At 39.1% G+C, this 55,500-nt stretch carries 49 protein-coding genes, 4 tRNA genes, 1 rRNA gene and 1 pseudogene; 45 read left to right on the top strand and 10 right to left on the bottom strand.

Annotated elements, in window-relative coordinates; translation table 11 throughout:
* From M3610_RS23075 to dnaA, 8 genes are all read right to left on the bottom strand, one after another.
* A 16S ribosomal RNA gene (locus M3610_RS23075) occupies positions 1 to 196 on the bottom strand; the annotation flags it as partial.
* A 279-nt stretch (positions 197 to 475) separates the two neighbouring features.
* A complete protein-coding gene (gyrA, locus tag M3610_RS23080; RefSeq protein ID WP_251462960.1) occupies positions 476 to 2,992 on the bottom strand; it encodes a DNA gyrase subunit A in 2,517 nt (838 codons plus the stop codon).
* A 26-nt stretch (positions 2,993 to 3,018) separates the two neighbouring features.
* Positions 3,019 to 4,944, bottom strand: coding sequence for a DNA topoisomerase (ATP-hydrolyzing) subunit B (gene gyrB, locus M3610_RS23085; RefSeq protein WP_251462962.1), 1,926 nt, complete (start codon positions 4,942 to 4,944; stop codon positions 3,019 to 3,021).
* 66 nt (positions 4,945 to 5,010) lie between these two features.
* Entirely contained in the window at positions 5,011 to 5,259 is a 249-nt protein-coding gene (gene remB / locus M3610_RS23090) for an extracellular matrix regulator RemB (RefSeq protein WP_098577003.1), read from the bottom strand.
* 8 nt (positions 5,260 to 5,267) lie between these two features.
* Entirely contained in the window at positions 5,268 to 6,386 is a 1,119-nt protein-coding gene (gene recF / locus M3610_RS23095; RefSeq protein WP_251462964.1) for a DNA replication/repair protein RecF, read from the bottom strand.
* Between the two features lie 70 nt (positions 6,387 to 6,456).
* Positions 6,457 to 6,672 (bottom strand): S4 domain-containing protein YaaA, encoded by a 216-nt coding sequence (gene yaaA / locus M3610_RS23100; protein WP_098577009.1) that lies wholly within the window; start codon positions 6,670 to 6,672, stop codon positions 6,457 to 6,459.
* 123 nt (positions 6,673 to 6,795) lie between these two features.
* A complete protein-coding gene (gene dnaN / locus M3610_RS23105; protein ID WP_251462966.1) occupies positions 6,796 to 7,932 on the bottom strand; it encodes a DNA polymerase III subunit beta in 1,137 nt (378 codons plus the stop codon).
* A 194-nt stretch (positions 7,933 to 8,126) separates the two neighbouring features.
* Entirely contained in the window at positions 8,127 to 9,473 is a 1,347-nt protein-coding gene (gene dnaA, locus M3610_RS23110; RefSeq protein WP_098577015.1) for a chromosomal replication initiator protein DnaA, read from the bottom strand.
* A 632-nt stretch (positions 9,474 to 10,105) separates the two neighbouring features.
* On the opposite strand from dnaA, the gene rpmH reads away from it, so the two are divergent.
* From rpmH to M3610_RS23165, 11 genes are all read left to right on the top strand, one after another.
* The gene (gene rpmH, locus M3610_RS23115) at positions 10,106 to 10,240 is read left to right on the top strand and encodes a 50S ribosomal protein L34 (protein ID WP_007084526.1); all 135 of its coding nucleotides are present in this window, start codon (positions 10,106 to 10,108) and stop codon (positions 10,238 to 10,240) included.
* Positions 10,241 to 10,290: 50 nt separating this feature from the next.
* Positions 10,291 to 10,632: a ribonuclease P protein component gene (gene rnpA, locus M3610_RS23120; RefSeq protein ID WP_098577018.1), complete on the top strand. Its 342-nt coding sequence runs from the start codon at positions 10,291 to 10,293 to the stop codon at positions 10,630 to 10,632.
* A 153-nt stretch (positions 10,633 to 10,785) separates the two neighbouring features.
* Positions 10,786 to 11,562 (top strand): YidC family membrane integrase SpoIIIJ, encoded by a 777-nt coding sequence (gene spoIIIJ / locus M3610_RS23125; RefSeq protein WP_098577021.1) that lies wholly within the window; start codon positions 10,786 to 10,788, stop codon positions 11,560 to 11,562.
* Positions 11,559 to 12,182, top strand: a complete 624-nt coding sequence (gene jag / locus M3610_RS23130; protein WP_251462968.1) for an RNA-binding cell elongation regulator Jag/EloR — start codon at positions 11,559 to 11,561, stop codon at positions 12,180 to 12,182. The genes spoIIIJ and jag overlap by 4 nt, the downstream gene beginning before the upstream one ends.
* A gap of 288 nt (positions 12,183 to 12,470) precedes the next feature.
* Complete coding sequence (gene mnmE / locus M3610_RS23135) at positions 12,471 to 13,856, top strand: tRNA uridine-5-carboxymethylaminomethyl(34) synthesis GTPase MnmE (protein WP_251462970.1); 1,386 nt, start codon at positions 12,471 to 12,473, stop codon at positions 13,854 to 13,856.
* A gap of 100 nt (positions 13,857 to 13,956) precedes the next feature.
* Entirely contained in the window at positions 13,957 to 15,846 is a 1,890-nt protein-coding gene (gene mnmG / locus M3610_RS23140) for a tRNA uridine-5-carboxymethylaminomethyl(34) synthesis enzyme MnmG (RefSeq protein WP_098577030.1), read from the top strand.
* Between the two features lie 21 nt (positions 15,847 to 15,867).
* Complete coding sequence (rsmG, locus tag M3610_RS23145) at positions 15,868 to 16,584, top strand: 16S rRNA (guanine(527)-N(7))-methyltransferase RsmG (RefSeq protein ID WP_251462972.1); 717 nt, start codon at positions 15,868 to 15,870, stop codon at positions 16,582 to 16,584.
* Positions 16,585 to 16,755: 171 nt separating this feature from the next.
* The gene (noc, locus tag M3610_RS23150) at positions 16,756 to 17,625 is read left to right on the top strand and encodes a nucleoid occlusion protein (protein ID WP_098577036.1); all 870 of its coding nucleotides are present in this window, start codon (positions 16,756 to 16,758) and stop codon (positions 17,623 to 17,625) included.
* A gap of 307 nt (positions 17,626 to 17,932) precedes the next feature.
* The gene (locus M3610_RS23155) at positions 17,933 to 18,694 is read left to right on the top strand and encodes a ParA family protein (protein ID WP_251462974.1); all 762 of its coding nucleotides are present in this window, start codon (positions 17,933 to 17,935) and stop codon (positions 18,692 to 18,694) included.
* The gene (locus M3610_RS23160; RefSeq protein WP_251462976.1) at positions 18,687 to 19,538 is read left to right on the top strand and encodes a ParB/RepB/Spo0J family partition protein; all 852 of its coding nucleotides are present in this window, start codon (positions 18,687 to 18,689) and stop codon (positions 19,536 to 19,538) included. Before M3610_RS23155 ends, M3610_RS23160 begins: the two co-directional genes overlap by 8 nt.
* Positions 19,539 to 19,624: 86 nt before the next feature.
* On the top strand, positions 19,625 to 20,332 hold the full coding sequence (locus M3610_RS23165; RefSeq protein WP_098577043.1) for a DUF554 domain-containing protein: 708 nt from the start codon (positions 19,625 to 19,627) through the stop codon (positions 20,330 to 20,332).
* Between the two features lie 40 nt (positions 20,333 to 20,372).
* Here M3610_RS23165 and yyaC read toward each other — a convergent pair whose 3' ends face one another.
* Positions 20,373 to 20,993, bottom strand: a complete 621-nt coding sequence (yyaC, locus tag M3610_RS23170; RefSeq protein ID WP_098577046.1) for a spore protease YyaC — start codon at positions 20,991 to 20,993, stop codon at positions 20,373 to 20,375.
* 159 nt (positions 20,994 to 21,152) lie between these two features.
* On the opposite strand from yyaC, the gene M3610_RS23175 reads away from it, so the two are divergent.
* The 12 genes from M3610_RS23175 (at position 21,153) to dnaB (ending at position 32,272) form a co-directional block, all read left to right on the top strand.
* Positions 21,153 to 22,019, top strand: a complete 867-nt coding sequence (locus tag M3610_RS23175; protein WP_251462979.1) for a mechanosensitive ion channel family protein — start codon at positions 21,153 to 21,155, stop codon at positions 22,017 to 22,019.
* 14 nt (positions 22,020 to 22,033) lie between these two features.
* Positions 22,034 to 22,231, top strand: coding sequence for a DUF951 domain-containing protein (locus M3610_RS23180; protein WP_026568062.1), 198 nt, complete (start codon positions 22,034 to 22,036; stop codon positions 22,229 to 22,231).
* 83 nt (positions 22,232 to 22,314) lie between these two features.
* Positions 22,315 to 24,309: a molybdopterin-dependent oxidoreductase gene (locus tag M3610_RS23185; RefSeq protein ID WP_251462981.1), complete on the top strand. Its 1,995-nt coding sequence runs from the start codon at positions 22,315 to 22,317 to the stop codon at positions 24,307 to 24,309.
* A 91-nt stretch (positions 24,310 to 24,400) separates the two neighbouring features.
* Positions 24,401 to 24,589 (top strand): hypothetical protein, encoded by a 189-nt coding sequence (locus M3610_RS23190; RefSeq protein WP_251462983.1) that lies wholly within the window; start codon positions 24,401 to 24,403, stop codon positions 24,587 to 24,589.
* 31 nt (positions 24,590 to 24,620) lie between these two features.
* The gene (gene ychF / locus M3610_RS23195) at positions 24,621 to 25,721 is read left to right on the top strand and encodes a redox-regulated ATPase YchF (RefSeq protein WP_098577055.1); all 1,101 of its coding nucleotides are present in this window, start codon (positions 24,621 to 24,623) and stop codon (positions 25,719 to 25,721) included.
* A 356-nt stretch (positions 25,722 to 26,077) separates the two neighbouring features.
* On the top strand, positions 26,078 to 26,365 hold the full coding sequence (gene rpsF, locus M3610_RS23200; protein ID WP_026568065.1) for a 30S ribosomal protein S6: 288 nt from the start codon (positions 26,078 to 26,080) through the stop codon (positions 26,363 to 26,365).
* Positions 26,366 to 26,428: 63 nt separating this feature from the next.
* Positions 26,429 to 26,950 (top strand): single-stranded DNA-binding protein, encoded by a 522-nt coding sequence (gene ssb / locus M3610_RS23205; protein WP_098577058.1) that lies wholly within the window; start codon positions 26,429 to 26,431, stop codon positions 26,948 to 26,950.
* A gap of 50 nt (positions 26,951 to 27,000) precedes the next feature.
* Positions 27,001 to 27,240 carry a 30S ribosomal protein S18 gene (gene rpsR / locus M3610_RS23210; RefSeq protein ID WP_098577061.1) on the top strand — a complete coding sequence of 80 codons (240 nt, stop codon included), beginning with the start codon at positions 27,001 to 27,003 and terminating at the stop codon, positions 27,238 to 27,240.
* A 125-nt stretch (positions 27,241 to 27,365) separates the two neighbouring features.
* Complete coding sequence (locus M3610_RS23215; protein WP_251462985.1) at positions 27,366 to 28,310, top strand: YybS family protein; 945 nt, start codon at positions 27,366 to 27,368, stop codon at positions 28,308 to 28,310.
* A 24-nt stretch (positions 28,311 to 28,334) separates the two neighbouring features.
* A complete protein-coding gene (locus tag M3610_RS23220) occupies positions 28,335 to 30,308 on the top strand; it encodes a DHH family phosphoesterase (RefSeq protein ID WP_098577067.1) in 1,974 nt (657 codons plus the stop codon).
* On the top strand, positions 30,305 to 30,754 hold the full coding sequence (gene rplI / locus M3610_RS23225; RefSeq protein WP_098577069.1) for a 50S ribosomal protein L9: 450 nt from the start codon (positions 30,305 to 30,307) through the stop codon (positions 30,752 to 30,754). The genes M3610_RS23220 and rplI overlap by 4 nt, the downstream gene beginning before the upstream one ends.
* Positions 30,755 to 30,916: 162 nt before the next feature.
* Positions 30,917 to 32,272: a replicative DNA helicase gene (dnaB, locus tag M3610_RS23230; protein WP_098577072.1), complete on the top strand. Its 1,356-nt coding sequence runs from the start codon at positions 30,917 to 30,919 to the stop codon at positions 32,270 to 32,272.
* A 318-nt stretch (positions 32,273 to 32,590) separates the two neighbouring features.
* On the opposite strand, the gene M3610_RS23235 is transcribed toward dnaB, so the two are convergent.
* Positions 32,591 to 33,508 (bottom strand): nuclease-related domain-containing protein, encoded by a 918-nt coding sequence (locus M3610_RS23235; RefSeq protein ID WP_251462987.1) that lies wholly within the window; start codon positions 33,506 to 33,508, stop codon positions 32,591 to 32,593.
* Between the two features lie 212 nt (positions 33,509 to 33,720).
* Between M3610_RS23235 and M3610_RS23240 the strand changes: the two genes are divergently transcribed.
* The 22 genes and pseudogenes from M3610_RS23240 to M3610_RS23345 all read left to right on the top strand — a co-directional run.
* Entirely contained in the window at positions 33,721 to 35,013 is a 1,293-nt protein-coding gene (locus M3610_RS23240; RefSeq protein ID WP_098577078.1) for an adenylosuccinate synthase, read from the top strand.
* A 408-nt stretch (positions 35,014 to 35,421) separates the two neighbouring features.
* Positions 35,422 to 35,497 (top strand) — tRNA-Lys (locus M3610_RS23245).
* Positions 35,498 to 35,533: 36 nt separating this feature from the next.
* A tRNA-Glu gene (locus tag M3610_RS23250) sits at positions 35,534 to 35,605 on the top strand.
* 65 nt (positions 35,606 to 35,670) lie between these two features.
* Positions 35,671 to 35,747 (top strand) — tRNA-Asp (locus tag M3610_RS23255).
* Positions 35,748 to 35,754: 7 nt separating this feature from the next.
* Positions 35,755 to 35,827: transfer RNA gene (locus tag M3610_RS23260), tRNA-Phe, on the top strand.
* 243 nt (positions 35,828 to 36,070) lie between these two features.
* Complete coding sequence (locus tag M3610_RS23265) at positions 36,071 to 37,489, top strand: peptidoglycan DD-metalloendopeptidase family protein (RefSeq protein WP_251462989.1); 1,419 nt, start codon at positions 36,071 to 36,073, stop codon at positions 37,487 to 37,489.
* A 359-nt stretch (positions 37,490 to 37,848) separates the two neighbouring features.
* Positions 37,849 to 38,559 carry a response regulator YycF gene (gene yycF / locus M3610_RS23270; protein ID WP_098576992.1) on the top strand — a complete coding sequence of 237 codons (711 nt, stop codon included), beginning with the start codon at positions 37,849 to 37,851 and terminating at the stop codon, positions 38,557 to 38,559.
* Positions 38,560 to 38,564: 5 nt separating this feature from the next.
* The gene (gene walK / locus M3610_RS23275; RefSeq protein ID WP_098576989.1) at positions 38,565 to 40,391 is read left to right on the top strand and encodes a cell wall metabolism sensor histidine kinase WalK; all 1,827 of its coding nucleotides are present in this window, start codon (positions 38,565 to 38,567) and stop codon (positions 40,389 to 40,391) included.
* Positions 40,388 to 41,710 carry a YycH family regulatory protein gene (locus M3610_RS23280; RefSeq protein WP_251462996.1) on the top strand — a complete coding sequence of 441 codons (1,323 nt, stop codon included), beginning with the start codon at positions 40,388 to 40,390 and terminating at the stop codon, positions 41,708 to 41,710. Before walK ends, M3610_RS23280 begins: the two co-directional genes overlap by 4 nt.
* Positions 41,697 to 42,497 carry a two-component system regulatory protein YycI gene (locus tag M3610_RS23285; protein WP_098576984.1) on the top strand — a complete coding sequence of 267 codons (801 nt, stop codon included), beginning with the start codon at positions 41,697 to 41,699 and terminating at the stop codon, positions 42,495 to 42,497. Before M3610_RS23280 ends, M3610_RS23285 begins: the two co-directional genes overlap by 14 nt.
* Before the next feature lie 6 nt (positions 42,498 to 42,503).
* On the top strand, positions 42,504 to 43,298 hold the full coding sequence (locus M3610_RS23290; protein WP_026568079.1) for an MBL fold metallo-hydrolase: 795 nt from the start codon (positions 42,504 to 42,506) through the stop codon (positions 43,296 to 43,298).
* Between the two features lie 289 nt (positions 43,299 to 43,587).
* Complete coding sequence (locus tag M3610_RS23295) at positions 43,588 to 44,832, top strand: S1C family serine protease (protein WP_251462998.1); 1,245 nt, start codon at positions 43,588 to 43,590, stop codon at positions 44,830 to 44,832.
* A 152-nt stretch (positions 44,833 to 44,984) separates the two neighbouring features.
* Positions 44,985 to 45,143, top strand: coding sequence for a CxxH/CxxC protein (locus tag M3610_RS23300; RefSeq protein ID WP_081825622.1), 159 nt, complete (start codon positions 44,985 to 44,987; stop codon positions 45,141 to 45,143).
* 100 nt (positions 45,144 to 45,243) lie between these two features.
* A complete protein-coding gene (rlmH, locus tag M3610_RS23305) occupies positions 45,244 to 45,723 on the top strand; it encodes a 23S rRNA (pseudouridine(1915)-N(3))-methyltransferase RlmH (protein ID WP_251463000.1) in 480 nt (159 codons plus the stop codon).
* A 111-nt stretch (positions 45,724 to 45,834) separates the two neighbouring features.
* Entirely contained in the window at positions 45,835 to 47,145 is a 1,311-nt protein-coding gene (locus tag M3610_RS23310; protein ID WP_251463001.1) for a hypothetical protein, read from the top strand.
* On the top strand, positions 47,114 to 48,187 hold the full coding sequence (locus M3610_RS23315) for a hypothetical protein (RefSeq protein ID WP_251463003.1): 1,074 nt from the start codon (positions 47,114 to 47,116) through the stop codon (positions 48,185 to 48,187). The genes M3610_RS23310 and M3610_RS23315 overlap by 32 nt, the downstream gene beginning before the upstream one ends.
* A gap of 194 nt (positions 48,188 to 48,381) precedes the next feature.
* The gene (locus M3610_RS23320) at positions 48,382 to 49,953 is read left to right on the top strand and encodes a type I restriction-modification system subunit M (protein WP_251463005.1); all 1,572 of its coding nucleotides are present in this window, start codon (positions 48,382 to 48,384) and stop codon (positions 49,951 to 49,953) included.
* Positions 49,937 to 51,181 (top strand): restriction endonuclease subunit S, encoded by a 1,245-nt coding sequence (locus M3610_RS23325; protein ID WP_251463008.1) that lies wholly within the window; start codon positions 49,937 to 49,939, stop codon positions 51,179 to 51,181. The genes M3610_RS23320 and M3610_RS23325 overlap by 17 nt, the downstream gene beginning before the upstream one ends.
* Positions 51,178 to 54,324, top strand: coding sequence for a type I restriction endonuclease subunit R (locus M3610_RS23330; protein WP_251463009.1), 3,147 nt, complete (start codon positions 51,178 to 51,180; stop codon positions 54,322 to 54,324). Before M3610_RS23325 ends, M3610_RS23330 begins: the two co-directional genes overlap by 4 nt.
* A 56-nt stretch (positions 54,325 to 54,380) precedes the next feature.
* Positions 54,381 to 54,599 carry a YdbC family protein gene (locus M3610_RS23335; protein ID WP_251463011.1) on the top strand — a complete coding sequence of 73 codons (219 nt, stop codon included), beginning with the start codon at positions 54,381 to 54,383 and terminating at the stop codon, positions 54,597 to 54,599.
* Between the two features lie 28 nt (positions 54,600 to 54,627).
* The gene (locus M3610_RS23340; protein WP_251463013.1) at positions 54,628 to 54,873 is read left to right on the top strand and encodes a hypothetical protein; all 246 of its coding nucleotides are present in this window, start codon (positions 54,628 to 54,630) and stop codon (positions 54,871 to 54,873) included.
* Between the two features lie 245 nt (positions 54,874 to 55,118).
* Positions 55,119 to 55,385, top strand: a pseudogene (locus tag M3610_RS23345) (JAB domain-containing protein); the annotation flags it as partial.
* Between the last annotated feature and the right edge of the window lie 115 nt (positions 55,386 to 55,500).

Below are 55,500 nucleotides of genomic sequence, written 5' to 3' on the forward strand. Positions count from 1 at the left end.
TTCAGCTTTTCCTCATGAGAGGAAAAGGATTATCCGGTATTAGCACCGGTTTCCCGGTGTTATCCCAGTCTTACAGGCAGGTTGCCCACGTGTTACTCACCCGTCCGCCGCTAGACTCCGAAGAGTCCCGCTCGACTTGCATGTATTAGGCACGCCGCCAGCGTTCGTCCTGAGCCAGGATCAAACTCTCCAAGAAAGTTGATTAGCTCATTTGTTACGTTGGCTTAGCTTCTTAAAAGAAACTAAAATTTATTGCTTGTTTGCACGATTTTGTTTGTTTAGTTTTCAAAGATCAATTTCTCTATCGCCCGTAAGCGACTTAATAAATATACCACCTGTAAAAACTAAAGTCAACGATTTTTCTATTCTTTTTTTACAATAAGGATTTTTTAAATATTTTATTCCGATAATATTAACTCCACCGCCCTGAAATTAATAAAAAAGGGAACACACCTAGTGTGCCCCCCCTCATTTTTTATTCTTCTTCCTCTGTAGTTACCGCATCAGAATGCTCTTCCACTGTATCGATAGAATCAGGTTCAAGGTTTTCTTCTTCCTCTTCTTTTTCTACCTTAGCCACTGTAGCTACAAATTCATCTTCACTTTCTTTCATGCTTATTAGCTTCACACCTTGAGTGTTTCGGCCCATCTTAGAAATCCCACCAACATCCATCCGGATAAGTACACCGCCAGTGGTAATCAGCATGAGATCCTCTTCACCAGTAACCGCGCGCATCGAAACAAGATCACCATTTTTTTCAGTCACATGGCATGTCTTGATTCCTTTTCCGCCTCTGCCTTGGATACGATATTCAGATGCAGTTGTTCGTTTTCCATAACCATTTTTGGTTACAATAAGAACATCATTCGTTTCCTCTAAAACTTCCATTCCAACTACTTCATCGTTACTATCTAAAGAAATACCCTTCACACCGGTGGCCGTTCTTCCCATAGATCGAACATCAGTTTCTGGGAACCGAATCAACATACCTTTTTTGGTGCCAATAATAATATCCTTGCTGCCATCGGTCAAGCGGACACTGATTAATTCATCACCTTCACGCAAACTCAAGGCAATTAAGCCATTGTTGCGAATATGGGCAAATGAAGTTAATGGGGAGCGTTTTGAGATTCCCTCTTTGGTTGTAAAGAATAGGAACCAGTCATCCACAAATTCCTCCACCGGAATGATCGCATTGACCCATTCTCCTTTTTCGATACCAAGGAGGTTAATAATCGGAATACCTTTAGCCGTACGGCTGTATTCAGGTATTTCATATCCTTTTGAACGATAAACTTTACCTTTGTTCGTAAAGAAGAGAATCGTATCATGTGTTGAAGTCGTTATTAAATGTTCAACAAAATCATCCTCATTGGTTCCCATTCCCTGGATTCCACGTCCTCCGCGTCGTTGAGCACGATAGGTGGAAACTGGGAGTCTCTTAATATAACCATTATGAGTCAAGGAAATAACGATATTTTCTTGTGGAATTAGATCCTCATCTTCAATGTTTTCTATTCCGCCTGTAACAATTTCTGTCCGGCGAGTGTCATTGAAGCGCTCTTTGATTTCCAACAATTCTTCACGAATAATTTCAAGAACTTTTTCATCATCAGCTAATATTGCCTTTAATTCAGCAATTAGCTTCACTAGGTTTTGATATTCTTCTTCAATCTTTTCTCTCTCTAAACCTGTTAAACGCTGTAAGCGCATATCAAGGATCGCTTGGGCCTGCTTTTCAGAAAGATTAAAGGTAGTCATCAAGCCTTCTCGAGCAATTTCAGTCGTTTGTGAACTACGAATTAAATTAATGACTTCATCCAAGTGATCAAGTGCAATCCTTAACCCCTCTAAGATATGGGCACGTGCTTCCGCTTTACGCAGTTCAAACTCGGTTCTCCGGCGGATAACTACATTTTGATGGTCTAGGTAATGGACTAAGCATTGTTTAAGTGTCAACACCTTTGGATGTCCATTAACTAGGGCAAGTGTGTTAATTCCGAAGCTAGTTTGTAATGCTGTATGTTTATATAAATTATTTAACAGGACGTTGGCATTCGCATCTTTACGAACTTCAATAACAATCCGCATACCTTTTCGGTCGGATTCGTCTCTCAGGTCAGTAATACCTTCGATTTTTTTATCACGGGCTAGTTCAGCGATTTTTTCAACTAATCTCGCCTTATTCACTTGATAAGGTAATTCATTAACAATGATAACTTCTTTACCATTTGCCTTTTGCTCAATGACTACCTTAGCACGAACTGTAATGGATCCTCTGCCTGTTTCGTAGGCTTTACGAATACCGCTTCGGCCTATGATAATACCTCCGGTAGGAAAGTCTGGACCAGGAATAATTTCCATGAGCTCTTGTGTAGTAATTTCAGGGTCACGACTAAGCGCTAAAACTCCATCGATTACCTCTCCAAGTTGGTGCGGCGGAATATTGGTTGCCATTCCAACAGCAATTCCTGTTGTTCCGTTAACTAAAAGGTTAGGGAACCTGGCTGGTAGAACAACCGGCTCTCTTTCCTCCCCATCATAGTTATCTTGATAATCAATCGTATCCTTGTTTATATCTCGTAATAATTCCATTGAGATTTTCGACATTCTTGATTCTGTATAACGCATGGCAGCAGCCGAGTCGCCATCGACAGAACCGAAGTTTCCATGTCCATCGACAAGCATATAACGATAGTTGAAGTCCTGGGCCATCCGAACCATTGTTTCATATACTGCAGAGTCACCATGTGGATGATATTTACCGATTACATCCCCAACGATACGAGCTGATTTTTTATAGGGTTTGTCTGAATGCATTCCAAGATCATGCATAGCATATAGAATACGGCGATGAACTGGTTTCAATCCATCCCGAACATCTGGAAGGGCCCGAGAAACGATAACGCTCATCGCATAGTCAAGAAAGGAAGATTTCATCTCCTTACTGATATTAATCTCTGTTACTTGAGAATTTGGTGTGTCAGCCATACTTGTTACCTCCTTTCACCGTTGCTTTATATATCTAAATTCTTCACGTATTGGGCATTCGCCTCAATGAAATTACGACGCGGTTCTACCTTCTCACCCATTAACATATCAAAGGTTTCATCCGCCTCAATCGCATCTTCAAGGCTAACCTGAAGCATACTTCTTCTCGCTGGATCCATTGTGGTTTCCCATAATTGTTCAGGATTCATCTCGCCTAGTCCTTTATATCGCTGAATATTCGGTTTTGGTGTCGCTGGAAGCACGGCAAAAATCTTTTCAAGTTCTTTATCATTATAGGCGTACTCAATCCGTTTACCTTGCTGTACTTTATAGAGAGGCGGCTGGGCAATATAAACATAACCTGCTTCTAATATTTTTCTCATAAAACGGTAAAAGAACGTTAGAAGAAGCGTCCGGATATGGGCACCATCAACATCCGCATCCGTCATAATGACGATTTTATGATAACGTGCTTTGGAAATATCAAAATCTTCACCGATTCCTGTTCCAATCGCAGTAATCATCGCTCTTACCTCATTGTTAGAAAGGATTCGATCTAAACGTGCTTTCTCCACATTAAGGATTTTCCCGCGTAGTGGCAGAATGGCTTGGAAGTGACGATCACGACCTTGCTTTGCTGATCCGCCAGCGGAGTCACCCTCAACAATATACATTTCACTTTCAGCAGGATCTTTTGAAGAGCAGTCAGCTAATTTTCCAGGTAAACTAGAAACCTCTAAAGCACTTTTTCGGCGGGTCAGCTCTCTAGCCTTCTTTGCCGCAAGCCTTGCACGTGCAGCCATAAGACCTTTCTCGACAATTTTCTTGGCAACCGCTGGATTTTCCAACATGAATTTATCAAAAGTGCTGGCAAAGACGGCATCAGTGATGGCTCTTACCTCAGAATTTCCTAACTTTGTCTTGGTTTGTCCTTCAAATTGTGGGTCTGGATGTTTAATGGAAACGATCGCGGTAATTCCTTCACGAACATCCTCCCCGGAAAGATTGGTATCATTGTCTTTAATTAAGCCGTTTTTTCGCGCATAATCGTTGATGACTCTTGTTAAAGCCGTTTTAAAACCAGATTCATGTGTTCCGCCTTCGTACGTATGAATGTTATTCGCGAAGGAATAGATATTCTCTGTATAGCCTTCATTATACTGGAGTGCGACTTCCACACTAATTCCATCGCGTTCTCCCTCCATGTAAATTGGTTCTTCATGGATCACTTCTTTTGTACGGTTTAAATGCTCTACATAGGATTTAATACCGCCTTCATAGTGATATTCGTTTCGTTTATTTTCAACTCGCTTATCTTCTATCGTAATTTTGATTCCCCTGTTAAGGAATGCAAGTTCACGAAGGCGAGTAGCAAGAATGTCATATTCATAGACCAAAGTCTCCGTAAAAATCTCACCATCTGGTTTGAAATGAGTAATGGTCCCCGTTTGATCAGTCGTACCAATTACCTCTAATTCAGAAACAACCGCGCCTCGTTCAAATTTAATACGGTGGATTTTTTCATCACGATGGACATAAACCTCAAGTTCAGTAGACAGCGCATTAACTACGGATGCACCTACCCCATGCAGTCCTCCAGAAACTTTATAGCCTCCGCCGCCAAACTTACCTCCTGCATGAAGTACAGTCATAATAACTTCAACTGCAGGTCTGCCCATCTTTTCTTGAATATCAACCGGAATCCCGCGGCCATTATCTTTAACTGTAATGCTATTATCTTCCTCAATGGTGACATTAATTTCATTACAGAAACCTGCTAATGCCTCGTCAATACTATTATCTACAATTTCCCAAACAAGATGATGAAGCCCTTTACCGCTTGTTGAACCAATATACATTCCTGGTCTTTTTCGAACAGCTTCAAGTCCTTCAAGAACCTGTATTTGCTCCGCACCATATGCTTGTTCCACAGCCTTTTGTTCTAAAGTCATGCTTGTTCACCTGCACCTTCTGACAAAAATATATCTATATAATCATTAAAAAACATGTAATTAACTTCAAAATTCATGTATAGTCATTTGATTTGAACGTTTCTTTAAAGTACCAGAAGAAATCGGGGATAAGTATACATTGTCATTTGTGACAATAACTGATTTAAAGGGGTTTTTAGATAGATTAATTACCTTTTCCTTTCGAGACTTGAGGAATTCTTCAACGAGCGGCGAGTTGTTAACACTCTCTTTATCCAAGATAGAAATAATATCCCTTGCTCTAATATTAATATCTTCCCCGATATGGATATACATGGTTCACCTCAATTTACTTTCTTCATCCTTCCGGCTTCAACAATATATGTTGAGGCCTCCTTTAATGTTTGATGATCGATTCCCTCAACACTTGTGGTTGTCACAAAGGTCTGTACCTTCCCTTGGATCGTGTTAAGCAAATGAGACTGCCGGTAATCATCTAATTCTGATAAAACATCGTCTAAAAGTAAAATTGGATATTCTCCAATCTCAGCAAATATTAATTCAATTTCAGCAAGTTTCAAGGATAATGCCGTGGTCCGCTGCTGACCTTGTGAACCAAAGGTTTGCACATCTCTTCCATTCACAGTAAAAATAAGGTCATCCCGATGGGGACCAAACAGGCTTGTTCCTCGTTCAATTTCCCTCGTTCTAACCTTGCTGAATTTTTCTTCAAAGCATGCTATCATCTTCGACAAATCTTGCTCTTCTAATACCTCTACCGACGGTTTATAGGTAATTTCGAGTGTTTCTAGACCTCTCGATATTCCTTGATGAATGGGTTTGGCCCAATTTTGCAGAAGACGCAGGAATTCAAACCTTTTTGTGACAATTTTCACAGCCATCCCAATAAATTGTTCCGTTAAGATTTCCAGCATCGTTTGATCTGTCTGCTTTTTTATCTGCAGCATTTTTAAATAATGATTGCGCTGCTGAAGTATCTTTTGATATTGACTCATATCATGTAAATAAAGCGGCGAAACTTGTCCAATTTCCATATCAATAAAACGCCTGCGGACTTGAGGGCTCCCTTTTACTAGGTTAAGATCCTCAGGAGCAAACATAACAACATTCATATTTCCGACATATTGACTTAATTTACGCTGCTCAATATGGTTAGATTTCGCTTTTTTTCCCTTTTTCGAAATAATTAATTGCAACGGCAATGAGCCGTGTTGCTTTTGAACCCTACCCTCTATTTTAGCATATTCTTGGTCCCAGCGAATAAGTTCTTTATCATTGGAAGTACGATGTGATTTGGCCATCGCTAAAACATAAATGGATTCCATCACATTTGTTTTTCCCTGGGCATTTTCACCCAGGATCACATTTACTTTGTTCTCAAATTCTACGAACAACTCTTCATAATTTCGATAATTGGTGAGCGCTAATTTTTCAATATACATTAGGAAAACATCCTTTAGCTGAGCTATTCAATAAATTAAGAAGAATTTACTCAATAAACTACTTCTTAATTTACTCAGTAATGACAAACTCTCCAAAGCCAGGAATCCTGATTTTGTCACCAGAGCGCAGCTTTCTTCCTCTTCTTTGATCTTGTTCACCATTAATAAATATTTCATGTTCGCTTAAAAACCATTTTGCCATGCCGCCAGTTTGTATTACATCAGCCAGTTTTAAAAATTGACCTAAGGTAATAAATTCTGTATCAAGCTTTATTTTTTCAGGCAAATCGTCACCCTCGTTTCTAAAATGGTCTCAATACTTTATTTTACTAAAAAATCGACAGAGTTACAAAGAAAACTAAAATAAAGCCACCATAGTTTGGTGGCATGGAGGATTAAGTATATAAAATTAGTATGTTCGGACTGGTAAGATTAATTGCAAAATGGTTTCATCATGAAGCGGGCGAATCACGAAAGGACGCATAGCCCCTGTAAAGCTCACTCTAATATCTTGACCTTCAAGCGCTTTTAAGGCATCCATCATATATTTTGCACTAAAGGAAATCTTTAATTCTTCTCCCTCAATCGCTTCACTTTGAATTTCTTCGACAACTTTCCCAACTTCTGGAGTGTTTGAAGAAATTTCAATGAGTCCACCCTCAATTGTCGAAAGTTTAACAACATTATTTCTTCCTTCTCTTGCTAGTAGCGACGCTCGATCGATTGCCTGTAAAAATTCCTTTGTATTAACCGTTACATCCGTTTTACTTTCACTTGGAATCAATCTTGATGTATCGGGATAATTTCCTTCTAACAATCTTGAGAAAAATAACAAGTGCTTCGCTTTAAATAAAATCTGATTTTCAGTGATAACAATATCAATCAGTTCATTACTGTCATCAATAATTTTACTAAGTTCATTTAAGCTTTTTCCTGGAATAACGACATTATAATTCTCGTTGTTTGGCGTTTCAATCTTTGCCTTCCTTAGTGCAAGACGGTGACTATCTGTTGCAATACAGTTTAACTCCCCATTTTCAACGCGCCAGTTTACACCTGTCAAGATGGGGCGTGTTTCTGAGGTGGACACGGCAAAATGTGTTTGTCGGATCATTGCTTTTAATAAATCTGTGGCAATATGAAATTTATTATTTTCTTCTAATTGTGGCAGATGAGGATATTCTTCTGCATCAAGACCGACTAAGTTAAATTCAGATTTTCCTGAGCGAATAACGGTTTGAAGAGAGCCGAGTACTTCAATTTCTACTGAAGCAGTCGGTAGTTTTTTAACGATTTCACTAAAGACTTTCGCTTGAAGTACAATCGAGCCTGCTTGTTTAACTTCAATAATCTCGTCACCAGCATCCTCTTTAGGAATAAACGATTCAATCGAAATATCTGAATCACTCCCTGTTAGAGTAACACCTTCAGTTGTCGCTGTAATTTTAATCCCCGTTAAAATTGGAATAGTGGTTCTTGATGTAACAGCCTTCATTACATCTTGAACACTCTGAACTAATCGATCTCTTTGGATGATAAATTTCATCGAATATAATCCTCCGTTTTAAGCATATTTTTGTTATTAAAAACATAATATATTTTTTTAAAAAAAGAGTAGAAGTACTAGTAGGGCCTGTTAGTATGTGGATAACCCATTATTTCAACGGAAACACAGCCTATCCACATGTGGACAGACTGTGTGTAAATACTAAGAAGTTATGCACATAATTCAGTCGTGTTTTAGACCTTCAAAAGTTCATGAAGTTCTTTCATTTGTCTTTGCAGCTGGGCATCGGACTGGAGGAGTTTAGAAATCTTTTCGTGCGCATGAATGACGGTAGTATGATCTCGCCCGCCAAACTCTTCTCCTATTTTCGGCAAAGAATAATCCGTTAATTCACGTGATAAATACATCGCAATTTGTCTAGGAAATGCGAGCGACTTTGTCCGTTTTTTTGCTTTGAAATCTTCCAGTTTAATACTAAATAGTTCCCCAACCGTCTTTTGAATATCCAAAATTGTGATGACTTTAGGCTTGGAACTTGGAATGATGTCCTTTAAAGCTTCTGCTGCTAAATCGGCATTGATATCCTTATTGATTAAAGAGGAGTAAGCAACCACGCGGATTAGCGCACCCTCAAGCTCACGAATGTTGGAGTCAATTTGATTGGCAATATATAACATGACCTCATTTGGAATATCCAGACCCTCTGCCTTTGCCTTTTTCCTGAGGATGGCAATCCTTGTTTCTAAATCAGGCGGCGTAATATCAGTTATCAAACCCCATTCAAATCGGGATCTGAGCCTGTCCTCTAATGTTGGAATTTCTCTTGGCGGCCGGTCGCTGGAGATGATAATTTGTTTACTTTCCTCATGGAGTGCATTAAACGTATGAAAAAATTCTTCCTGGGTTGATTCTTTTCCAGCTAAGAATTGAATATCATCTATAAGTAAAATGTCAACATTTCGATATTTATTGCGAAAATTCTCCGCTTTATTGTCTCGAATCGAGTTAATAAACTCGTTAGTAAATTTTTCGGATGATAAATAAACGACTTTTGCTGCAGGGTTATGATCTAAAACATAATGACCAATTGCATGCATTAAGTGCGTTTTTCCTAATCCCACGCCTCCATAGATAAAGAGGGGATTGTATGCTTTGGCAGGTGCTTCAGCTACAGCGAGCGATGCGGCATGGGCAAAACGGTTGCCTGAGCCAATGACAAATGTATCAAAAGTATACTTTTGATTTAAGATACCTTGAGGAAATTCCCCATGGTCATCGTCCTTTTTTACCTTTTTAGGAGGTAATTGCACATCATTTTCTGCTTCTTTTTGATTTTGCGGAATGATAAATTTAACAGCAAGCTCTTCGCCGGTAATTTCATATAGTATTCCTGCGATTAACTGAGAGTAACGTTCTTCCAGCCAATCACGGGCAAATTCATTGGGTGCTGTAATAATCAACAAATCACCTTGAAGGGAATGGGCCTTGGTGGACTTAAGCCAGGTATCAAAGCTTGGTTTGCTGATCTTTTTCTCTATATTAGCTAATGCAGCATGCCAAAGATCCGCAATATTTTCCAAATAATATCCCTCCTTTAGTACGCAGCCTAGATTAGCACGTGCGCTTTTCTTATACCGTCAGTACAACCTATTAATTTATAAATATACGAATCAGTGAATGTGGATAATAAATAATAAGGAAGTAAAGTGGAATTTCGACAATATCCACTTCTTGTGGACAACTTTCTACAGTACCCTAGGATAAGCTATCCACATGATATCCACAAATTGTGGATAACGTTTTGGTGTGGATAAAGTTATTCAGAGTGAAAACACAAATATAATATCAAATAATTGCTTAAGGCGCAATGCCTTTTCGTAGTTTATCCACAACGATAACAATATGTGCACAGAATTTGTCCACAAGTAGATGTTTTGTGCAAAACCTGTCAATATCTTGTGTGGATAGCTAAAATAATGTCGAAAAAATATCCACAAGGAAATGATGACTTATTAAAAGAGCTAACTTGTATTAGCGATGATCGAACGTATTCATATAAGAATATAATCTCTGGAAATTAGCTAATTCATGTTCAATAAAATTTGGAAATGGGAACAATAGCAGAGAATGGTTGACAATTTAATGGTGAGGTTATTATAATGAGTAAGACTGTCACTTAACTTGATAGCATCCTTTAGGGAGGTGTCATATAATGAAAAGAACATATCAACCAAATAAACGTAAGCATAGTAAAGTTCACGGTTTCCGTAGTCGTATGAGCTCAGCTAATGGCCGTAAGGTTCTAGCGCGTCGTCGTCTAAAGGGAAGAAAAGTATTATCAGCATAGACCACTGAAAAGTCAGTGGTCTTTTTTCTAATCCGACTGAGGGTGTTTTTATGAAAAAAGAGCTACGTATTAAAAAGAATAAAGAATTTCAAGCAGCATTCCAAAAGGGGCAGTCTTTTGCCAATCGGCAGTTTGTTGTTTATTCCTTATTAAAAGAGGGACAAGATCATTTTCGGATTGGTTTGTCTGTGAGTAAGAAGATTGGAAATGCTGTTACAAGGAATCGAATTAAACGCTATGTAAGGCAATCCATCTTTGAGTTAAGCGAGCAGCTAGCAATAGGGAATGATTATGTCATTATTGCCAGAAAGCCAGCAGCTGACATGGACTTTTTTGAAGTGAAAAAAAGTCTTACCCATGTTCTAAAAGTCGGGAAGGTTTTAAAAAAGTGATAGTAAGGACATAAATGCGAAGGAATTTGCCTGAAAATTTGCATCATATTGAAGACAATTCCTTTGCGTAAATGATAAAATACCTTTGAAAAACGTAAAAAAAATAATACATAGAGTGGTTTGACTATCTTTATTGTAAGGAGGAAATTTTGGTTGAAAAGAAGAATATTACTAGTAGTCGGCTTACTTTCTGTTTTTATCCTACTGACAGGATGTAGTGAAATCAAACAGCCGATTACTTCGGAGAGTACAGGCTTTTGGAATGAGTACATTGTCTATCCATTATCCTGGTTAATTAAAGAAGGGGCATTTATTCTTGGAGGAAGCTTTGGGCTATCGATTATTGTTGTAACGATTCTCATCCGTCTTGCCATTTTGCCGCTTATGATCAAGCAGACAAGAAGTTCGAAAGCGATGCAAGCTTTACAGCCAGAAATGAAAGCACTTCGCGAAAAATATAGCTCTAAAGATCAAAAAACACAGCAAAAATTGCAACAGGAAACAATGGCCCTATTTTCAAAACATGGTGTCAATCCAATGGCCGGCTGTTTTCCGTTAATCGTGCAAATGCCCATTTTAATTGGTTTTTACCATGCAATTTCAAGAACAAGAGAAATTGCTTCAGATAATTTCCTCTGGTTTGACCTTGGGGATAAAGACCCTTACTATATCTTGCCGATAGTTGCTGGGATTACCACGTTCATTCAGCAAAAAATTATGATGGCTGGACAAGAGCATAATCCGCAAATGGCAATGATGCTTTGGATGATGCCAATCATGATTGTTGTATTTGCCTTTAGTTTCCCTGCCGCTCTGTCATTGTACTGGGTAGTAGGTAATATCTTTATGATTGTACAAACTTATTTTATTAAAGGACCGGATCTAAAGGCGGCAAAGGCATCCGGTAATGCGGGAGGAGCAAAAAAGTGAAACAGGTAACTGCTACAGGACAAACTGTCGAAGAAGCAGTAAAATCAGCTTTAGCTCAATTACAAATCAGCAAAGACCGCACAGATATTGATATTATTGATGAAGGTAAAAAAGGGATTTTCGGGATTTTCGGTTCACGTCCGGCGGTGGTAAAAGTAACAGTGATCATTGATCCGATTGAGGAAGCTAAGAAATTCCTTACTCAAGTAAGTGAACAAATGGGAGCCCCGGCTGAAATAGAAATTAAGCGTGAGGGAAAACATGTTCATTTTATCTTGACCGGGGAAAAGATTGCTTTATTAATTGGAAAAAGAGGGCAAACGTTAAATTCGCTTCAATATTTAACACAATTAGTCCTTAATCGTTTCTCTAATCAGTATTTAACGGTGATTCTAGATGCAGAAGATTACCGGAAAAGAAGAAATGAGACCCTTGTTCAATTAGCTCACCGGCTCGCCGGGAAGGCCCTTAAGTCAGGAATAGATGTAACTTTAGAGCCAATGCCTTCTTATGAGCGTAAAGTTATTCATGCTGCATTATCTGATAACAAACGTGTAAAGACATTTTCTGATGGATCGGAACCACATCGTTTTATTGTGATTTCTCCAGCGAAAAGATAATATCATAAGTCCTTAAAACATCCTATCGAATGATAGGATGTTTTTTTTTGGCTTCTGAAAAAAATGTCGAAAAAAGAAGTTGTTGATAACCTAAATCTTTTCTCGTTTTTCGTTTTATTGTTATTCACATGTGGATAAGTTAAAATAATAATGGGATTAAAGTGAATTGTGGATAGTTAGAGGTCGAGAAGGTTTACTTTTTCAACAGATAATCATGTGGTATTCTATTGTTTTGGAGAAAAAATCATTTTTTATATAGATAACAGTTTTTAGTGTGAGGTGAAGGAAATGGAATATGATACGATTGCGGCCATCTCCACTCCGATGGGGGAAGGAGCGATTGCTATTGTCCGCTTGAGTGGGGATGATGCGTTTGAAATTGCAGACAAACTATTTAGAAGCATTGGCGGGAAGAAGCTGACTGAAGCAGCAACCCATACGATTCACTATGGGCACCTGATCGAACCAAAATCAAAACAAGTGGTCGAAGAGGTTATGGTTTCAGTAATGAGGGGTCCAAAAACTTTTACAAAAGAGGATGTAGTGGAAATAAACTGCCATGGCGGAATTGTTTCTGTGAATAGAGTCCTTCAGTTAGTGTTAACGAATGGCGCGAGACTGGCTGAACCAGGTGAATTTACAAAGAGGGCTTTTTTGAATGGTCGGATTGATTTATCGCAAGCGGAAGCAGTCATGGACTTAATCAGGGCAAAAACGGATCGGGCGATGAATGTAGCGCTAGGACAAATGGAAGGGCGCTTATCAAAATTGATTCAGAGACTCAGACAGGAGATTTTAGAAATCCTCGCTCATGTTGAGGTTAATATTGATTATCCGGAATATGACGATGTGGAAGAAATGACTCATAAAATGCTGTCTGAAAAAGCTCATTTTGTCAGGGAGGAAATCAAGAAACTGTTACAAACATCAGAACAAGGGAAGATTTTACGGGAAGGATTGTCAACGGCGATTGTTGGCCGCCCAAACGTAGGGAAATCTTCACTCTTAAACAGCCTTGTCCATGAAAATAAAGCGATTGTAACAGATATTCCTGGAACCACAAGAGATGTCATTGAAGAATATGTGAATGTTCGCGGTGTCCCCCTTCGGCTTTTGGACACTGCAGGAATTAGAGAAACAGAGGATATTGTCGAACGAATTGGAGTGGAGCGCTCCCGTCAGGTTCTACAAGAGGCAGATTTGATTTTGCTAGTCTTAAATTATGCAGAGCAACTGAGCGCAGAAGATGAAAAGCTTTTTGAAGTAGTCAAAGGTATGGATGTCATCGTTATCGTGAATAAAACAGACTTGGAGCAAAAAATCGAGTTTGACAAGGTTTACGCTTTAGCAAAGGAACACAAGGTTGTTACCACTTCTTTGCTTGAAGATCGTGGGGTCAATGAGTTAGAGGAAGCCATTGCTTCATTATTTTTTGCAGGATCCATTGAGGCTGGCGATATGACCTATGTTTCCAATAGCCGCCATATCGGCTTATTAAGCCAAAGCTTACAGTCGATTGAAGAGGCGATTGAAGGAGTGGAAATGGGGACACCGATAGATATTGTTCAAATTGATTTAACAAGAACATGGGAATTACTTGGCGAAATCATTGGTGAAAGCGTTCATGAGAGCCTGATCGACCAACTATTTTCTCAGTTCTGTTTAGGAAAATAAAAAGGGAAGCGGAAGCCCTTTGATTTGGCGGGCTGAAGCTTGACCTTTATAAAAAAGTGAAAAGCATTGTTTCCGTAAGATACGGAAAAGGAGGAACAACATGCAATACGAAGCAGGAAAATTTGACGTCATTGTCATCGGAGCAGGACATGCCGGTTGTGAAGCAGGCCTTGCTGCCGCTCGAATTGGTGCAAAAACATTAATGATCACCATTAATCTTGATATGGTAGCCTTTATGCCGTGTAACCCATCGGTTGGAGGCCCTGCTAAGGGAATCGTCGTTCGTGAAATTGATGCGCTTGGCGGTGAAATGGGTAGAAATATTGATAAAACCTATATCCAAATGAGAATGCTGAACACAGGTAAAGGGCCTGCCGTTCGAGCATTACGTGCCCAAGCAGATAAATTTGCTTATCAACATGAAATGAAAAAAACCATTGAAGAAGAAGAAAATATGACTCTCCTCCAAGGGATGGTCGAAGAATTAATCGTCGAGGATGGCGTTTGCACCGGCGTTATTACCAAAACAGGAGCTGTGTACCGTTCTAAAACAGTCGTTATTACAACCGGTACATTCTTACGTGGTGAAATTATTATTGGTGACTTGAAATATTCGAGTGGCCCGAACAACCAACAGCCATCAATCAAATTATCTGAACATCTTGAAACACTAGGATTTGATCTGGTCCGCTTTAAAACGGGAACGCCGCCGCGCGTTAATAGTAATACCATTGATTACAGTAAAACAGAAATCCAGCCGGGTGATGATCAACCTAGAGCATTTTCTTATGAAACAACGAAATATATTACAGATCAGCTGCCATGCTGGTTAACCTACACAAACGAAGAAACGCATCAAATTATTGATCAGAACCTTCATCGCTCACCAATGTTTTCTGGAATGATTAAGGGAACAGGTCCGCGGTACTGTCCGTCGATTGAGGATAAAGTGGTCCGCTTTAATGATAAGCCGCGGCACCAAATTTTCCTTGAGCCTGAAGGAAGGAATACTCAGGAAGTATATGTGCAGGGGTTGTCAACAAGCTTACCGGAAGATGTGCAGCAGCAAATTCTAAAATCGATTTCAGGACTTGAAAATGTGCAAATGATGCGTTCCGGTTATGCGATTGAATATGATGCGATTGTTCCGACACAGTTGTGGCCAACACTTGAAACAAAGGTAGTGAAAAATTTATATACTGCCGGTCAAATTAATGGGACATCTGGTTATGAGGAAGCGGCAGGTCAAGGCTTAATGGCCGGGATCAATGCAGGCTTAAATGCACTGGGCCGTGACCAGTTAGTATTAAGCCGTTCCGATGCGTATATTGGAGTATTAATTGATGATTTAATTACAAAAGGTACGAATGAACCGTATCGTTTGCTAACATCACGTGCGGAGTACCGCCTGCTATTACGCCATGATAATGCTGATTTACGCTTAACTGAAATAGGCCATCAAATTGGTTTAATCCGTGACGAACGTTATGAAAAGTTCTTGGCTAAAAAAGACGCAATTGATGCCGAAAAGCAACGCTTGGAATCAACATTCCTGAAACCGACAGCTGAGGTTCAAGAAATGATCCGCAGCATTGGCGGCAGTGAATTAAAGGATGGAATCCGGGCCTCTGATTTATTAAAAAGACCTGAGATGTCCTATCAACAACTTGAAACTATTTTCCCTAGTGAAGTTGCTTTAGACGAAGATGTAAAGGAACAGGTGGAAATTCAACTTAAATATGATGGATATATTACCAAGTCCCTGCAGCAAGTGGAACGATTAAAGAAGATGGAAGATAAGAAAATTCCTGAGAATATTGATTATGATGCCGTCTCCGGACTTGCGACGGAAGCTAGGCAGAAATTAAAGTTAGTCAAACCGCTGTCCATTGCCCAGGCATCCCGGATAGCCGGTGTAAATCCTGCTGATATTTCCATCTTGCTTGTCTATCTAGAACAAGGCAAGATCGCAAGGGTTTCGAATGAATAACTATGTGAGGAAGATTACTGAATGATCATCGAACAATTTGCAGCAAATTTACAGGAAAAGGGGATTACCCTTACAAGTGTGCAGCTCGACCAATTTGAGAAGTATTTTGAAACACTGGTTGAATGGAATGAAAAAATGAATCTCACCGCGATTACCGATAAAGCGGAAGTGTATTTAAAGCATTTTTATGATTCCATTACAGCTTCGTTCTATTATGATTTCACAAAGCCGTTCCATCTTTGTGATGTTGGAGCAGGTGCAGGGTTCCCAAGTATTCCATTAAAAATTGTTTACCCTCATATTGAGGTGACGATTGTAGATTCATTAAACAAGCGTATTTCTTTTTTAAATCATCTAGCTAAAGAATTAAATTTAGAAAACGTCCATTTTATTCATGATCGTGCGGAAACCTTCGGGGTCAATCCAGAGTTCCGTGAAACATTTGATGTAGTAACGGCAAGGGCGGTTGCAAGAATGTCCGTGTTGAGTGAGTTTTGTTTACCACTCGTCAAAGTAGGCGGACATTTTATTGCCATGAAGGCGGCTCATGCTAAGGATGAATTAGGAATGGGTCAAAAGGCAATCACCACCCTTGGTGGAAAATTAGAGGAAATGTTTACTTTTACGCTTCCAATGGAAGAAAGTGAACGAAATATTCTCATCATAAAAAAGGAAAAACAAACACCAAAGAAATATCCGCGAAAGCCTGGGACACCAGGAAAGACACCAATTGAATAAGAAAAGCAGAAGCGCCCGTTTAGCAGCGGATGGACCGGAGCGCTTTGACTTCTTTAGAAAAACAATTTTGGAAATCTAACAATTTTTAGGGCAAACATGTTATTCTAGGCAGGAAGAATGGAACTAGGCAGAGAATAAGTAATAGGGAGTTTCGTAAAGGTGGTGTTGGGGATGAAACAATCATTTACACGCTTTTTTGGCCTCGGCGATAAGGGACAACCAGAGGTTGAACAAGAACTTGAAAAAGAGCTGATTACGGAAAAAAATGAAGAAATCAATAAAATACCAATTGACCATATAGTTCCAAACCGCTTTCAGCCGCGGACGGTTTTTGATGAAGAGAAAATTGAAGAATTAGCGCGGACCATTCATATTCATGGTATTATTCAACCTATTGTCGTAAGGGAATTTGCGGTTGGACAATATGAAATTATAGCGGGAGAACGCCGTTTTCGGGCGATGAAACAGCTGGGCTGGACCGAAGCACCGGCAATTATTAAAAATTTATCGGATACAGAAACGGCCTCTGTTGCATTAATTGAGAACCTGCAGCGGGAAGAGCTGTCCCCTATTGAAGAGGCGATGGCCTATGGAAAATTGCTGGAATTACACAACTTGACCCAGGAAGCCTTAGCACAACGCCTTGGAAAAGGGCAGTCAACGGTGGCTAACAAACTCCGTCTTCTTAAATTACCGCAGCAAATTCAAGAGGCATTATTATCGAAGATCATTACAGAGCGTCATGCCCGTGCATTGATCCCTCTAAAGGATCCTGAAAAACAAGTGGCACTATTAGCTGAAATTATCGAAAAGAATTTTAATGTTAAGCAAACCGAAGAACGTGTGGTTAAATTGCTCGAGCAAAAAAATGAAAAGCCTAAACCAAAGCGGAAAGCTTTTAGTAAAGATATGAGAATTGCCGTCAATACAATTCGCCAATCCTTATCAATGGTAACGGACAGCGGAATTAACCTTGATGCTGAGGAAGAAGAATTTGACGAATTCTACCAATTTACAATCCGTATACCAAAGAAAAAATAATAGACAAATAGATACAAGAACCAGGCATATCAAATGCTTGGTTCTTTTTATTTGGGAAGGTCTTTTTGTGAATGGAAATATTTAGATATATTATGTTTTCTATCCCCCAATCCAGCAATCTTTTAACCAGTAGACATTTGAATAATTTTAGAAAAAATCCAACAACCTATCTGTTTCATGCTAAAATAAAGGAATGGAATTTTTCTTTTAGCCATCAAGGTTAAATTAGCCAAATGAACAATATTTTTATAAAATTTAATAGAATAGCAGAATAAAACTTTGAGAGAATATAAGGGTAGGTGACATTGTGGGCAAAATTCTTGCAATCGCGAATCAAAAAGGCGGAGTCGGAAAAACGACTACCTCTGTCAACCTAGGTGCCTGCTTAGCATATATTGGAAAACGTGTCCTGCTAGTAGACACGGACCCGCAGGGAAACGCAACAAGCGGGATTGGTATTGAAAAGGCAGAAGTTGACCAATGCATATATGATGTTTTAGTAGATGATGTAGAAGCAAAGGATGTCATTAAATCTACATCAGTTGAAAATTTGTATGCCATCCCAGCTACTATTCAGCTGGCAGGTGCAGAAATTGAATTGGTACCGACCATTTCAAGAGAGGTTCGTTTGAAGCGTGCCCTAGCAGAAGTGAGAGATCAATTTGATTATATTATTATTGATTGTCCGCCATCGTTAGGTTTATTAACCCTTAATGCCTTAACAGCCTCTGATTCCGTGTTAATTCCTGTTCAATGTGAATATTATGCGTTGGAAGGATTGAGCCAATTATTAAGTACGGTTAGACTTGTTCAGAAGCATTTGAATCAGGAGTTGAAAATTGAAGGTGTTTTATTGACCATGCTTGATGCACGGACCAATCTTGGCATTCAAGTCATTGAAGAAGTGAAAAAATATTTTCAGGATAAAGTATATAAAACCATTATTCCAAGAAACATACGTCTAAGTGAAGCTCCTAGTCATGGTGAACCGATTATTACCTATGATGCCAAATCCCGTGGTGCTGAGGTGTATTTAGATTTAGCAAAGGAAGTGGTCTCGAATGGCTAAAGGTTTAGGAAAAGGCCTTAATGCATTTTTTGCGGATGCTAGTAAAGAGGAAGTCGTTCTAGAAATCAAACTAAATGAATTACGTCCCAATCCATATCAGCCTCGTAAAACCTTCCAACAAGAGGCAATCGATGAATTAAAAGAGTCGATCATCGAGCATGGAATCTTGCAGCCGCTCGTGGTTAGAAAAAGTATTCGCGGCTACGAAATCGTAGTAGGTGAGCGGCGTTTCCGTGCAGCGAAAGAGGCAAAGCTTGAAACGGTTCCTGCGGTGGTCCGAACACTTTCGGAGCAGCAAATGATGGAATTAGCCGTCCTCGAAAACCTGCAAAGGGAAGATTTAAATCCAATTGAAGAAGGACTAGCCTATCAATTGTTAATGGAAAAGTTAAAATTGACACAAGAAGAGGTAGCGAAGCGTCTAGGGAAAAGCCGTCCGCATATCGCCAACCATATCCGTCTCCTTTCCCTTCCTCAAAAGATTCAAGAATTAATTTCAGGTGGGAAAATATCAATGGGCCATGGACGTGCCTTATTAGGACTTCGCCAAAAAGAGAAACTGCCAAGCCTAGTCGAAAAAGTAACCAAAGAAGCATTGAATGTACGTCAGTTGGAAAAACTGATTCAACAAATAAATGAAGATGTTCCACGTGAAACGAAAAAGCCCGAACCGAAGAAAGATGTGTTTATCAAGGAACGGGAACATGTCCTGCGTGAACGGTTTGGAACGACGGTAAATATTAAGCAGAACAAGAAAAAGGGTAAAATTGAAATTGAGTTCTTCTCTAACGAGGATTTGGAACGAATTTTAGAGATGCTCCATCAAGAGGATTCCTCATTATAAACCATCAAACGGTGGTTTATTTTTTTTTACTTATATGATAGTTTAAAAGAAATATATTTCGAAGGTCGAAAAAAGGTGGATGTAAGATGTTTTTATTAGGAACACTGGTCAATGGGCTTTTAATAGTTGTTGGCACACTGCTTGGAAAGTTGTTAAACCGGATTCCTGAAGGAATGAAAGTCACGGTTATGTATGCCATTGGTTTATCTGTCATGGTGTTGGGCTTACAAATGGGGTTAAAGAGTGAAAATTTCCTCATTGTTATTATTAGCCTCGTTGTGGGAGCGGTTGCCGGTGAGGCCTTAAAACTGGAGGATAAATTAAATGATTTAGGATTATGGCTGGAGAAGAAAGTTGGCCCCTCCAATGGAAAAGGCAGTATCTCCGAAGGATTTGTTACGGCGACACTAATTTTTGTGATCGGTGCAATGGCGATTATTGGCGCACTTGACAGCGGCATCCGCGGTGATCATGATGTGTTGTACACGAAATCATTAATCGATGGATTTACGGCGTTAATTTTAACAACCACATTGGGAATTGGGGTTATTTTTTCAGCGATTCCGGTTGTCCTCTATGAAGGGGGCATTGCCCTATTTGCGACCCAGATTGACCGATTTGTTCCGCAGGCATTAATGGATCAGTTTATTGTCGAGATGACAGCAACAGGCGGAATCATGATTTTTGCGATTGGCTTAAATTTAACCGGAATAGTGAAAATTAAAGTAGCCAACCTCCTGCCTGGGATCGTCGTCACGGGGCTGATTGTATCGGTTCTTTATATTGTTCAATAAATTTAGCAAAAAGAGCATTCGGTTACACCCGTCTGCTCTTTTAATTTGTCTTCTCTTCTTCAAGCCAATTTAAGTTTAATTCAGTCCAATTTTGCTTAGGGTAGAGCAGACTTGCTTGATAGATGGCATTGGCTATGGTTTTGGCCATTCTCATAACAAGATTTAAGCGAGTGTTTTGTAAGACATAAAACTCCATAAACCCGCTGACATTGACGATGCCTGTGATATGTATATCACCGACCGCCGGCAGCTCCTTATTTACTCCTGCCCCTGGTTTGACAGGACCATTCCCCACTTGAATCACTCCGACATTTTTAACTCTTCCCAAACAAGCATCGATGCCAATGATATAGGGGTCAGTATGTTTTGCTTGGATTTCCTTTAATTTATCAGCCAAATTAACGGCATGAATCGGTTCATCTAACGTCCCGTACACATAGAATGCCCGCATATCCTTTTCTTCCAGTAATGTCCCAACAAGCGGCCCTAATGAATCTCCCGTAGAACGGTCCGTACCAATACAGACAAAGACAATCGGGCGGCTTGTTACCGTAGGAATATTCGTAAGCAGCTCTTCAGCGAGGTTTTCAGCAGCATGCAAATCATCATGGCTGATCCGCGCCTTGGCCCTCCTGTCAAAAAAACCGGATTTCAGATTCATTAAGTCACTCCCTAATCTTAAATAGTCTTACTATTATACGGAATTTTCAGTAAATCTATACATAAAGCGGGTAAAAAAGGAAAATTCATAATGCTATTAACTGCATAAAATAATTGCTAAAATAGAATTGGCAAAAAGGTTTTAGAGGATGGTGTCTACATGACTCTTACACAAAAGGGTATGCAAAAATTACTTGATAAATTTCAAAATGAGGATACGTGGCTGGCTCTAGGTGAGGGGCTCCTAAAAATAATGGCGATTTTAATTATTACCAATATCTTGATTCGTATTGGAAAATTAATGATCCATAATATTTTTAAAATTAGAAATCTCTCCCCGCTTAGTACTTCGGAACGGCGAGAGGAAACACTCTCTCGGCTGCTTGATAATGTCCTTTCCTATGTTGTTTATTTTATTGCCTTTATGATGATTCTTTCTGTGTTAGGAATTGATGTCAAAGCGCTAATTGCCGGAGCTGGAGTAGTTGGTTTAGCTGTAGGTTTTGGAGCACAAAGTTTAGTCAAAGATGTGATCAGCGGCTTTTTTATCATTTTCGAGGATCAATTTTCTGTTGGAGACCATGTTCGTATTGGTCAATTTGAAGGAAATGTTGAAGCGATAGGATTAAGAACGACAAAAGTTAAAAGTTGGACGGGGGAACTGCATATTTTACCAAATGGCAGTATTATTGAAGTAACCAACTTTTCCATTAATAATAGTATCGCCGTTGTAGATATTGCGATTGCCTATGGGGAGGACATCGCTAAGGCGGAAAAGGTCATTGAGGAAGCAATTCAATTTATGCCCGCTCAATATGAGGAGTTAGTTAAGCCCCCTGAGTTATTAGGAATTCAAACAATGGGAGCAACTGAGATTGTCTTACGCGTTGTCGCAGAAACGCTGCCAATGAAGCAGGCAGGTGTTTCTCGTATGATTCGCAGGGATATTAAGCTTCAATTAGACGAAAATGGCATTAAGGCTCCTGATCCAAAAGTGGTCATGTATGGCTCTGGACAACCTAAATAAGGAGAGGATATTGGATGGAAGAAAAGGAATTTGCCCTAAATGATGTAGTAGAGATGAAAAAACAGCATCCTTGTGGAACAAACCGCTGGAAAGTCATCCGCATGGGGATGGACGTTCGCATTAAATGTGAAGGCTGCGGTCATAGTGTCCTCATTCCGAGGCGGGAATTTTCAAGGAAAATGAAGAAAATTTTGGTGAAGCATGAGGAATAACCTTATGCTTTTTTTAAATGAAAAAATATATTATTCTTATAAGAAAAGTAGAAATAGAGTTTTTGTATATAGGGGTGGGAATAGTGGCACAAATACGTCAAGCAGCATGTCCATTAAATTGCTGGGATAGCTGCGGATTTCATGTAACAGTCGAAAATGATCGCGTCACAAAAGTAGAAGGAGATCCCTCCCATCCAATCACCCAAGGAAAAATTTGCGGGCGGGGACGGATGCTTGAAACAAGGACAAATTCCGCGCAGCGGTTGCTGCATCCATTAAAAAAAATCAACGGCCAATTCGAGCAAATATCTTGGGAACAGGCGCTGAATGAGATAGCGGAAAAGCTCAGGGGCATAAAAGAAACATACGGGTCAACGGCCGTTTTACACAGCCATGACTATGCAAATAATGGATTATTAAAAAACCTCGATCAACGTTTCTTTAATTGCTACGGCGGTGTTACTGAACTCTACGGGTCTCTTTGCTGGGGGGCAGGCATCGAAGCGCAGCAATGGGACTTCGGGAATGCTTATAGCCATGGCCCTGATGATGTTTATAATAGTAAAAATATTATCGTCTGGGGGCGAAATGTTGCCCGGACAAACATGCACTTTTACGAAAAGCTGCTAGAGGCAAAAAAACGTGGTGCAAAATTGTTTGTTATTGATCCAATCTTTAACGCAACAGCTAAAATTGCTGATGAATATATCTCGATTAAACCTGGAATGGATGGATTATTAGCAGCAGGAATTATCAAAGAGCTGCTGCGCTTAAGGTTAGAGGACCGAAAGTTTATTGAGGAATCCTCCGTTGGTTTTGAGGATGTGGATCAACTTCTGGGCAGTGTTACTTTAGAGGAAATCAGTGAAATGACTGAAGTGCCTTGTGAAGTAATGACCCATTTAGCGCATGTCTATGCGGACAAACCTACTGCCACGTTCATGGGCCTTGGCATGCAGCGCTATCAAAATGGCGGGAATACAATTCGCCTGATAGATGCGCTTGTCGCATGCAGCGGAAATATTGGAATGGCGGGCGGGGGTGCAAATTATGCGAACCTTCAAGTGGGCCAGAGTTTTGTGTTTGAAGAGTTGACACTAGCAAATCGCAGGCAAAGCCGGCGTCAATTTTCGATCATGAAACAGGCCGAAGAAGTGCTGAAAGCAACAAATCCACAAATACAAATGATAGTTGTCACATGTGGGAATCCAGTCACACAGGTGCCTGACACCCAAGTGGTTGAAAAGGCCTTCTCATCTGTACCAACATTGGTGGTCATTGATCAATTCATGACAGATACCGCGCAGCTTGCTGATTATGTGTTACCGACCACGACTGCTTTTGAGGAAGAGGATATTTATTTTTCTTCGATGTATCATCATTATGTAAATTATGGTCCAAAGCTGGTATCGGCACCAGGCGAAGCCCAGCCTGACTTATGGATTTGGACGGAATTAGCGAAACGGCTTGGTTTTGGGGCTGATTTTGACTATACAAGAAAGCAATTCCTTCAAATGAGTTTTGAAAGATTGGAAAGAAAGGGTGTCTCCCTGGATACGTTAATGGAACAGCATACGCTGGAGTTACCGGTCACAGCGATCCCATGGCAGGACCGAAAGTTTACTACTCCTAGCGGCAAGTATGAATTTACCGCACGGAGGAACGGTCATGAACCATTAACCTTAGCTGTACCGGAGGAATCTAAGTGGAGGAATCCACAGTTAGCTGAAAAGTATCCATATAATTTACTGACGATCCATCCGATGCGTTCCAATCACTCGCAGAACTACCATCTATTAGGTGGAAATTTGAGGTTGAAGGTCGAAGTAGCTCAAAATATTGCAGATGACCTTGGTTTGCAAAAAGATGACATGGTAAGAGTATGGAATGACCGCGGCTCCGTTACAGGCTATCTTTCCATCCAGCCCACCTCCCACCCGAACACGATTAATATCGATGAGGGGATTTGGAAGCAGTTTGGCGGATCAGTAAATCACCTGACATCAAGCAGTGAATCCGATAATGGAATGGGAAGTACGTTATATGATTGCCTGGTTAATATCGAAAAAATAAACTAACTGCCGCCATCATGCGCCAGTTGTCTTTTTTTATATAAATCTCTATAATTGTGAAAGACTTGTCTTTTTATTATTGGAACTAATTTAGGCTATGTTAAGGCTTTTTGTTTATTTTGGCACCCTGTTGGTTGGAGTGGAAGGCACGAAGACTCCTGCGGGAGGACGGGGCAGGGGAGACCCCGCAGGAGCGCAGCGACGAGGAGGCTCCCCGGACCGCCCGCGGAAAGCGAAGTGCCTGGAACGGAAATCGACAGGCAATTTTAACATAGCCAACATTTAAAATAGATCATATTTTTTGAGGAGTGAAATAAATGGCATTAACAGCTGGTATCGTAGGATTACCGAACGTTGGTAAGTCTACTTTATTTAACGCAATTACCCAAGCAGGGGCAGAATCAGCCAATTACCCTTTCTGTACGATTGACCCAAACGTTGGAATCGTTGAGGTACCTGATCACCGTCTCCAAAAATTAACAGAACTGGTTCAACCAAAAAAGACCGTACCAACCGCTTTTGAATTTACCGACATTGCAGGGATTGTTAAAGGAGCAAGCAAAGGGGAAGGTCTAGGGAATAAATTCCTCTCACACATCCGCCAAGTTGACGCGATTTGCCAAGTCGTTCGCTGTTTTGCTGACGAAAACATTACCCATGTATCAGGTAAAGTGGATCCAATCGATGATATTGAGGTCATCAACTTAGAGCTAATTCTTGCCGACATGGAATCAGTAGAAAAGCGGATTAGCCGTGTTGAAAAATTAGCTAAGCAAAAGGATAAGGAAGCGGCGGCTGAATTCGAAGTGCTAGCGATGCTGCGTGATGCTTTTGAAGCAGAAAAGCCTGCTCGAACGGTTGATTTTACCGATGAGCAAATGAAACTTGTCAAAGGACTTCACCTATTAACGATTAAGCCTGTCCTTTATGTGGCCAATGTAAGTGAAGATGATATTGCTGATCCATCTGACAATGAATATGTTCAAAGGGTACGCGAATTTGCAGCGGCTGATAACGCCGAAGTTATCGTGGTTTGTGCAAAAATTGAAGAGGAAATTGCTGAACTTGAGGGTGAAGAAAAGCAAATGTTCCTGTCTGAGCTAGGAATTGAAGAATCTGGTCTTGATCAGTTAATCCGTGCTGCTTATCATTTACTTGGATTAGCGACTTATTTTACCGCAGGTGTTCAAGAAGTACGCGCCTGGACATTCAGAAAAGGAATGAAAGCTCCGCAATGTGCAGGAGTCATTCACTCTGATTTCGAACGCGGCTTCATCCGTGCCGAAACCGTTTCATTTGATGATCTATTAGCTGCTGGCAGTCATACAGCTGCCAAAGAAGCCGGCAAGGTCCGCCTCGAAGGAAAAGAATACGAAGTAAAAGACGGCGACGTCATCCACTTCCGTTTTAACGTATAATAGCTCAAGCTCTGCAAATTTTGCAGAGCTTTTATTTTGCAGTGGTAAGTAAAGGAGACAGGGTGATTTGGCACCATGTTGATTGGAGCGGAAGGTGCGAGACTCCTGTGGGAGTACGGGCCTGGGGAGACCCCACAGGCGCTTAAGCGCCGAGGAGGCTCCCCGGAACGCCCGCGAACCGCTCGCACCTGGAGCGGAAATTAACATGCAATATTAACAGCTCAAAACTGGAAATAACTCATTTCTGTGAATGACATTGCAATTAATTTATTTGTATGCTATAATTTCAACTTGTGAGTAATTAATAATTGCTCCTTGCCCAAATGGGCCGTTTAGACCAAAAGGAGGTGACTGTGATGAATAAGTACGAAATCATGTACATCATCCGCCCAAATATTGAAGATGAAGCTAAAAAGGCTCTTGTCGAGCGTTTTAATACAATTCTTCTTGAAAACGGTGCGGAAACTGCTGAAACAAAGGATTGGGGTAAGCGTCGTTTAGCATATGAAATCAACGATTTCCGCGACGGATACTACGAAATCACTAAAACAACATCTTCAGCTGCTGCAGTACAAGAATTTTCTCGTCTTGCAAAAATCAGCGAAGATATCATTCGCCACTTAGTAATTAGAGAAGACGCTTAATATAGATCTTGGTAGAAATGTTTCACGTGGAACATTTTTCCAAATAAAAAGGAGTTGATTCTGATGATGAATCGTGTCGTACTTGTTGGCCGTTTAACAAAAGATCCTGATTTGCGTTATACACCAAATGGGGTCCCTGTTGCTACCTTTACTTTGGCAGTTAACCGTACATTTTCTAATCAGCAAGGAGAACGTGAAGCAGACTTTATTAACTGTGTTGTTTGGCGTAAACCAGCTGAAAATGTGGCGAACTTCTTGAAAAAAGGAAGCCTCGCAGGTGTGGATGGCCGAATTCAAACCCGCAACTATGAAGGACAAGATGGTAAACGTGTCTATGTTACAGAGGTACAAGCTGAAAGTGTTCAGTTCTTAGAACCTAGAAACGCATCTGGCGGCGGTGGCGGAAGAAGCGATTACGACCAATTCGGTGCTCCTCCTAGGGAACCACAAGGTAATCCTTATGGCGGTGGCAATCAGAATCAGCGTCAAAACCAAAACACGAATAAAGGTTATACAAGAATGGACGAGGATCCGTTTGCTGGTAATGGTCAAATTGATATTTCCGATGACGACCTTCCATTCTAACCAACCTTAATTGAACGATAATATCAATAATGAAAAAGGAGGGAATTTTCATGGCAGGAGGACGTAAAGGCGGTCGCGCAAAACGTCGTAAAGTGTGCTACTTTACATCAAATGGTATCACTAAAATCGACTATAAAGATGTAGATCTACTTAAGAAATTTATCTCTGAGCGTGGAAAGATTTTACCACGTCGTGTAACTGGTACTAGCGCTAAATACCAACGTAAATTAACAGTTGCAATCAAACGTTCACGTCAAATGGCATTACTTCCATTTGTTGCAGGTGAATAATAAATAGATGGAAAAGGCAGTAAGGGTTCTCCCTGCTGCCTTTTTCTTATACTCGTAAACTTGTGTCGAAATGATTATCTCGGGTAAAATAAAGATTAGTGTTGTAATTGTTTAGGGGTGAAAGTGTGAAAGATGTACGCAAGTTAACGGAGGGTGCAATCCTTTTGGCGGCTTTTGCTGCACTGCTATTAATAAGCATCTACGTTCCCGTTGTCGGGGCAATTGTAAACTTGGTATTACCGCTGCCGTTTATTATCTTTGCTTTTAAAAATAATCTGAAACTGATTGCCGCTTTCGTGGCAGCAGCCATTTTTATTTCATTCATTGCCGGCTCGTTGATGGGGTTAGGTTTTATGCTTATTTATGGATTGGCTGGTGTGTTGATCGGTTATTTGCTTCAAAAGGGCAAGAGTCGGACGTTCATACTGATTGCTAGTTCGCTCACGATTTTGGTTGGCTTAATAAGTATGTATGCCGTCGTTGTTTCCTTTATGAAAATAGATATTATCCATGAACTAACAGTGGCCATAAATGAATCAGTTAAAAACTCTGAGGAAATGCTGAAAGCGATGGGAAGAGAAAGTGAAATTGCACAGCTTAAAGAGAAAAATGCCCTCATGCTTAAGCAAATTAGCTTACTGTTACCAAGTGCTCTTATTTTTTCCTCCATTATGTTTACATTTATTATTCAGTGGGTTTGCTTTCCAATTGCTAAGCGATTTGGTGTCAATGTTCAGCCTTGGGGTCATTTTCGTAATCTAGCCCTTCCTAAAAGTCTGTTGTGGTATTATTTAATTGCCTTGGGGGCAATGCTCTTATTTCATCCAGAAGAAGGAACCTACATATATTCTGTTTTAATCAATGCAAGATCCGTATTAGAGACGTTTATCCTCTTGCAGGGAGTGGCGCTTTTATTTTTTCTTTTCCACCAAAGGTCCATTGCGAAGGGACTTGGCGTGTTTGTAGTAATTCTTACTTTCATGATTCCGTTGGTCCGTTATATAATAATGTTATTAGGCATTACTGATTTAGGCTTTAACTTTCGGAAGCAATTTGAAAAGAAAGAGTAGATTCACGACTAGGAGCTGAAAATTTTGCCTGCATTTTTAGAAAAGCGGTCCATTCGTTACCCTTTTTATGGGTTAATTGCTGTCACAGTGGTACTGCTCATTATCCTGTATTTATATAACAGGATATTAAGTGTAGCAGGGCTGTTATTAATGTTTTTCCCCATTTACTATATGTTTGTAGTCGATCGGCGCCAACGAAAAGAAATGGAAGAGTATATCTCAACCCTTTCCTACCGCGTAAAACGAGTTGGTGAAGAAGCGCTAATGGAAATGCCCATCGGGATTATGCTCATTAATGATGAGTATTATATTGAGTGGACTAATCCATTCTTAGCCTCTTGTTTTGATCAGGATACCTTGGTGGGAAGATCACTGTATGATGTCGCAGATACCCTGATACCGCTAATTAAACAGGAAGTAGAAACAGAAATTATTACCCTTCATGAACGGAAATTCCGCGTCATCCATAGACGTGAGGAACGTCTCTTATACTTTTTCGATGTAACGGAACAAAAAGAAATCGAGAAAATGTATCACAATGACAGGACCGTTATTTCCATTATCTTTTTAGATAATTATGATGATCTCACCCAGGGAATGGATGACCAAATGCGTGGCAGCATCAATAATCTGGTGACGTCTATCCTCAATAAATGGGCGCAGGATAATGGGATCTTTTTAAAAAGAATTTCCTCTGAACGATTTATTGGCGTGTTCAGTGAAGGAATTCTTCAAAAGCTGGAAAAAGGGAAATTTACTATTCTTGATGATGTCAGAGAAATGACATCCAAGCAAAATGTATCCTTTACCTTAAGTATTGGTGTCGGAACGGGAGTAACTTCCCTGCCAGAATTAGGCGGGTTAGCCCAATCAAGCTTGGACTTGGCCTTAGGCAGAGGCGGCGACCAAGTAGCGATTAAATTGCCAAGCGGCAAGGTGAAGTTTTATGGCGGTAAAACCAATCCAATCGAAAAGCGCACGAGAGTCAGAGCACGAGTGATTTCACATGCGTTAAGGGATTTAATTATCGCTAGTGATAAAGTAATCATCATGGGTCATAAAAATCCGGACATGGATTCGATTGGTGCCAGCATTGGCATCTATAAAGTCGCGCAAATGAATCAGAAAGATGCCTATATCGTTGTCAACACTCAGGACATGGAAAGTGGAGTGAAACGGTTAATGGCCGAAATACGACAGCAAGAGCAGTTGTTTGCCCACTTTATTGGATCAGAAGAGGCACTGGAAATTGCTATGGATAAGACCTTACTTGTTGTCGTGGATACACATAAACCGTCCATGGTCATTGAAGAACGGCTTCTCAATAAAATTGACAATAAGGTTGTCATTGATCATCATCGCCGCGGCGAAGAGTTTATTGCCAATCCTCTCCTTGTTTATATGGAGCCCTATGCCTCATCGACATCAGAACTAGTGACAGAATTCCTTGAATATCAGCCAAAACGAGGTAAAATTGAAATGATTGAAGCGACAGCCCTCTTAGCGGGAATCATCGTGGATACCAAAAGCTTTTCCCTCAGAACAGGCTCCAGGACGTTTGATGCGGCCTCCTATCTACGAGCACATGGAGCAGATACCATCCTCGTTCAAAAGTTTTTGAAGGAAGATGTGGATACATATATTAAGAGGTCCAAGTTAATTGAGTCTGTTACTTTTTACCGCGAAGGGGTTGCGATTGCGAAAGGCAAAGAAAATGAGTTCAATGATCAAGTGATCATTGCCCAAGCGGCAGACACTTTATTAACAATGGATGGTGTGACAGCCTCCTTTGTTATTTCAGAGCGCAGTGAAGGCGTGATTGGGATTAGTGCAAGATCACTTGGAAGCATCAATGTCCAAGTCATCATGGAAAGTCTAAAAGGCGGCGGACACCTGACGAACGCAGCCACACAACTGACTGGTTTATCAATTGCAGAAACCGAAAATCAATTAAAGCTAGCAATAGATGATTATTTTGAAGGAGTGAAAAAGGAATGAAAGTAATTTTCTTAAAAGACGTAAAGGGTAAAGGGAAAAAAGGTGAAGTGAAGAATGTAGCCGACGGTTATGCTCATAATTTCCTTCTTAAACAAGGTTTAGCAAAGGAAGCGAATAATGCCAATATCAGTACGCTTGATGCTCAAAAAAAGAAGGAAGCAAAGCTAGCGGAGGAAGAATTAGCGGAAGCAAAAAAATTAAAAGAAGTATTGGACCAAATCACGGTTCAATTAACTGCTAAAGCAGGTGAAGGCGGCCGTTTATTTGGCTCTATTACAACAAAGCAAATTGCAGAAGAATTACAAAAGAAGCATGGGATCAAAATCGATAAACGTAAGATGGAATTAGCAGATGCTATTCGCACGCTTGGCCACACAAAGGTTCCAGTAAAACTTCATCATGATGTGGTTGCGACATTAACCGTTTCTGTGACAGAAGTAAAATAAAAATTTTCCCAGTACGAAATGGTTCTGGAACATGATAGAATAGAAAAGTACTCAACACGATGTGATCGGTTTTAACTGGTCACTTTTTTCTTTTGTTTATAGAGATATGATAGTTTCTGATAATAATAAATCATCCTCTTCATGATAGGAGGTTTTTGATATATGAATGACTTATATGCAGATCGCATGCCACCACAAAATATTGAGGCCGAGCAGGCTGTTTTAGGGGCTATTTTCTTAGAGCCTTCCTCTCTCGTACTAGCTTCTGAAATTTTAATTCCTGAGGATTTTTATCGTGCCGCCCACCAAAAAATATTTAACGTGATGCTTACTCTCAATGATCAAGGGAAAGCAGTTGACCTTGTAACGGTAACAGAGGAACTTGCAGCTGCCAAACTGATTGAAGATACAGGCGGGGTTAGTTATTTAGGGGAATTGGCCGCCTCCGTTCCGACGGCAGCTAATATTGAATATTATGCGAGAATAGTAGAAGAGAAATCATTACTTAGAAGATTAATTCGCACGGCTACAAATATTGCATCTGACGGATATTCCCGTGAGGATGAGGTTGAGGCGCTTTTAAGTGAAGCTGAAAAAAATATTATGGCCGTGGCGCAGCGAAAGAATGCTGGTGCATTCCATAATATTAAAGATGTGCTGGTTCGGACGTATGACAATATTGAGGAAATGCACAACCGCGTCGGAGACATTACCGGGATTTCCACTGGTTTTGCTGAACTAGATCGAATGACAGCTGGATTCCAGCGAAATGATTTAATCATTGTTGGAGCCCGTCCTTCCGTGGGTAAAACGGCTTTCGCCTTAAACATCGCTGCCAACGTAGCAACAAAAACGGGTGAAAATGTTGCGATTTTCAGTCTGGAGATGGGTGCCGAACAGCTGGTTATGCGTATGCTTTGTTCGGAAGGAAATATTGACGCCCAGCGGCTTCGTACCGGTTCCCTTACAGACGAAGATTGGGGCAAGCTGACGATGGCGATGGGAAGTCTTTCGAATTCAGGAATTTTTATTGATGATACTCCAGGGGTCCGCATCAGTGATATCCGTTCGAAATGCCGTCGTTTGCAGCAAGAGCATGGTTTAGGGATGATCCTAATCGATTACTTGCAGTTGATTTTAGGAAGCGGCCGTTCGGGTGAAAACCGTCAACAGGAAGTTTCCGAGATCTCTCGTTCCTTAAAGCAGTTAGCCCGTGAGCTGAAAGTTCCGGTTATCGCCCTTTCTCAGCTGTCCCGTGGTGTGGAACAGCGTCAAGATAAGCGTCCGATGATGTCCGATATTCGTGAATCAGGTTCTATTGAGCAGGATGCCGATATCGTAGCGTTCTTGTATCGTGATGACTACTATGACAAGGAATCAGAGAATAAGAACATTATCGAAATCATTATTGCGAAGCAGCGTAATGGTCCAACGGGAACGGTATCGTTGGCGTTTGTAAAAGAATACAATAAGTTCGTCAACCTCGAGACACGGTATGATGATGCTCCAGGAGCGTAGTGGCTAGCCAAATTAGTTTGGCTAGCCTTTTTTTTGCGTCCATGGCACTCGTGGCTTGAGAAAAAAGGTCAAACGGTAACCATAGGGGCCGTATGATGCCCGTTTGTGGTAAAAGAAGAGCCCAGCGGTAACCATAGGGGCTGTATGATGCCCGTTTGTGGTAAAAGAAGAGCCCAGCGGTAACCATAGGGGCCGTATGATGCCCGTTTGTCATAAAAGAAGAGCCCAGCGGTAACCATAGGGGCTGTATGATGCCTGTTTGTCGTAAAAGAAGAGCCAAACGGTAACCATAGTTTTTATAAAGAGCAATTAACAAACTTAATCCTTTGGTAAAACATAATTTGCAGACTTTCCATGGCCAATTTGTTTATAATGCTTCCCCAGTATCCTCCTAATAGTCTTCTCCGATTTCACAATCTCACACCAGTCACAAACAATCTTTGTGGTAATCTTGTAACCAGGAAAAAGAAGGACCAATTCTGTGACACTCCTTAACACCGCTGACTCCACCTCCTCTTTGCAGCCGCAATTTCCACACACCAAACTTGAACCGTGAATTTCAGAAAAAAAGGAGTAACACTTTGGACAAAGGATTCCTTTTTTCAGATCCTCATATTGGTAGGCTGGTAAGTTCGGATAAGGTGACTCTACCATATGGAGAGCAACTAATTGTTCAGCTAACTTGTAGTGTCCTTTATTCAGTTTTACAGATCTTGCATTGAGCTTTTTCAAAAAACGGTTCAATTGTGAGTGGAAAACAAGAGATGGATTAATAGTGGTTATATATAAATGAAATTCGGAGTTAATGAAGATTAGATAGGGCTCAAATGGGTAATGATAGCCAAGATCACGGAGTAAGGAACGAAGTAAGACGACACAACGATCCTGTTGGTGTACAGGATTCTTCATATCTTTTTTAGCACTCGTATACCATTTTTCGGCTTCGACAAAGTAGTCGCCTTCAAAATTTTTGATATCCAAAGGGTAAATTTTATCGTGGGATATAAGTAATGTATCAATTTGGAATTTTGAATTGTTATATTCCAGTAATAAATCATGGATGACGAGCCACTCCTCTGAGAGCCCCTCCAACCACAGATCACTCTTTTGCTCACCTTCTAATCCCTTTCTGAGTCTTGTATAGTTACTAACATCCTTATCGGATAAACGCATTCGGGCATTTAATGATCGCAACAGAGTAATTTCCAACAATTCCAGACGAGATTTAAATAGCATATTCCACATCCTTTTCATTATTTTAGTAAAACTATAATTCTATTTTATGGAAAAACTATAAAACTAACAAGGTAGATTCGTAAATTAATATTTTACGAACGTAATATAACTTTTTAATAAAAATGTTCGTGTTTGGTTTGCTTTTAGTAATAAAAATTGGTAAAATGGTCTATGGAAAATAGTAAAGCGTATTTAATTTGGAGGTGCCTTATATGTCATCAGTAGTAGTTGTTGGAACTCAATGGGGAGATGAAGGTAAGGGGAAAATCACAGATTTCCTTTCTGAAAATGCCGAAGCAATCGCCCGTTATCAGGGAGGAAATAATGCAGGCCATACCATAAAGTTCAACGGAGAAACGTACAAATTGCACCTAATTCCATCTGGAATTTTTTATAAAGAAAAAATTTGTGTCATCGGAAATGGAATGGTTGTTGATCCTAAAGCACTTGTTGCAGAACTTGCTTATTTACATGAAAAAGGGATTACAACCGATAATCTTCGTATTAGTAATCGCGCTCATGTCATTCTTCCATATCACCTAAAACTTGATGCTGTTGAAGAAGAAAGTAAGGGTGCGAATAAAATTGGTACAACCAAAAAAGGAATTGGACCAGCTTACATGGATAAAGCAGCGCGCGTAGGCATTCGAATTGCTGACCTGCTTGAACGCGATGTGTTTGAAGAAAAGCTGGAACGTAATTTGGAAGAGAAAAATCGTTTGTTTGAACGTATTTATGAAACAACAGGATTTACGAAAGAAGAAATCCTTGACGAATATTATGAATATGGTCAACAAGTAAAACAGTATGTTTGTGATACATCCGTGGTCTTGAATGATGCACTGGATGAAGGCAAACGAGTTCTTTTTGAAGGGGCTCAAGGGGTTATGCTGGATATTGACCAGGGTACCTACCCATTTGTAACCTCATCTAATCCGGTAGCCGGCGGTGTTACAATTGGTTCAGGAGTGGGTCCATCTAAGATTACCCATGTAGTTGGAGTGTGCAAGGCTTACACTTCTCGTGTAGGTGACGGTCCATTCCCGACAGAATTAAATGATGAAATTGGTCATCAAATCCGTGAAGTTGGACGTGAATATGGAACAACAACCGGCCGCCCTCGCCGCGTTGGCTGGTTTGACAGTGTCGTTGTACGCCATGCCCGCCGTGTGAGCGGATTAACTGACTTATCACTTAATTCCATTGATGTTTTAACTGGAATTGAAACATTAAAGATCTGTACTGCGTATAGCTACAATGGTGAGCTTATTACGGAATACCCGGCAAGCTTGAAGATATTAGCACAGTGTGAACCTGTTTATGAAGAGCTTCCAGGCTGGACAGAGGATATTACAGGCGTTAAAACTTTAGACGAACTGCCTGTAAATGCCCGTCATTATGTAGAACGAGTGACCCAGTTAACTGGAATTCCATTAACAACGTTCTCAGTCGGACCAGATCGTAATCAAACAAATGTAGTCCGCAGCCCTTGGAGACAAATATAAAAGCGGAAGCGCCTGTTCAGGGACGACAGGCATAAGACTAGCCGGCGTGAAGGTTGCTTTTTAACCTTCAGGTCGGATTGGCTTATGACCCCGAGTCCCTAGGCGCTGTAGCTAGACAAATATAATTTTGAACATACCGAATGAAGCCCTCATTTTGAGGGCTTCAAACTTTTTATAAAAGTTTTTTGAAAAAAGTATTGCCTTTAGTCCAAAGTCCGTGCTATTATAAAAAGCGTCGTCACGATACGACAAATTAAAACAAGTACGAGCCATTAGCTCAGTTGGTAGAGCACGATCGAATAAGCTCCTTTGAAACAGCTTCAGGGCACACGCCGAGTTGCTGCTTGAATAAGCTTTCTGAGGCGTGGGCATCCGGCAGAATACTGGTTTAGGGAATCATTTTAGTACGAGCCATTAGCTCAGTTGGTAGAGCATCTGACTTTTAATCAGAGGGTCGAAGGTTCGAGTCCTTCATGGCTCACCATAGTTTTTTGCTTTAGCAAAATAACTTTCAATATATGGCCCCTTGGTCAAGTGGTTAAGACACCTCCCTTTCACGGAGGTAACACGGGTTCGAATCCCGTAGGGGTCATGGCTTTTGATTGTCAGCAAATGGCTGGCAAGGACGGTCTCCTTGTTGACAATCAATTTAATATTGGTCTGGTAGTTCAGTTGGTTAGAATGCCTGCCTGTCACGCAGGAGGTCGCGGGTTCGAGTCCCGTCCAGACCGCCATATAAGTGGCTCAGTAGCTCAGTCGGTAGAGCAAAGGACTGAAAATCCTTGTGTCGGCGGTTCGATTCCGTCCTGAGCCATAAAAAAAGGAAGCTTGCAAATGCAGGCTTCTTTTTTTTATGCTCCTACTACCTCCTTTTACCAAAAGGACCAATTCCCCCCTGCTGAAAATGTCAGCAATTATACAGTTTTGTTACAGTATAAAGACTATTAATCTATTTACAAAAAGTTATGATAAAGTGAAGAAGGTCTAAAATTCTGGGAAATTCTTTAATTGCAAAAAAATAGATTAAGAGGGTTTTACCGTGGTTTAGGGAGGAAAAATGTTTTTTTTAGATAAAATATCACAAACAAAAAAGTTTTTACTGAAAACGACAATGGTGACTACCATGGCATCATCACTGATTGCCTTTAGTAATGGTCCAGTTGCATTTGCTGATTCATCAGAAACATCGAAGGATTATCATGTCTACCTTGAAGGTACATATATAGGTAATGTTACGGATAAAAATGTGGTGAATAAAATCTTAGCTGAAAAGGCCGATGATCCTGATTTTATGAAGCAAATTCAAGACGTTCCATATCAAGTATTTCCAACGGCTGAAACGGAAACAGAAACAGTTCAGACCATCCGAAATATCTTCCAGCTTCAAACAGAAGCGTCTGCCATCGTGATTGACGGGAAACCAATTGCTTATGTAGAAAATCAAAAGACAGCGGAAGAAGTCATGAAGAAACTGATTCATCAATACGTGCCTGAGGATCAATTAGCGGATCTAAAGGACCGAAAAGCTTCAGATAATACAAACTTACCGGCATTAAAAGAAAATGAGTCTCGCTTATTAGACGTACGACTCTCTAAAAATGTTTCTTTTTCAAATGAAAATACGGCTCCAGAAAAAATTATGTCAGTCGAAGAGGCAGTAACCTTTTTACAAAAAGGGACGCTAACAGAAAAGAAATATGCGATCCAAAAAGGAGATGTACTTGAAATCATTGCCCAAGATCACCATTTGAAGATGGCTGACATCCTAAAGGTGAATCCTGGACTTACTAAAGATACACTCCTAAAGGTTGGCAAGAAAATTAATATCACCGTTCCAAAACCGTTTATTGAAGTAATGGTTGATAAAGAAGTAAACAAAAAGGAAGAAATTCCTTATAAAAAGAATGTAATTGAGGACAAATCTCTTTCAAAAGGGAAAACAAAGGTAAAACAGGAAGGTAAAAACGGTGCTCGCTCCGTTACCTATAAAATTTCCGAACAAAATGGTGTAACCGTAAACAAGGATGAGGAAAATGAAACGATCCTTGAACAGCCTGTTAATGAGATTTTCATCAAAGGAACAAAGGTAACTCCATCACGCGGTGACGGCACCTTTGCATGGCCAACGGTTGGTGGATATATTTCAAGTAAGCAAGGTCCTAGATGGGGAAGAATGCACAAAGGGATTGATATTGCTAGACCAAGCAACAGAACGATCAAGGCAGCTGATAATGGCGTGGTTGTTTCAGCGGGCTGGGGAGGCGGTTATGGTAATAAGATTATCATTGACCATCGAAATGGCTACCGCACACTATATGGCCATATGTCTTCACTTAAGGTTAAGGTAGGTCAGAGAGTTTCCAAGGGTTCCGCCATTGGAATCATGGGAGCTACAGGAGATGCTACAGGTGTTCACTTGCATTTTGAAGTCTATAAAAACGGCAGCTTGGTAAACCCACTTTCTTATTTAAGATAAAAGATGAGTCTCTAGCTTAATGCTAGAGGCTTTTATTATGGATATAAAAAAACTAGAATAAATTGGAGGTGGTTCTCTGAATCCAGCTCAAGCGCCCAGCGGCTAGTGTACTTCGCTCTCCGCCCTACGATAAGTCAACATCGAATCGCTTACGCTCTTCGTGTTTCCTTTATCTCGGTTGGAGTGCTCCAGTCCATACGCCGCTAAACGGGCGCTTGCGCTTTTTAATCTTCCAGCCTTACCAATTGGTTATAGGTGAATTTATGTGAATAACATGATACAGTAAAATAGTATAGTTATGACTTCTAGTCTTATTTTATTAAATAGATGAAAGTGAAAAATTGAAAAGGAGCAATGGTATGGAAAAGAAAATTCTTGTTGTTGATGATGAAAAACCAATTGCTGATATTCTCCAGTTTAACTTGAAAAAAGAAGGATACGTTGTTTATTGCGCTTATGATGGGAATGAAGCACTTGAATTGGTCGAAGAAATACAGCCAGATTTAATCCTTTTAGATATTATGCTTCCCTTACGTGATGGGATGGAAGTATGCCGTGAAGTCCGTAAGAAGTATGAAATGCCGATTATCATGTTGACGGCAAAGGACTCTGAAATTGATAAAGTCTTAGGACTTGAGTTGGGTGCAGATGATTATGTGACGAAACCGTTTAGCACTAGAGAACTAATTGCACGCGTCAAGGCTAATTTACGTCGTCACCAACAAATTCTGGCACCGGCAGATGATGAATCTGAAACGAATGAAATCGAGATAGGTTCACTGACTATTCATCCTGATGCCTACATTGTTTCAAAGCGCGGTGAAACGATTGAGTTGACCCACCGTGAATTTGAATTGCTATTCTATTTAGCCAAACATATCGGCCAAGTAATGACCAGGGAACACCTTTTACAAACCGTTTGGGGTTACGATTACTATGGTGACGTCAGGACAGTCGATGTAACAGTGAGAAGATTGCGGGAAAAAATTGAGGACAGCCCTAGCCATCCAACATGGATTGTGACCAGGCGCGGGGTAGGATACTATTTGCGCAATCCTGAACAGGAGTAAAAGGAATGAAGAAGGTTGGTTTCTTTCGCTCTATACACGTAAAGTTCGTTATCATCTATGTCCTCCTTATATTAGTGGCGATGCAAATTATCGGTGTTTATTTTGTCAAACAGTTGGAGGAAACCTTACGGACCAACTTCCAAACATCGTTAAAACAGCGGGTTGAATTGCTGGCCTATAATATTGTCGAGGAAATGGAGAAGGAGAGAACGCCTGAAGATCCAACACTCGAAGAAGATATCAAGAAAATCCTTAGGGATTTTGGTGCAGGTGATATTTCAGAAGTTCAGGTAGTTGAAAATGGCTCCCTAAAAATCCTTGGGACCTCCCATCCTAGTAACCAAGGAGTGGTTGGTCAACGAACCACTAAACTTCAAGTGAAGCAATCTATGGTTTTAGAAGAGGACCAAAGTTCCATTAATATCGATAAACAAACAGGACATCGGATATGGGTCCTCTCAACACCAATTAAGTCGGGGAAAAAGGTTATCGGTGCCATTTATTTGGTAGCTAAAATTGAGAATGTCTTTGAGCAAATGAAAACAATCAATAAGATTTTTGCTACGGGTACGGCGATTGCTCTATCTATTACCGCATTGCTGGGTATATTGTTAGCACAAACGATCACTAGGCCGATTGCTGATATGAAGAAGCAGGCGATCGCGATGACCAAGGGGAATTTTTCAAGAAAAGTTAAGGTCTATGGCAATGATGAAATAGGGACACTGGCGATTACCTTTAATAATTTAACGAAGAAACTGCAGGAAGCACAGGCGATGACAGAAGGGGAACGAAGAAAGCTTTCCACTGTTTTGTCCTATATGACCGATGGTGTAATCGCCACTGACCGTAAAGGCCGAGTGATCTTAATTAATGAACCGGCGGCGGAAATGCTGAATGTTTCACGTGAAACAGTGCTGACCCAGCCCATTGTAGAGTTATTAGATTTAGATGATACGAATTCCTTTGAAGACTTATTGGAAGAAAAGGATTCCATTATTTTAGATTATAGTACGAAAAAGGAACGGTATTTTCTGCGTGCCAATTTCTCCGTAATTCAAAAAGAGACAGGCTTTGTCAATGGTTTAATTGCCGTTCTGCATGATATTACCGACCAAGAAAAAATTGATGCGGAACGGAGAGAGTTTGTCGCCAATGTATCCCATGAGCTGCGGACACCGCTGACAACGATGAGGAGTTACTTAGAGGCGCTCGCAGATGGAGCCTGGCGGGATGAGGAGATTGCTCCGAACTTTTTAGAAGTGACGCGGACTGAAACAGAACGAATGATTCGTCTAGTGAATGACCTGCTCCAGCTTTCAAAAATGGATAGTACGGATTATCGATTGACGATTGAGTGGGTTAACTTTGTTGATTTCTTTGACCGCATTATTGACAGATTTGAAATGGCTAAGGAGCAAAATGTTACCTTTAAGCGAAAGCTGCCAAAGCATGCGATCTTTGTTGAAGTGGATGAAGATAAAATGACACAGGTTTTATATAATATTATTTCCAATGCGTTAAAGTACTCGCCAGAAGGCGGCCAAGTCACTTTTTCGATGAAAGAGATGGACGATAAAATTATTGTGAGCATTTCAGACCAAGGGGTTGGAATTCCAAAAGAGAATATTAAAAATATTTTTGACCGTTTTTATCGTGTGGATAAAGCGAGAACGCGAAAATTAGGCGGCACAGGCCTAGGTTTGGCGATTGCAAAGGAAATGGTCAATGCTCATGGCGGTGCAATCTGGGCAACAAGTGAGGAAGGAAAGGGAACAAGAATCTCCTTTTCACTCCCATATGAACGTTCTGAAGAGGATGAATGGTCATGAGATACGAGAATATTAAATCAGGAATTCTAATCGTACTAGTTATGGTCAGTATTTTGCTAACTTGGAACCTTTGGACGTACCAACCGAATTATGAAACGATGAAAAGCAACGACTATGTAAAAGAGGTCTCGTTAAGTGAAAAACAAGAGGTTCAAAAAATTGTCAGACCTGACCAGCTTCTTTACCATTTCAAAGGCAAGCATTACGGGACCAATAACACAGATGAAATGGACAAGGTGATTAAGGAACTCAGCGGTTGGACTTTCTTTGATGTGAAAAAGTTTACGAATGAGGTCAAAGACATCAAGGAATTAATCCATGACAGAGGTAAAACGGAAATTATTTTTCCAGGTGATGTCCCGATTGAGTTATATCGCAGTGTATTAAATATTGAAGGAAAAAAGATACCCGCCTTCAACTTTAATCGAATCATTATTAATACAGAGAATTCCGCAAAGGAAAATGGGATTGTCTATTTTGTTTCCACCGAGAGCGAACAAGTTTATATTAGTCACATCTCTTCTGCCAATTTAAATGAGTTTAACCGTAATTTTTATTTAAAGGCAGCAAAATATCCGCGTTATTTTGCTTATCAAGCATCTGAAAAACGGACTATTTTTCTGCCCGAGGCGGTCACAGAGATGATGACCTATAAATATTTGCCTGTTACCCTTGATTCTGAAGAATTCAAAGAAGCGCTTTTTAGCGACCCTAGTTTTGTCCAAAAGAGTTTTGTCCCATCAGGTGAGGAGTACACAAACGATTCTAGTAAAATGACGGTGAATTTTGAAAGTAATCTCCTCAGGTACGTCAATCCGACTGTAGAAGAGAACTTTATCAACACTTCTTATGAGTTAGTGAAACGAAGCATTGATTTTGTCAATCAACATGGAGGTTGGACAGACCCTTATCGCTATGTTGATAAAAATGAATATACCCATACTGTCACCTTCCGCTTATATAGTATGGAAGGCTACCCTGTCTTTAATGGAAATGGCATGACTGAAATTAGTGAAGTTTGGGGACGCGATGAGATCAATAAGTATATTCGCCCAAACATAGCCTTAGAGCTCCCTTTAACCACAGAGATGGTAAAGGTGACCCGTCCTTCAGGACATGATGCTTTGAAATTTTTACAAAACAAAAAGAATTTTAAGCCGAGCCTGCTTGAGGATATGATCTTAGGCTATCGGATGGAACGGGATTCAAAGGAGAATAAACTAATTGTCTTAGAACCCGCCTGGTTCTATCGCTATGATAAATCATGGGGACAGATTACGATGGAAGACCTAGGAGGATCACAGCATGGATTGGAGTAAGATAAAAACTATTTTTATTATCACTTTCTTAATCTTAGATGTGTATCTCTTATATCAATTCATGAAAATACGTGATGCTAATAAATATGAAGTCATTTCTGAGGCCTCATTTGAAGAAAAGTTAAAAGCAGATGAAATCACGTATAAAGACTTTCCTAAGGATCCGATTAAAGCCCAGTATCTTAGTGCCAAGCCCAAGGTGTTTACTCAAGTTGATACGGATAAGCTGAAAGGAAAATCTGAGGACATAAGGGGTATAGGAACGACCACGCTCCATGTCACACTAGAAAAGCCGATTAAAATCAAGGCAAAGTTTGAACCCGCTGAGTTATCTACTTTTATGAATGACAATGTCCTTTTTGGTGAGGATTATCAATTTGGCGAGAAAAGTGACAAGGAACAATCCATCACCTACTACCAGACGTCAGACGGTGTCCCTTTATTTAAAAATATAAATGGGATGATTACATTTAAAATTGGTGATAAGAACCAAATTGTCTCCTATGATCAAACCTACCTGGTGGAGATGGAAAAGTTAACGGCCAAGGAAGAGATTTTGGCGCCGTTAAAGGCGATTGAAACCTTACATCAGAAGGGGATGTTGAAGTCGAAGAGCAATATCACCACGATTGAACTTGGCTATTCCACACTCATTCAGTTGGCAGCTTCCCAAGTATTAGCGCCCACATGGCGCTTTGAGGTCAATGGCAAGGAGAGTCTATTTGTGAACGCATTTGAAGGGCAGATTATTCAATTTAATAGCGATGAAAAAAGTAAAGTGGAGTGAAATTGTATGTCTTTAAGTTATAGCATTCTTGCAAGCGGCAGTACAGGAAACGCTCTATATGTAGAGTCTGATGAGCATTCGTTTCTTGTGGATGCGGGATTTAGCGGCAAGCAAATGGAGGCACTTTTTGGACAAATCGATCGCGATATTAGTAAGCTTTCCGGAATATTTGTAACGCATGAACACAGTGACCATATTAAAGGGATTGGGATTCTTGCTCGTAAATACCATTTGCCTGTGTATGCGAATGAAAAAACATGGCGGGCCATGGAAAGTTCAGTCGGTGCCATTCCAACGGAACAAAAATTTGTTTTTAATATGGAAACAGTGAAGAGTTTTGGTTCTGTTGATATTGAGTCATTCGGGGTTTCCCATGATGCGGCGGAGCCTATGTTTTACGTATTCCACCATTCTGGGAAAAAACTCGTTCTTATCACGGACACAGGATATGTTAGCGACCGAATGAAGGGCACCATTTCGAATGCCGATGTTTATATTTTTGAATCCAACCATGATGTGCAGATGCTGCGGATGGGCAGATATCCATGGAATATTAAACGCAGGATATTAAGTGATGTCGGCCATGTTTCTAATGAGGATGCAGCTTTAGCAATGAGTGATGTCATTGGCGATCAAACCAAGCGAATTTATCTTGCCCATTTAAGCATGGACAATAACATGAAGGACTTAGCCAAAATGGCAGTTTCCCAAACCCTTCAAGAGCGAGGGCTGATTGTCGGTGAACAATTCGGACTCTACGACACAGACCCGAAAATCCCAACAGCATTAACAGCTGTGTAATCTAGTTAAAAAAACGAGGTACCTTATGACAGGTACTTCGTTTTTTTATGGCACCATGTTGATTGGAGCGAGCGGAAGGTGCGAGACTCCCTCCCCGTGAAGAGCATCCTGGAACGGAAATCAACAGACTAGTTCAACACAGCCGATTTATTAAAAAATTATGAACAAAGTAGTAAGTTTTTATTAATACATAGTAATTAATTAGTAATTTAAAGAAGAGCGAGTATAATTGTAATTATAAGCCAAAATAAACGGTAGGAATCTTTCGGAAAGTGAGGAATGGTGTAAAGTGGGTTATTATGATGATCATTCACAAAACCGCTTCAGGGAACGGAAAGGAAATAGAGGCGGGGTTTTCCTTGCCAGTATCGTTGGGGCCATCCTTGGAGCCATTCTAGTTGTTATTTCTATCCCTGCCCTATCAAATCGTGGAATTCTTCCCTATCAAATTGAAACAAATCAAAACAATGCTGTAGAATCAACGACCAATAATAATAAGAATCAGAATTTCACTCAAAAACAAATTTCCTATGATGTGAACACAAACACTACGAAAGCAGTTGATAAGGCTGCCGATGCCGTTGTCGGAATTAATAATATCCAGTCATCAAACTTTTGGTCTGATGAAGAAGCGCCGACACAAGAAGAAGCAGCCGGAACGGGCTCAGGTGTGGTCTACAAGAAAGCAGGAGGAAAGGCTTACGTTGTGACGAATCACCATGTAGTTGAAGGAGCAGCAAAGCTAGAGGTAAGCTTTAGTGATGGGACAAAAATTCCTGCTAAACTGCTCGGCAGTGATGTATGGACCGATTTAGCAGTACTTGAGGTTGATGCAGCCAAGATTAAAAAGGTAGCTGAATTTGGTGATTCCGATCGTTTAAAAATAGGTGAACCGGTCATTGCCATCGGAAATCCGCTTGGTGCGACCTTCTCAGGGTCAGTCACCCAAGGTATTATCTCTGGACTAAAGCGGACGATTCCTGTTGATATTAATCAAGATGGGATCATTGACTGGAATGCAGAAGTACTGCAAACAGATGCGGCAATCAATCCTGGTAATAGCGGCGGGGCATTGATAAATATTGCTGGTCAGCTTGTAGGAATTAACTCCATGAAGATTGCCCAAAATGCTGTAGAAGGAATTGGTTTATCGATTCCGATTAACTCGGCACGGCCGATCATTGATGACCTTGAAAAGTTTGGATCTGTTAAGCGTCCATACATGGGTGTTGATTTAAAGTCAGTCTCTGAAATTCCTGCCTACTACCAAGAAGAAGCATTGAAATTACCTCGAAATATCAATTATGGAGTCGCCTTAAGACAAGTGGTACCGAATTCGCCAGCGGCGCAAGCCGGTTTACGAGAATTAGATGTCATTGTTGAGATGGATGGGGAAAAAATTAATGATGTCATTGATCTTCGGAAACATTTGTACCAGAAAAAGAAAATCGGTGAGCAATTGAAGATTAAATTTTACCGCGATGGAAAGTTGAAGCAAACGACTCTAACTTTATCAGCTGATACAACTCAATAATGTTTGATAATAAGCAGGAAGGTGAACTAGTCACTTTCCTGTTTTTAATTGTGGTATTATGTATAAGTTATTGAGGGATCTTGTATGACAGTCGATTATCGTGCAAACAATAATAGTAAATAATAACTGTAAGAAAGGTTGACGGATGAAAAATGATTTATAGCTGTGAGGAACATGTGGATATTGCCTTAGATGATATTGTGGATGAATTTGAGACATTTCCAGTTTTATCGAAAATAGATGGGGATAACTTATCAACACACTGTGAATATTGTCAAAATCAAGCTACATATGTTGTGGCGAACAAGTGATTCCATACAAGATGTGGATAAAAAATGTGAATATGTGGATAACTTCTGTGGATATCTTGTTTGTAAACTGTTTGTAATAAAGTGAAAAGGGCTGTGGATTGTGAATATCTCGATTATTACGGTTGGCAAATTAAAAGAGAAATATTTAAAGCAGGGTATTGAGGAATATTTAAAACGGCTGACGGCTTATGCAAAGGTCGACGTGATTGAAGTTCCTGATGAAAAAGCACCAGAAGTATTAAGTGAGTTAGAAATGGTCCAAGTAAAGCAAAAAGAAGGCGATCGAATTTTGGCAAAGATTAGCCAAGATACATATGTCATTGCACTAGCGATTCAAGGTAAGTTAGGATCATCCGAAGAACTAGCGGATTCACTAGAAAAAAAAGCAACCTATGGAAAAAGTAAAATTGCCTTCGTGATTGGCGGATCGCTGGGATTGAGTGAGGAAGTAATCAAACGCTCGAATGAGCAGCTTTCCTTTTCACGGATGACCTTCCCCCACCAATTGATGAGGCTCATCCTCGTCGAGCAGATTTATCGAGCCTTTCGGATTAATCGCGGTGAACCTTACCACAAGTAAATGAGGTTTTTTGTGAAATTATTATTTTTTCATTGTCTGAAAATAAGGAAGGAAAATGGATTAATTTAGAGAAGTACTTTATATTATATTAAAAATGTAAGGGTGAATTACATGGCATTTAGTTTTAGATCGGATATTAAAGAATTAATAAATGTCGCTGCAGTTAGAAAATTTGCAAAGGATCACGGTGTAGATTATCAAGGAGCAAAAAACATTATCTTTACTAATATATTATTAGCTGTAAGAAGCGAAAGATTATCTGAAGAGATAGTTAGGTCTTTTATTAAAGAGCAAATTTGGTATGGGAAAAATAAACACAATTTTTTTATCGAGGTTGATGAAGAAACTATCGCTCATTACAAGGAAAAAGATAGTTTATTAGAGTATTTCTCGAATAGAGGAATACATCCATTTAATAATATGGATAGAATTTTTATTCCAGAAGGTGTATCATTGGCCAGATTTGAATATGATGTTAATGAACATGATGAAAATCTGATTAGCAAGCTATACCTAGGGTATATTGAAAAAAATTACACGTACCATTTTGATAATCAAACCCCTGTCTTTGAACCAATAAACACATATGTTTGTGTAGAACTAGACTTATTAAATAATTTACTTGTTCTTCGTGTTCGGTCTCAATCAAGTATAAAATCAGGTCAAGATGTTAATTCTCCATCGGTTACAGCGAATTATTTAGCTAAAAAATATTTAAAGCGCTTTGAAGATGATTATGGTTTCGAGTATCTAGATGGTGCTGCAGAAGAAATGAAAAACACAATGTATAAAATTGAGAAAGAGATGACCAACTTTATCGAGTTGCAATTCAAGCCTAAAATCGAAGAAAGTCAAGACCTAATAAATAATTTTACTACTCAAATTGCAGAAAATCTTAATTTACCGAGCAATACAGAACCTCTTAATTTGCCAGAAAGAATTATTGGTTTATTAGAAAGAGCTATGATTATGAAAAATGAAGATGTTATAAAAATGTATGTTGAAGGCAAGAAAGGATATGTCAACATGTTTGATTTTAAAGATGATCGAGGTGGCCGTATTAATGCGAGGTCACAACACCGGAGTATGCCTATTCAAACATCAGACATATTTTTTGATACGAGGGAAACTATTGATGAAGTAAAATTACTTGACAATCTTTGGGTTGCATGGTTTAAAGAATTAAAGAGTCCTGAAATTGATGAAGAGATTCAAGATTCATTTGAACTGGATCTAGATTCTGAAGATGAAGATATTGATATTTCAGTAAGTGATAATGAATTCACAGAACATGAAAGAAAAGCAATACGTATAAAAACCAAGATAGCATCTTATACTGGTTATTACAAAATGGAATTTAAAAGATATCTAATAAAGGAGGAGTACAATCATGTACTTTCCCTCATTGAATCGTTTAGATGAATTTGGAGTTGACCCTCTAATCATTAATAAACTTGATTCATGGCTGGGGGCATTAACTGGTCTAAAAAGAAATGGAATTAGACCAGCACGATTTTCGGTTGATATGGGAATAGATTTTAACCTTTCTAATGAAATATTTACTTTAGTTGCATTAAAAACCAATATATTATCAATTAATTATGAAATATATTGTCCTAATGATCCGCAAGAACTGGTTAAAGTCGTCCATGATTTAGATAATATTCCTGGATTAATCAACTGCCCAGAATGTGATCAAATATTTAGCCCATATGATAATGATGAATACATTTTGATTACTTTTAATTTGAAGGAGTATCCAGATCCAGATAGCCCTAAAAATATAAAGTCTAAACCAAGAAATGAAAATTATAAAAGGATAAAACCTACTAAGAAACAACAATCAGCATTAACACTACCTACTTTTATGTCTAATCCGGTAAGTAGAGATGAAATTGATAAAACATTATTTAAACCTGATTGGGATAATTATGATGTTGCTTATGATCGTTTTTTATTGAGTTTAAAAAATAATGTAAGCACAAAAGAGAAAGGAGATGCCTTAGAGGACCTTAGTTGCATTCTCCTTTCTTTTATTACAATATTTCAGGTAGACCCTACGATAAAAACATTAACAAATCAACTAGATATCTCAGTTTTTATAAAACCATATTTAAAATACATAGAAGTTCCACTTTTAACTGTGTTAAATAGAAGGCTAATTTGTGAATGTAAAAACGAAGACAATAATGTTCCGAGTGCTTGGGTTGACAAATTAGCGGGTGTAATAGATAAAACCGATAATACTAAGGCTGGTATAATTTTTTCATATAAAAAGTTTTCCGGAGATGAATGGAAATTTGCTAAAGCTAGTCAAATAGAGTATGCAAGGTTAAAAAAATATATTATTAACATAAACAAAGAAGACTTTGATTATATAAAAAATAATAGACCGAATTTCTTTTATTTTTTGGATCAAAGATTTCATGAGCTAGAGATGAGAATTGCTACAAAAGGTACGTAAAATAGGTTTAATAAAGGGTATGAGTCTAATGGCTCTTACCCTTTATTATATTGCTTAGCAACTTTATATTTATTCGGACAAACCAATCTTTTTATTCAATCCACTTAATTGTAAAAAATTTGGTACAATATACTCAATAGTAATATCTTAGATTGATCATTAAGATAAATGCAGCATTAGAGGAGAGTAAATAAATGGCTAAGAAGAAACAAACAAAGGAAATCAGTATCGAAGAAACACTTTGGGATTCTGCCAATAAGCTTCGTGGATCGGTTGAAGCATCAGAGTATAAGCACGTTGTATTGGGTCTTATATTTTTAAAGTTTGTCAGTGATAAATTCGAAGAACGAAAAGCAGAATTAATATCTGAGGGCAAAGAAAAGTACATAGAAATGGTTGAATTCTACACCATGAAAAATGTGTTTTATTTGCCTGAAATTTCTCGTTGGAGCTATTTGGTTGAAAATGCAAAGCAAGAAGATATTGCTTTAAAAATTGACACCGCACTTTTTACTGTAGAGAAAAACAATCCCTCTCTTAAGGGTGCCTTACCAGATAACTATTATTCACGATTAGGTCTTGATGTAAGTAAACTATCCTCTTTAATCGATACAATTAATAACATAGATACACTTAAAGACAAACAGCAAGACGTTGTTGGTCGAGTATATGAATATTTCCTTAGCAAGTTCGCTTTAGCAGAAGGAAAAGGAAAAGGTGAGTTCTATACACCTAAAAGCATTGTAAACCTGATTACAGAAATGATTGAACCATACAAAGGAAAAATCTATGATCCTGCTTGTGGATCTGGTGGTATGTTTGTTCAGTCCGTAAAATTCATTGAAGCACACCACGGAAATACAAAAGACATCTCTATTTATGGACAAGAATACACAACTACTACGTACAAGCTGGCTAAGATGAATCTTGCTATAAGGGGTATTTCTGCGAACCTTGGCGATATGGCAGAGAATACTTTTACAAAAGACCAGCATAAAGATTTGAAGGCCGACTTCATCATGGCAAACCCTCCGTTTAACCAAAAACAATGGAGAGCTGAAAATGAACTAACAGACGATCCTCGTTGGGCAGGTTATGATGTACCACCGACAGGTAATGCCAATTATGCTTGGATTTTAAACATTGTTTCCAAACTATCTGAAAACGGTGTGGCTGGATTTTTATTGGCGAACGGTGCTTTGAGTGGTGGTGGCGATGAATACAAAATACGGAGAAAGCTGATAGAAAACAATTTAGTTGAAGCTATCTTAGTGCTACCGAGGAATCTATTTTATACTACTGACATCAGCGTTACTCTTTGGATACTAAACAAAAATAAAAAGGCACGAACTATAGAACAAAACGGTAAGTTAAAAAAATACCGCAACCGTACCAATGAAATTTTGTTTATGGACCTAAGACAAATGGGCATTCCATTTGAGAAAAAATATACACAGTTTTCTGAAGAGGATATTGAGAAAGTATCAACTATGTATCATAATTGGCAACAAAATGATTACGAAACGACCTATCAAAACATAGCCGAGTTTTGTTATAGTGCAACTACTGAAGAGGTTGCAAAAAAAGACTTCTCTTTAGTTCCTAGTAAGTACATTGAGTTCATAAACCGTGATGAAGATATTGATTTTGAAGAAAAAATGACATTACTACAAACAGAACTTGCTCAGCTATTAAAGGATGAAGAAAGTTCGAAAAGAGATTTGCTGAGTGTTTTTAAGGGGCTTGGATATGAAATCAAACTATAAGCGATTGGGGGATTTTATTAAAGAAGTAAATATCCGGAATACAAATTTGGAAGATGTAAAATTGCTCGGAGTAAGTATACAAAAAATATTTATACCATCAATAGCCAATACAATTGGTACAAACATGTCTACCTATAAATTAATAAAAAAGGGCCAATTTGCTTATGGTCCTGTCACATCAAGAAATGGGGATAAAATTTCTGTAGCTTTACTTGATGATTATGAAATAGCCATGATTTCTCAGGCATATACGAGTTTTGAAGTAATTGATGAGAATCAACTACTACCTGAATATTTAATGATGTGGTTCAGAAGACCTGAGTTTGATCGATATGCTAGATTTATGAGTCATGGTAGTGCAAGAGAAATATTTGGCTGGGATGAAATGTGCAACACAACTCTCCCTGTACCATCCATTACCAAGCAAAAACAAATTGTAAAAGAATACAACATTTTAGTTGATAGAATAAACCTAAACAACGACTTAATAAAAAATTTAGAAGAAATTACACAGGCTATTTATAAACAATGGTTTGTTGATTTTGAGTTTCCTGATGCAAACGGAAAGTTATACAAATCAAATGGTGGAGATATGGAGTTTAATAAAGAATTGGATAAGGAAATTCCTAAAGGATGGGAAGTTATTCCTCTATCGACGTTTTGTGAAATTTCATCAAGTAAAAGAATTTTTGAGTCAGAGTATAAAAATGAAGGTATTCCATTTTACCGTGGTGGAGAGATTTCACTAAAAAAAGAAGGAACTCCAATTGAGGATACACTCTATATATCAGAAGAAAGATACAAGGAAATAATTGAAAAATCAGGCAAACCTATTTGTGGTGACATATTAATGACGGCAGTCGGCACACTTGGTGTAAGTTACCTTGTTCAAGAGGAAGAGTTTTATTTTAAAGATGGAAATGTTATTTGGTTTAAAAATTTTAAAGAACACGGTAGTAATTATTATTTGTATGATTTTTTTCAAAGTGATAATTTTACAGACATATTGAGTGAAATTACTATCGGTTCAACACAAAATGCAATTACAATTAAAACATTAGGTGAGCAATTTATTATTACACCGCCATTAGAAGTTATAGAAAAGTATCATGAAATAAGTAGTTGTTTAAATGGAAATATAGTAACTCGTAAAAATATGAACCTCAAAATACACGAACTAAGGACTTCGTTATTGTCCAAACTTCCTACATTGGAGGATAGCCTATGAAATTCACAGAAGCATCCTTAGAGCAAGCTGTTATCGAATTATTCGAAGCTGAATACTATCAGCACCAAAGCGGTATGCATATTCATAAGGAAATGATTGATGTCCTCCTTCGGGGGGATATCAAGAATTTTTTACTTAACCGATATTCAAATGATGATATAACAACCAATGAAATAGAAAGTATCATCCGTCAGATGGAAGTCTTGCCTTCTTCTACTTTGTATGAAAGCAACAAAGCCATTATGAAAATGATTTCTGATGGTTTTGTTCTTAAACGTGAAGACCGTAGTAAAAAGGATTTATTTATTCAATTGCTTGATTTTGAAGAAATCGATAACAACCTCTTTAAAATAGTCAACCAATTGGAGATACAAGGATATGAAAACCGTATTCCTGATGCTATTGTCTATGTGAACGGATTACCGTTAGTAGTGATCGAGTTTAAGAGTGCTATCAAAGAAAACACAACCATTAATGATGCCTACACTCAGCTTACCATGCGCTACCGGAGAGATATCCCTGAACTTTTTAAATATAATGCTTTTTGTGTGATTAGTGATGGTGTAAATAACAAATCGGGTTCGTTATTTGCTCCATATGATTTCTATTATGCGTGGCGCAAAATTGAAGGAAACGAACCATTTGAAAAAGACGGAATTGATTCTCTTTTTACAATGGTTAAGGGATTGTTTAATCAGAAGCGATTGCTCGATGTTGTTCGCCACTTTATCTATTTCCCTGATACAAGTGCCAAAGAAGAAAAGATTGTTCCTCGTTATCCGCAATATTATGCTGCTACAAAGTTATTAGATAGCATTAAACGAAATATGAGACCACATGGTTCTGGTAAAGGTGGTACTTATTTTGGAGCTACTGGCTGCGGTAAAAGTTTTACGATGCTTTATCTAACTAGGCTTTTGATGCGAAATATTCACTTTCAAAGTCCAACGATTGTGTTAATAACAGACCGAACAGATTTAGATGATCAGCTATCAGCGCAATTCACTAACGCTAAAGACTTTATTGGTGACGAACAAGTCATAAGTGTAGGCAGCCGTACTGAATTAAAAACTTTATTGCAAAGCAGAAAAAGCGGTGGGGTATTCTTAACCACCATCCATAAATTTAATGAAGATATCGATTTGCTTACCGAAAGAACCAATGTGATTTGTATTTCAGATGAAGCACACCGTTCGCAAATCAATCTCGACCAAAAAATTAAAATTACAAAAGATGGTGTAGAAAAAACATATGGCTTTGCTAAACATTTACGCGATTCATTGCCAAATGCTACTTTTGTAGGTTTCACCGGAACTCCAATAGATGCGACTATGGATGTCTTTGGAGAGGTTGAAGATTCTTATACCATGATCGAATCAGTTTACGACGAAATAACAGTAAGGATCGTGTATGAGGGTAGGGCCGCCAAAGTAAACTTGAATAATACCAAACTAAAAGAGATTGAAGAGTATTATAAAGTATGTGAAACAGCTGGAACAAACGAATATCAGATTGATGAAAGTAAAAGAGCTGTAACACAAATGGAAGTTATTATTGGTGATCCCAAGCGCTTAAAATTAGTCGCTGAGGACTTTATAGAACATTATGAAAAGCGGATTGAAGAGCGTGCAACTGTAAAGGGTAAAGTCATGTTTGTAGCCTCCAGTCGTCAAATTGCTTACGAACTGTACAAGCAAATCAACGCTTTACGTCCACAATGGGCAGAAATTAGAGAATGTGATGAAGGCGAAGAACTGACGGAAAAAGAAAGGCAAGAAATAAAGCCGATTGAAAAGATTAAGATGGTTATGACCCGTCATAAAGATGATAAGAAAGAATTATATGATTTATTGGGTACTAAAGAGTACCGTAAAGAATTAGATAGACAATATAAAAACGTTAAATCTAATTTTAAGATTGCGATAGTTGTTGATATGTGGCTGACCGGATTTGACGTACCCTTCTTAGATACCATATACATTGACAAACCGATTCAGCAACATTCCTTGATCCAAACAATTTCACGTGTAAATCGGGTGTATGAAGGTAAAGAAATGGGCTTGGTCGTAGATTACATTGGTATCAAAAGTAATATGAATGTAGCATTAAAAAAGTATGGATTCGTGGATGGAGACAACTTTGACGGTACCGATAAAGCGGTTGTCATTGTTAAAGACCAATTGGATTTACTGGCGAAAATCTTTTACAAATTCGACAGCACTCCTTACTTTAAGGGAACCTCTTTACAACAATTACAGTGCTTAAACCAAGCAGCAGAATTTGCACAGCAAACTGAGCAAATAGAAAAACGGTTTATGGCAATAGTTAAGAAGCTCCGCTCTGCGTATAATTTATGTTTGTCTAGCGAAGACATAAGCCAAACGGAAAGAGACTACATTCATTTTTATTTTGCCATCAAGTCAATCATTCATAAATTAACGGTAGGAACAGCACCAGATACTGCTCAAATGAATGAGAAAGTAAGATTGATGATCCAAGAAGCATTAATTAGTGAAGGGGTCGAAGAAGTTTTCAAGCTCGATAAAAATGACCCGAAAAATAATGCAGATATTTTCAGTGATGAGTATATGGCTAAAATAGATAAAATAAAATTGCCAAACACTAAGATTAAGCTTCTACAAAAGCTTCTATCGAAGGCTATAGAGGAATTTAAGAAGACCAATAGAATACAGGGCGTAGACTTTTCAAAGAGATTAAAGAAGTTAGTCGATCATTATAATGAAAGAAAAGACTTTCAAGCCATGCAAAGCGATGTGTTGGATGATGTGGCCGACCAATTCGCTGACTTGTTTGCTGAACTAGTAAAAGAGCGTAATTCATTTAAAGATTTAGGAATAGATTTTGAAGAAAAAGCATTCTACGATATTCTCAAAGCAATTGCCGAGAAATATGAATTTGAATACTCACACGATAAACTGATAAAACTCTCGCAGGAGATCAAAGGGATCATTGCTGATAAAGCTAGGTACACAGACTGGGCCCATCGAGATGATATTAAGGCTGAGTTGAAAGTAGATTTGATATTAACTCTTGCTGAAAATGGATATCCGCCTGTTCCCAAAGACGAGATTTTTAAAGAGATTTTTGAGCAAGCGGAGAATTTTAAGAAGTATAATAGGTAATTAGTTGTTAATAGTAATATGTTGTAAGATAAACCTTACAAGGAGGCTAAATTTTCGTGGCAGAAATCAAATTCGAAATCACAGAACACATTGCTGTCTTGTCAGAGTCACCAAAAGGCTGGACAAAAGAACTTAACTTAATCAGTTGGAATGGTAGAGATCCTAAGTATGATATCCGTGAGTGGGCTCCTAATCATGAAAAAGTAGGCAAAGGTGTAACTCTATCAAAAGAAGAATTAGAAAACCTAAATGAAGTATTAAGTAAATTAAAATAAATATTTATTATTGTAGGGGAGAACTGAAATGGCTGAAAAAATTGTTGATGTAACAGGAAGATATAGTCATGAATTGCTAGAGATAAAAAATAAACTTCAGCAATTAGAGGATCGTAGAGTGTATGAGTTATCGAAAGCTCAAATGGATGGTTATTTAGCAACTAATGTTACTCAATTGAAGAAAATGATTGCTGGGCTAATTCATAAAATTGAGTATGGTAAAGGTTCTGTAGAGGATCAATTTGGAGAAATATTTGGAAGTGAAAATAAATAGAACAGCATTTCAACAATCTCAAAAATCCGACAATACCTATCTCTTTAGGTTCAACCTATTATAGAAATAATAGATACTTGAAAAACGAATCAAACAAAAGTTCGTATATATATTATAATAGTAGATAATAATCATTTACAATTTGCTCTAATTCCTTTCAGGAATTAGGGCTATTTCTATTTCAGGAGGAATTTAATATGACAAACTACAGTAATACAATCCAGCTCCAGTTACCACTAGTTGATATGGTAAAAGAGGATAAGCAAAAGCCAGCCAAACGAGTAAACATTGTTTCATTGAAATTGGTAAAGGAATCAAGTCTGCTCTATAAAGAACGATCAGTGCGGTCACCAGAAGATGGATATAAATTATTAAAGGAGTTCCTTGCTGATGCAGATCGTGAGCATTTCATAGTTGTATCTCTTGATACTAAGAACCAGCCAGTATCAATTAATATTTGCCATATCGGCAGCTTAAATGCGAGTATAGTCCATCCTAGAGAGGTAGTGCGCCCATAAGGGCATTTAGAAAATCTGTTTTGGCAAAGCAGTAGGGATTTATCACATTCAATACCCTATCATCAGTCAACTTATCCGCGAAGGAAACTGAGCGGGGAGTGTAGCATGT

Source organism: Neobacillus sp. MER 74, assembly GCF_023714155.1.

What these genes read in the sequence shown, in the direction of transcription:
- gyrA (WP_251462960.1), bottom strand. Translation starts at nt 2,992, where the DNA reads ATGGCTGACACACCAAATTCTCAAGTAACAGAGATTAATATCAGTAAG.
- gyrB (WP_251462962.1), bottom strand. Translation starts at nt 4,944, where the DNA reads ATGACTTTAGAACAAAAGGCTGTGGAACAAGCATATGGTGCGGAGCAA.
- remB (WP_098577003.1), bottom strand. Translation starts at nt 5,259, where the DNA reads ATGTATATCCATATCGGGGAAGATATTAATATTAGAGCAAGGGATATT.
- recF (WP_251462964.1), bottom strand. Translation starts at nt 6,386, where the DNA reads ATGTATATTGAAAAATTAGCGCTCACCAATTATCGAAATTATGAAGAG.
- dnaN (WP_251462966.1), bottom strand. Translation starts at nt 7,932, where the DNA reads ATGAAATTTATCATCCAAAGAGATCGATTAGTTCAGAGTGTTCAAGAT.
- rpmH (WP_007084526.1), top strand. Translation starts at nt 10,106, where the DNA reads ATGAAAAGAACATATCAACCAAATAAACGTAAGCATAGTAAAGTTCAC.
- rnpA (WP_098577018.1), top strand. Translation starts at nt 10,291, where the DNA reads ATGAAAAAAGAGCTACGTATTAAAAAGAATAAAGAATTTCAAGCAGCA.
- mnmE (WP_251462970.1), top strand. Translation starts at nt 12,471, where the DNA reads ATGGAATATGATACGATTGCGGCCATCTCCACTCCGATGGGGGAAGGA.
- mnmG (WP_098577030.1), top strand. Translation starts at nt 13,957, where the DNA reads ATGCAATACGAAGCAGGAAAATTTGACGTCATTGTCATCGGAGCAGGA.
- rsmG (WP_251462972.1), top strand. Translation starts at nt 15,868, where the DNA reads ATGATCATCGAACAATTTGCAGCAAATTTACAGGAAAAGGGGATTACC.
- noc (WP_098577036.1), top strand. Translation starts at nt 16,756, where the DNA reads ATGAAACAATCATTTACACGCTTTTTTGGCCTCGGCGATAAGGGACAA.
- M3610_RS23160 (WP_251462976.1), top strand. Translation starts at nt 18,687, where the DNA reads ATGGCTAAAGGTTTAGGAAAAGGCCTTAATGCATTTTTTGCGGATGCT.
- M3610_RS23165 (WP_098577043.1), top strand. Translation starts at nt 19,625, where the DNA reads ATGTTTTTATTAGGAACACTGGTCAATGGGCTTTTAATAGTTGTTGGC.
- yyaC (WP_098577046.1), bottom strand. Translation starts at nt 20,993, where the DNA reads ATGAATCTGAAATCCGGTTTTTTTGACAGGAGGGCCAAGGCGCGGATC.
- M3610_RS23175 (WP_251462979.1), top strand. Translation starts at nt 21,153, where the DNA reads ATGACTCTTACACAAAAGGGTATGCAAAAATTACTTGATAAATTTCAA.
- M3610_RS23180 (WP_026568062.1), top strand. Translation starts at nt 22,034, where the DNA reads ATGGAAGAAAAGGAATTTGCCCTAAATGATGTAGTAGAGATGAAAAAA.
- M3610_RS23190 (WP_251462983.1), top strand. Translation starts at nt 24,401, where the DNA reads ATGTTAAGGCTTTTTGTTTATTTTGGCACCCTGTTGGTTGGAGTGGAA.
- ychF (WP_098577055.1), top strand. Translation starts at nt 24,621, where the DNA reads ATGGCATTAACAGCTGGTATCGTAGGATTACCGAACGTTGGTAAGTCT.
- rpsF (WP_026568065.1), top strand. Translation starts at nt 26,078, where the DNA reads ATGAATAAGTACGAAATCATGTACATCATCCGCCCAAATATTGAAGAT.
- ssb (WP_098577058.1), top strand. Translation starts at nt 26,429, where the DNA reads ATGATGAATCGTGTCGTACTTGTTGGCCGTTTAACAAAAGATCCTGAT.
- rpsR (WP_098577061.1), top strand. Translation starts at nt 27,001, where the DNA reads ATGGCAGGAGGACGTAAAGGCGGTCGCGCAAAACGTCGTAAAGTGTGC.
- rplI (WP_098577069.1), top strand. Translation starts at nt 30,305, where the DNA reads ATGAAAGTAATTTTCTTAAAAGACGTAAAGGGTAAAGGGAAAAAAGGT.
- dnaB (WP_098577072.1), top strand. Translation starts at nt 30,917, where the DNA reads ATGAATGACTTATATGCAGATCGCATGCCACCACAAAATATTGAGGCC.
- M3610_RS23235 (WP_251462987.1), bottom strand. Translation starts at nt 33,508, where the DNA reads ATGCTATTTAAATCTCGTCTGGAATTGTTGGAAATTACTCTGTTGCGA.
- M3610_RS23240 (WP_098577078.1), top strand. Translation starts at nt 33,721, where the DNA reads ATGTCATCAGTAGTAGTTGTTGGAACTCAATGGGGAGATGAAGGTAAG.
- M3610_RS23265 (WP_251462989.1), top strand. Translation starts at nt 36,071, where the DNA reads ATGTTTTTTTTAGATAAAATATCACAAACAAAAAAGTTTTTACTGAAA.
- yycF (WP_098576992.1), top strand. Translation starts at nt 37,849, where the DNA reads ATGGAAAAGAAAATTCTTGTTGTTGATGATGAAAAACCAATTGCTGAT.
- walK (WP_098576989.1), top strand. Translation starts at nt 38,565, where the DNA reads ATGAAGAAGGTTGGTTTCTTTCGCTCTATACACGTAAAGTTCGTTATC.
- M3610_RS23280 (WP_251462996.1), top strand. Translation starts at nt 40,388, where the DNA reads ATGAGATACGAGAATATTAAATCAGGAATTCTAATCGTACTAGTTATG.
- M3610_RS23285 (WP_098576984.1), top strand. Translation starts at nt 41,697, where the DNA reads ATGGATTGGAGTAAGATAAAAACTATTTTTATTATCACTTTCTTAATC.
- M3610_RS23290 (WP_026568079.1), top strand. Translation starts at nt 42,504, where the DNA reads ATGTCTTTAAGTTATAGCATTCTTGCAAGCGGCAGTACAGGAAACGCT.
- M3610_RS23300 (WP_081825622.1), top strand. Translation starts at nt 44,985, where the DNA reads ATGATTTATAGCTGTGAGGAACATGTGGATATTGCCTTAGATGATATT.
- M3610_RS23310 (WP_251463001.1), top strand. Translation starts at nt 45,835, where the DNA reads ATGGCATTTAGTTTTAGATCGGATATTAAAGAATTAATAAATGTCGCT.
- M3610_RS23315 (WP_251463003.1), top strand. Translation starts at nt 47,114, where the DNA reads ATGTACTTTCCCTCATTGAATCGTTTAGATGAATTTGGAGTTGACCCT.
- M3610_RS23320 (WP_251463005.1), top strand. Translation starts at nt 48,382, where the DNA reads ATGGCTAAGAAGAAACAAACAAAGGAAATCAGTATCGAAGAAACACTT.
- M3610_RS23325 (WP_251463008.1), top strand. Translation starts at nt 49,937, where the DNA reads ATGAAATCAAACTATAAGCGATTGGGGGATTTTATTAAAGAAGTAAAT.
- M3610_RS23330 (WP_251463009.1), top strand. Translation starts at nt 51,178, where the DNA reads ATGAAATTCACAGAAGCATCCTTAGAGCAAGCTGTTATCGAATTATTC.
- M3610_RS23340 (WP_251463013.1), top strand. Translation starts at nt 54,628, where the DNA reads ATGGCTGAAAAAATTGTTGATGTAACAGGAAGATATAGTCATGAATTG.